Origin of the sequence: Bradyrhizobium sp. BRP56 (assembly GCF_020194035.1) — a bacterium.
In the GTDB taxonomy this organism is placed as follows: Bacteria; Pseudomonadota; Alphaproteobacteria; order Rhizobiales; family Xanthobacteraceae; genus Bradyrhizobium; species Bradyrhizobium australafricanum.
The window spans coordinates 1-54,881 of record NZ_JADYVV010000051.1 but is presented as its reverse complement, the minus strand read 5'-3'; the positions used below and the strand labels follow the sequence as shown (position 1 = coordinate 54,881).

Below are 54,881 nucleotides of genomic sequence, written 5' to 3'. Positions count from 1 at the left end.
ACGGCCCAGGACAAGGCTCAAGGCAAGACTCAAGGCAAGGCAGACACGACGACCGGCCAGAGCACGACCACGGGTCAGGCAAAGGGCGCGAACACGACCACCGGTCAGGGCACATCGGCAGCACCGAATACGCGAGCCGGCCAGACCACGGGCGCGGCCGCTCCGCAGTCCGGTACGACGCAAGACCGGATGAACTCCGGACAGACCACCGGTCAGGCTCAGGGACAAGCCGGGACAACTGCTCAGACCCAGGCGCAGTCGAACGCCACGGTCCAGACCGAGGCCGGGCGCACCGTGACCGCGCAGCAGCAGAGCACGATCCAGCGCTCGGTGCTGTCGGCGCGTAACGCACCGCGCGTCAATGTCAGTACGATCAACTTCGCGGTCAATCCGGGCGTGGTGGTGCCGCGGAGGTTCAACGCGGTGTCGGTTGCCGCCTTCCCGGCGCTGATCGATGCGTTCCCGTATTATCGCGACGATAGTTTCTTCGTCGTCGAGGATGAAGTCGTGTTCCTCGATCGCGAGCGCCGCGTCGTCGACGTGGTCCCGGTCGGACCGCGGACGCGCTTCAGCCATCGCGGCGGCGGCGGTGGTGGCGGCAGCGTTGCGATGATGGACCTGAACCCGCAGCAGATCCGCGAGGTGCAGCAGGTGCTGATCGACCGCGGCCTGCTGGTCGGCGAGGCTGACGGCGTATTGGGATCGCGGACCCGCGAGGCGCTGATCACCTTCCAGCGTCAGGAGGGCATCACGACCAGCGGCAGCGTCGACACGCGCACGGTGACCGCACTCGGCCTGTCCGACAGAATCGGTCAGGGCGCGGGCGCATCGTCGACGGTCGGCCAGAGCCGCACCCAGCAGAACACGACTGGACAGACGACCGGTCAGACCAACGCGCCGCAGAACCAGTCGACCGGCCAGACCGGCACTCAGCAGCCTGCCCAGCAGAACATGACCGGGCAGACCACGGGTCAGGCGAACTCGCCGCAGAACCAGTCGACAACCGGCCAGAGCGGAAATCAGCCGTCCGCTCAGCCGCAGGCTCCGCAGCAGAACACGACGGGCCAGGCTGCACCGCAGAACCAGTCGACCGTCGGTCAGGGCAGCGGCAACCAGCCAAATGCCGGCCGGGACACGCAGTCCAGCCAGCCCAACCAGAACAACAATCCGCCGTCGTCAGGCTCAGGCCAGAGCCCGCAGTCGCCGGCGCAAAACTCCGATCGGAAATAGGATCTCTGTGCAGGAGCCCCGCTGCAGAGCGGGGCTCTTTTTTTGCGATCTTGCGATCAGTCTTTTAGTTCGGACTTCGGCACCAGGCCGAACCGGCCGTGCAATCCGCGCCAGAGGCCAGCGCACAGAACGCTCAGAAGCTTGCGCATCGAACTCCCCTCGACATCAGCCATCGTGCGATCCTGCTGATGCCGGTCGCGAAAGGACAGAACCAATTCTGAGCAGGTCTGCGCAATCTTTAAGCAAGACACTGTCGTGGCCGCGCCGCGCGCGCGGAAAAATCTCATGAGATTCAATTGCCGGCCCGCTGGCACGCCTCGTGCATCAATGGCGTCGAGTTGGCCGCTAGGGTTCCGATCTTGCGAAGCAAGGTGCTGGTCCGAGAGCAGCCGCTTGCGGGGGAGACATCCCCGCAGGTGCACGGCGGGATAAAAGCCCGGGAGACCTCGTCAGCCAAGGGATTGGCGGAGCGATGGTCTTTTCGCCAGTCCCTTTTTGTGAAATTTCGCAAGAGGGATCGGCAATGAACAAATTCGTTTTCTTCCTTCGCTCTGTTGTCATCGGCTGCGCGGTCGTGCTGGCGGCTGCGCCTGCGGCCGACGCCGCGCCGAAGAATAGCTTCAAGGTCGCCTGGTCGATCTATGTCGGGTGGATGCCGTGGGGCTATGCGGCTGACACCGGCATCGTCAAGAAATGGGCCGACAAATACGGCATCGCGATCGAGGTCAAGCAGTTCAACGACTACGTCGAATCGATCAACCAATACACCGCCGGCGGCTATGACGCCGTCACCATCACCAACATGGACGCACTCTCGATTCCGGCAGCCGGCGGCGTCGACACCACCGCGGTCGTGATGGGCGATTTCTCCAACGGCAACGACGCGGTGATCCTGAAGAACAAGAGCGATCTCGCCGCGATCAAGGGTCAGACGGTCAACCTGGTCGAGTTCTCGGTGTCGCATTATCTGCTGGCGCGCGCGCTCGAGACCAGCAAGCTGAGCGAGAAGGACGTCAAGGTCATCAACACCTCCGACGCCGATATCGCGGCCGCCTACAAGACGCCTGACGTCAGCGCGGTGGTGACCTGGAATCCGATCGTGACCGAAATCCTCGGCTCGCCCGATGCGAAGAAGGTGTTCGATTCCTCGCAGATTCCCGGCGAGATCATGGACCTGATGGTGGTGAACACCGCAGTCGCCAAGGACAATCCGGATTTCGCCAAGGCGCTGGTCGGCATCTGGTACGAGACGCTGTCCAAAATGACGGCGAACAATGCCGCGGCGAAGGCCGCCAAGGAGGCGATGGCCAAGGCTTCCGGCACCGACCTCGCCGGCTTCGACAGCCAGCTCTCGACCACAAAACTGTTCGACAAGGCGACCGATGCCGAAGCCTTCACGCGCAGCCAGACCGTTGGCGTGACCATGGATCGCGTGCGCAAGTTCCTGTTCGAGAAGGACCTGCTCGGCAAGGGCGCGAAGTCGGCCGACGCGGTCGGCATCGAGCTCGCCGACAAGTCAGTGCTCGGCGACAAGTCGAACGTCAAGCTGCGCTTCGACCCGACCTACATGGACGAGGCCGCCAAGGGCAAGCTCTGACGCCAAGCTCTGACGCGCAGCGCGTCGCCCCAAGCAGGAGCTGACCATGCGACTTGTGAACATACGGCCGGGACGGCAGACGCGGTTCTATCTGCTCGCGCTGCCGTTCCTATTGGTCGCAATCGCCTACTTCGCCGGCTCCAGCGCGCGGCTCGCGCAGAACCCGAACGACAAGCTGTTGCCGGCGCTGCCGAGCATGGTGCAGGCCGTCAAGCAGATGGCGTTCGAGGTCGACCCGCGCACCGGCGGCTATTTGATGGCCTCCGACACCGTCGCCAGCCTGGGGCGGTTGGGCTCGGCGCTGGCGATCTCGACGGTGGCTGCGCTGGTGCTCGGGATCGTGATCGGGCTGTTGCCGGGCGCCAATGCCCTGCTCGGGCCGTTCGTGTCTGTCACCTCGATGGTGCCGCCGCTGGCGCTGTTGCCGATCCTGTTCATCGTGATGGGGCTCGGGGAGAATTCCAAGATCGCGCTGATCGTGATCGGGACGCTGCCTTGCATGATCCGCGATCTCGCCATGAAGGTGCAGGAGCTGCCGCGCGAGCAGATCGTCAAGGCGCAGACGCTCGGCGCCTCGACTTGGCAGATCGCGCTGCGCGTCGCGATGCCGCAAACCCTGCCGCGGTTGATCGACGTGCTGCGCCTGCAGCTTGGGCCGGCGTGGCTGTTCCTGATCGCAGCGGAGGCGATCGCCTCCGATTCCGGGCTCGGCTACCGGATCTTCCTGGTGCGCCGCTATCTCGCGATGGACGTCATCATCCCCTACGTCGCCTGGATCACGCTCCTGGCGTTCCTGATCGATGTCGGCCTGCGCGTCATGCAGCGAAGGTTGTTTCCGTGGTTTGCCTCAGTGAGGGCGGAATGAGCGCGATCCGTTTCGACGACGTCTGGAAGGAGTATGGCGACCACATCGTGCTCGAGCGCATCACGATGGAGGTCGAGCCGCGCGCCTTCATTGCGCTGGTCGGCCCGTCCGGCTGCGGCAAGACCACGCTGCTGCGTATGCTGCTCGGCGAGGAGCAGCCGACCCGCGGCCAGATCCTGGTCGACGGCAAGCCGTTGCCTGGCGAGCCGGACGCCGACCGCGGCGTGGTGTTCCAGCGCTACTCGGTGTTTCCGCATCTGACGGTCTTGCAGAACGTCATGCTCGGGCGCGAACTGCGCGACGCCAAATTCACCGGCCGGCTGTTCGGCGCGGCGCGGCGCGCCGCCGCCGACGAAGCGATGAAGCTGCTCGCGGAGGTCGGGCTCGCCGGCCAGGAGGGCAAATATCCGTCCGCTTTGTCGGGCGGCATGCAGCAGCGGCTCGCGCTGGCGCAGGCGATCATGCGCGGCCCGAAGATCCTGCTGCTCGACGAGCCATTCGGCGCGCTAGATCCCGGTATCCGCGCCGACATCCATCTCTTGATGAAGCGGCTCTGGAACGAGACCCATCTGACGGTCGTGATGGTGACGCATGATCTCAGCGAAGCCTTCGGACTCGCGACGCGCGTGATCGCGCTGGAGCGGCAGCGCAACCGGCCCGAGGAGCGTGACCGCTACGGCGCCACGGTGTCGCGCGACCTCGAGATATTCCCACGCCGCAGTGCGGAGCTGCGGTCGTCAGTTCGACCAGCTCCGATCGGGACGACCCGGTCAGGCAAGGAGCATCAGCCGGGACGGCCCGGTGCTCTCGTCTTGAAGGAGCAACCATGATCCTCACAGAGGAACAGAAGGCCGAGATCGCGGCGCATACCCGGCGGTATAACGAGCTGAAGGCGGCGGGGCAGGAGCACGCGCCGCGGGCACTGCCGGCGCCGACTGCGCGCGACGCCGCGCCGATCGACGCCGACACGGTCATGCACCGTGAGACGATCCCCTCCGGCTGGTACTGGACCACGCGGCTGAACCGGGGCGACACCCTGCGCATCGTCAACACGTCGGGGACGTCGATCGTCAGCCTGCTCGCCTGGAACAGTGCCGACACCACCGAGCGGCTCAACCACGCCGACACCATCAAGGTGCAGTGGGCGGCGCGGCTGCAGAAGGGACGGGTGCTGCTGTCCGACATGGGGCGCGCGCTGCTCGGCATCACCGAGGACAGCAGCGGCGCGCATGATGCCGTGGTCGGCGGCTCGACCGCGGCGACCAACCTGGCCAGATACGGCGAGGGCAATTTCCGCAACACGCGCGACAACTTCGTTCTCGCCGCGGCCAAGCTTGGGCTGGATCGCCGCGACGTCCATCCCTGCGTCAGCTTCTTCGCACCGGTCGCGATCGACGCCGACGGCAAGTTTGTCTGGTCGGAGCAGCGGCGGCAGCAGGGCGATTTCGTCGATCTGCGCGCGGAAATGGAGCTTCTGATCGCGCTGTCGAACTGCCCGCATCCGCTCGATCCCGCCAGAACCTATCCGCAGGCGAGCGTGGAGATCGTGCGCTACCGCGCGGCCGCGCCCGCGGCCGACGATCTGTGCCGGACCGCCACCGCGGAAGCGGTCCGCGCCTACGAGAACAATGCGCTGTATCTCGGCGAAGCCCTGGAAGGAGCCGTGCGATGACCATGCAATCTGTTCGCACCGCCGGCCGCATCGTTCTCGATGTCGAAATTCCCGCGCGCAAGCCGTGGTCAGCGATCATCCGCAAGGGGCAGACGCTGCGGATCACCGATAGCCATGGCCAGCAGGCGGTCGACACGCTGTTCTATTGCGCCAGTGATTTCGGCGAGCGCTACTCCGGCCAGGATACGCTGCGCGCGCAGGGCTCGGCCTATGTCGGGCTCGGCACCAGGATCATGTCCAACGAAGGCCGCGTGATGCTGCGCGTCACGGCCGACAGTTGCGGCCTGCACGACACCTCGGCGGGCGCCTGCTCCTGCGAGAGCAACACCGTGCGGTTCGGGCACCAGACCCGCTACCAGCACGCCTGCCGCGAGAATTTCGTGATCGAGGCCGCGAAATACGGCATGTCGAAGCGGGATATCGTGCCGAACCTGAACTTCTTCATGAACGTGCCGATCGATCCCGCCGGCAATTTCACCGTGGTCGATGGCGTCTCCAAGCCGGGCGACGCCATCGAGCTGGTCGCCGAGATGGACGTGCTGTGCCTGATCTCGAACTGTCCGCAGATCAACAACCCCTGCAACGGATTCTTTCCGACGCCGGTTCAGGTGACGATCTTCGACGTCGCGATCGTCGAGCCGGAGGCGTGAGGCATGTTCAGCAAGGTCCTGATTGCCAACCGCGGCGAGATCGCCGGGCGGATCGGCAGAACATTGCGCCGCATGGGCATCTCTTCGGTCGCGGTCTATTCCGACGCCGACCGCTTCACGCGGCCGGTGCTCGACGCCGACGAGGCGGTGCGGATCGGTCCGGCGCCTGCCGCGGAGAGCTACCTCAATGTCGATGCGATCATGGCGGCGTGCCTTGCCACCGGCGCGCAGGCGGTGCACCCCGGTTACGGCTTCCTGTCAGAGAACCGCCGTTTCGCCGAACGGCTCGCCGAGCACGGCATCAAGTTCATCGGGCCGCGGCCTGAGCATCTCGACGCCTTCGGCCTCAAGCACAAGGCACGCGAGATCGCCGAGCGCAGCGGCGTGCCATTGTTGCCGGGCTCCGGTCTACTGGAGACCCTCGACGAGGCGGTGCAACAGGCTGAAGCGATAGGCTTCCCGGTGATGCTGAAGTCCACGGCGGGCGGCGGCGGCATCGGGATGCAGCTGTGCCACGACATGGCGACGCTGCGCGAACGCTTCGAATCGGTGCAGCGGACGGCGCGGGCAAGCTTCGGCGACGCCCGGGTCTATCTCGAGCGGTTCGTTGCGCGCGCGCGGCATATCGAGGTGCAGATCTTCGGCAATGGCAAGGGCGACGTGGTCGCGCTCGGCGAGCGCGATTGCTCGCTGCAGCGGCGCAACCAGAAGGTCTTTGAGGAGACGCCCGCGCCGGGGCTGTCGGCCGACATCCGCCGGCAGCTGCACGCGGCCGCGGTGTCGCTCGGCAAGGCCGTGTCGTACGAGTCCGCCGGCACCGTGGAGTTCATCTACGACGTCGAGCGCGACGATTTCTATTTCCTCGAGGTGAACACCCGCCTGCAGGTCGAGCATCCCGTCACCGAGCAGGTCACCGGCGTCGACCTCGTCGAATGGATGATCCGGCAGGCGGCCGGCGAGGATGTGCTCGGCCAGGCGGGCGCGCTTGCACCAAAGGGCGCGGCGATCGAGGTGCGGCTCTATGCCGAGAACCCGGGTGCCGGCTTCCGACCGAGCGCGGGCCGGCTGACGCGGGTCAGCTTTTCGCCGGATGCGCGAATCGACGGCTGGATCGAGACCGGCACCGAAGTGTCGCCGTTCTACGATCCGATGCTGGCCAAGATCATCGTTTCAGCCGAGACGCGCGAGGCCGCGATCGCGCGGCTTTCGAAGGCGTTGGACGATACGGTCGTCGCCGGCATCGAGACCAATCTGGACTATCTGCGTGCGATCGCGGCGTCCGACGTGTTCCGCAGCGGGCAAGTGGCGACCAGTGTGCTTGGCGAATTCGGCTATCGCCCGCGCACCCTCGACGTGGTCGCGCCGGGGGCGCAAAGCGGAGTGCAGGAATTGCCCGGCCGGCTGCATCTCTGGCATGTCGGCGTACCGCCGAGCGGCCCCATGGACGAACGCTCGTTTCGCCTCGCCAATCGCGTGGTCGGCAATCCGGAGACGACGACCGCACTGGAGCTGACGGTCAACGGGCCGACCTTGCGCTTCAACACCGATGCGATCGTCGCTCTGTCTGGCGCGCAGATGAAGGCATCGCTCGACGGCGCTGATGTCGCCTACGATGAACCGCTCGCGATACGCGCCAGCCAGACGCTTGCCATCGGCAGCATCAAGGGCCCGGGCCAGCGCACATACCTCGCCGTGCGCGGCGGCATCGACGTGCCCGAAATTCTCGGGTCGCGTGCCGTGTTTGCGCTCGGCGCGTTCGGCGGCCATGCGACGGGATCGCTGAAGGCCGGCGACGTCTTGCATATCGGTGCCGGGCCATCGGGCCCTGCGGCGCCGCGGCGCGCCGCGGAGGACGAGCGGCCGCAGCTCACATCGGCCTGGCAGGTCGGCGTCGTCTATGGCCCGCACGGCGCGCCGGATTTCTTCCTCGACGAGGATATCGAGACGCTGTTCGCGGCGAGCTATGAGGTGCATTTCAACAGCGCCCGCACCGGCGTGCGGCTGATCGGGCCGAAGCCGCGCTGGGCCCGCGCCGACGGCGGCGAGGCCGGGCTGCATCCGTCGAACATCCATGACAACGCCTATGCGGCCGGCTCGATCGACTTCACCGGCGACATGCCGATCATTCTCGGGCCCGACGGACCAAGCCTCGGCGGCTTCGTCTGTCCGGCCGTTGTCGCCCGCGACGAACTCTGGAAGGTCGGCCAGCTCCGGCCCGGCGACACGGTCCGCTTCGTGCCGGTTAAACGCGACGATCCGGTTGCCGGCCCCACGGTGCTGCGCGCGCCCGAGCTCGGATCGGCGATCATCGGTCGGAATGACGACGGCCCGATTCCGGTGGTCTACCGCCGCGCCGGCGACGACAATCTGCTGGTCGAATATGGTCCGATGGAGCTCGACATCGCGCTGCGGCTGCGCGTGCATGTGCTGGCGCAGGCGCTGGAAGAGGCGAAGCTCAGTGGCCTGATCGATCTGACGCCCGGCATCCGCTCGCTGCAGATCCATTATGACGGCACCGCGTTGTCGCGAACGAAGCTGCTCGACGTGCTCAAGCGGATCGAGCGCGAATTGCCGCCGGTCGACGCGATGCGCGTGCCGAGCCGCACCGTGCATCTGCCGCTGTCGTGGCGCGATCCGGAGGCCGAGCTTGCGATGCGCAAATATCAGGAGCTGGTCCGCGCGGATGCGCCATGGTGTCCGTCGAATGTCGAGTTCATCCGGCGCATCAATGGGCTTGCAAGCGAGGACGATGTCCGCCGCATCGTGTTCGACGCGGATTATTTCGTGCTCGGCCTCGGCGACGTCTATCTCGGCGCGCCGGTGGCGACGCCGCTCGACCCGCGGCATCGGCTGGTGACCACGAAGTACAACCCGGCGCGGACCTGGACGCCGGAAAACGCGGTCGGCATCGGCGGCGCCTATATGTGCATCTACGGCATGGAAGGGCCGGGCGGCTACCAGCTGTTCGGCCGCACTATCCAGGTCTGGAACACCTGGCGCACCACGCGGGTGTTCGAACCGGGCCATCCCTGGCTGCTGCGGTTCTTCGACAAGATCCGCTTCTTCCCGGTCGACGCCGATGAACTCCTCGACGCCCGCGCCGCGTTCCCGCACGGGCAGTATGACATCAGGATCGAAGAGGGCGAGTTCTCCTACGCCGACTATGCCAGGACACTGGCCGACGCGAAGCCGTCAATCGCCGCGTTCAAGGCAACGCAGCAGGCCGCGTTCGACGCCGAGCGCCAGCGCTGGCGCGAGATGAAGCTCGACGAGGCGCCGGCTGAAACGATCGATGCGGCAGCCGCCGCGACGGGGATTCCCGACGGTCAGATTGGCGCGTTCTCCGAAGTGCCCGGCAACATCTGGAAGGTGCTGGTCGAGGAAGGCGCCAAGGTCGCGGCCGGCGACGTGCTGGCCATCATCGAGTCCATGAAGATGGAGATCTCCGTGCACGCACCCGCGGCGGGCCGCATCGCCTCGGTGCCGGTGAAGCCCGGCCAGACGCTGCGCGCGGGCGACGTGGTGGCGTTGCTCCGGCCGGGCTAGCGCGGCTACAGCCGCGCTTAGTCCTTGGGATCGGCCGGTGGGACGAGCGGAGCGGGCGTCTCGACTTCTTTCTCCACCCGCTGCCGGCCTTGATGATCAATTGACGCGTTTTGCCTTAACATCCGATCGATCTTCATCCTCACGCGGCGTGCCGCCAGCAATCCAAGGACCGCCTGGACCGTTCCCGAGTAGTTGCGATCGCCGATGGAGAACGAGTAACGCCAGGTGCCGGCGGTCTCGCCTTCAATGATCGTGTAATGAATTGAACGATGAATGCCGCTATGCCGGGCGGGTGTTTGTCCAACCACGACCTAGCTCATATGGCTGTTCGCTTCGGCGCCAATCGCCTGCCCCAGCGAATTTGCATGCTTGACCAAGCCCATGACGAGTTCGCCCCTGCGCGGGCCCATTGGAAGCTGACTGCCGTCGTTTCAAGGCAGAAATGGAGTGGCCGCGGAGCAATCGGCTAGACGATTTGCGTCCGTTGCGTCTTGTGATCCTGGGTCGTTAAATTGCGAGATGGTGTCAGACCGGATGCCGCGAACCCATGAGCTCGTTTGACCTAGGTCAAGATACGATCCCGGAAGCTCCCGACGTTGAGCCACGAACACAGTTCGGTGCCGAATGAAAGCCACCCCACGCGTTGCTAGCGCCTTGCCGTCGATACCGAGCTCTGCCGGGGGAATCGCGCGTCTCGCATGTGCCCGGCTGCGCGACGCGCAGGTTGATCCGGTCCCGATCGTGTCAGCTGCAGGCCTGGCAATCGACGACGTCGAGGACCGCAAGCGCCGCATCGATGCACGAGCGCAGGTCAGGCTGCTCGAACTCGCCGCAAGGGAATTGCAGGACGACTGCTTCGGACTCCATCTGGCTCAAGGCTTCGAGCTGGGCGAGATCGGGCTTCTGTACTACGTCATGGCTTCATCGGAGCATCTCGTTGACGCCTTGCAAATCGGCGGACGCTACTGCGCGATCAACAACGAGGGTGTGCGGTTGCGAAGCTCGCTGGATCGCGGCTTCGCCATCGGGTTCGAATATGTCAACATCGATCGGTCGTCGGATCGTCACCATGCGGAATTCTGGCTGGTTGCGCTGATCCGTATTTGCCGCGCACTGACTGACGGCAGGCTGGTCCCGAAGCAAATCAAGTTGAAGCACTCCAGACGAGAAACGCCGTCGGATGTGCGATCTCTTCTTGGATGCGAGATCGAATTTGCAGCGGACAGCGACGAGCTTTTGTTTCCGTCCCGGATCGGCGCGTTGCCTGTCGTGGGGGCCGATTTGCATCTCAACAGGATGTTGCTTCAATATGCCGACGAAGCGCTTCGTAACCGGGCACCGAGACGAAGCAGCGTGCAGTCACGCGTCGAAGGACACATCGCCCAGTTGCTACCGCACGGCAAAGCCAATGCCGAGGCGGTCGCGCGTCGTCTTGGCATGAGCCGGAGAACTCTCGCTCGAGCATTGTCGTCGGAGGGGGTGGACTTCTCAGACGTTCTCAAGGCGTTTCGAATTGCCCTTGCCCGCCATTACCTCGAAGATGAGGAGCTGCCGATTTCGAAGATCGCATGGTTGTTGGGCTACAGCGAGGTCTCTTCCTTCACACATGCGTTCGTCCGCTGGACCGGCCTCACGCCGAGGGCCTATCGCAGCTCGAATGGCGATCGGTGATGGGCTGACACCAGCTCTCAACTAGCTGGCACAGACTAGCAAGACCTGGCGGAGCGTCCTCCGCTAGGGCAGTCCCATGCAGTCGAACCTCCTGTCCCAGCTCGCGTGTCGCTGTCGCCGCGCTTCGGCCGTGGTTTTCGGTCCCATGACCGGGGACGACTGGCTATTCCTGGCTTCGATAATTTGTTTCCACAGTCTCTTGGTCGCGCTGGTCTGGGTCGTGTTCGCGAACTGACTGATGGCGCTGTTAAGCCGACTTTCGATTGCGTCGTCTATTCGCCGGCCGCCGCCTCAAACCTCGAGCCATTCCTCGCGAACGGCGGCATTGCTCTTGAGCTGGTCGGGGGTGCCTTCGAACACTACGCGGCCGTGGCCCATGATGTAGACCCGGTTGGAGATCTTCATCGCGATCGACAGCTTCTGCTCGACGAGGAGAATCGCAACGCCGGCCTTGGCGATCCGCGCGATCAGCTCACCGACCTGCTGCACGATCAGCGGTGCGAGGCCTTCGGTCGGCTCGTCGATCATCATCAATTCGGGGTCGCCGAGCAGCGTGCGGCAGGTGGTCAGCATCTGCTTCTCGCCGCCCGACAGCACGCCCGCCGGCGTGTCGGCGCGCGCGGCGAGGTTCGGGAACATGTCGAGCATCTCCTGCAGCCGCCACTTGCCGGGGCGGCGCGGGTCCTTGATGCCGAGGATCAGGTTCTGGCGAACCGTCAGGCTCGGGAAGATGTCGCGATGCTCGGGCACATAGCCGAGCCCAAGGCGCGCGATCTTGTGGCTCGGAAGACCTGAGATATCCTGGCCCTTGAAGCGGATGGTGCCCTGCGGCGGCACCTCGCCCATGATCGCCTTGACGGTGGTGGAGCGGCCGACGCCGTTGCGCCCGAGCAGGCTGACGACCTCGCCGGCCGCGATGTCGAGATCGACGCCCTGCAGGATGTGGCTCTTGCCGTAATAGGCGTGAAGATTCCTGACCTCGAGCATCAGTCGACCTCCTCGCCGAGATAGGCTTCCTTGACCTTCGGATTGCCGCGGATCTCCTCCGGCGTGCCGGAGGCGATGATGTGGCCGTAGACCAAGACCGAGATGCGGTCGGCGAGGCCGAACACCACGCTCATGTCGTGCTCGACGATGACGAGCGTGCGCCCCTCGGTGAGACGGCGGATCAGCGCGACGGCGCGCTCGGTCTCGGCGTGGCTCATGCCCGCGGTCGGCTCGTCCAGCATGATGACGCTGGCGCCGCCCGCGATCGTGATGCCGATCTCGAGCTCGCGCTGCTCGGCATAGGTCAAGAGGCCCGCCGGCACGTCGCGGCGGTGGCTGAGATGGATGTCGTCGAGGATCTGCGCGGTACGCTGCTTCACCTCGGGCAGATTGTCGACGTTCTTCCAGAACGCGTAGCGGTGGCCGGTCGCCCACAGCACGGCGCAGCGGACGTTCTCCCACACCGTCATGCGCGCGAACACGTTGGTGACCTGGAACGAGCGCGACAGCCCGCGCCGGTTGATCTCGAATGGTCTGAGGCCCGAGGTCACCTCGCCGTTGAGGCGGATCTCGCCCGAGGTCGGCTTGATGTGGCCGGAGATCAGGTTGAACGTCGTCGACTTGCCGGCGCCGTTCGGGCCGATGATGGCGTGACGCTCGCCCTTGGCGACGCTCAGGTTGAGATCGCGGATGATGGCGACATTGCCGAAGCTCTTCTCGACGGCGTTGACTTGGATGGCTGCGGTCATGCGAGATACCCCCGGTCACGGGCCACCGTCGCGGCGCGGTCCCAGGCTTCCGCAACGCGCCGCCAAGTGATGCGCGCGACCAGGAAGCCGCCGACGAGCAGGACCGCCGCGGCCGCCCAGGTCGTCGGCGCGGTGGCGACGAAGGGAACGCCGAGCAGGTTGATCACATCGCCGCCCGAGAAGCGCGCAACGGTTTCGATGGTCAGGATGATGCCGAGCGCCAGCGCCAGCGTCGGGATCGTCGCGACCAGATAGGACGGGATCACGGTGCCGAGGGTCCCGGCGCGGATCAGCGGACGATGCTTCATCAGGATGCCGGCGATGCCGCCGGGCGCGAACATCACGATGCCGATGAAGATGATGCCGAAATAAAGCTGCCAGACCGAGGTGACGCTGGTCAGCCCGAGCTGCAGATAGGTCACCAGGATGGCGCCGAGAATCGGACCGAAGAAATAGGCGGTGCCGCCGATGAACGCGGAGAACAGCACGAGGCCCGATTGCGTCGCGCCGAGATAGGCCGAGTTGGCGATCTCGAAATTGATCGCCGCCAGCCCTCCGGCAATGCCGGCGAAGAAGCCGGCGAACATGTAGGCGAGATAGCGCACCACATGCGGATCGTAGCCGATGAACTCGACGCGCTCCGGATTGTCGCGCACCGCGTTGCAGATCCGCCCGAGCGGCGTGCGGGTCAGCGCATACATCGCAATCGCCGACACCATCACCCAGAACGCGATCAGGTAATAGACCTGGATCTGCGGCCCGAAGGTCCAGCCGAACATCGGCATCAGCGAGGTGCGGTCGGTGGTGATGCCGGATTCGCCGCCGAACACGCTGCGCAGGATCAGCGACGACGAGGCGACCAGTTCGCCGATGCCGAGCGAGATCATCGCGAACACGGTGCCGGCGCGCTTGGTCATGACCCAGCCGACGAGGAGGGCGAACGCCATGCCGCCGATGCCGCCGACCAGCGGGATCACCGGCAGCGGAATCGGCCAGTTGTGGCTCGCGACCGCGTTCATGACGTGCACGGCGAGGAAGCCGCCGAGGCCGTACTGCACGGCGTGTCCGAACGACAGCAGCCCGGTCTGGCCGAGCAGGATGTTGTAGGACAGCGCAAAGATGATCGCGATGCCGATCAGGCTGAACGAGGTCAGCGAGCCGCCGGTGCCGAACACCAGCGGCAGCACGACGAGCGCGACCGCGGCGAGCAGCCAGACACCATAGAAGCTCAAGGCGCTGCCGGGCTCCTGCTTGGCCGCAGCGATGGAGGGCGTGGAAGCGTTGCTCATGACTCGCGCGTCCCCAATAGGCCCATGGGGCGGAAGATCAGGACCAGCACCAGCAGCACATAAGGCAGGATCGGCGCGATCTGCGCGATCGTGACGTTCCAGATGTCCGTGAGCGGCGAGGGGCCGAGGCTCGGATCGAGCGGGCCGAACACGCTGGCGAGCGAGCCGTTCAAAGCAACTGCAAAGGTCTGGATCAAGCCGATCAGGAGCGAAGCGATGAAGGCGCCGGGCAGCGAGCCGAGGCCGCCGAACACGATGACGACGAACAGGATCGGGCCGAGCAGCGCGGCCATGTCGGACTGCGTCACCAGCGAGGGACCGGCGATGACGCCGGCGAGACCCGCAAGCGCGCTGCCGACGCCGAACACCAGCATGAACACGCGTCCGACATTGTGGCCGAGATGGCCGACCATGCTCGGATGGGTCAGCGCGGCCTGCACGATCAGGCCGACGCGCGTCTTCTTCAAGGTGACCAGCAGCGCGATGAAGATCACGACCGAGATCACCAGCATGAAGATCTTGTAGGCGGGGTAATTGGTGGAGAACACGGTGAAGGCGGGGAAGTCGAGCGCCGCCGGGACGCGGTAGTCCACCGGGCTCTTGCCCCAGATCATCGAGACGATCTCTTCGATCGCGAACGCGAGTCCGAAGGTCAGCAGCAGTTCGGCAACATGGCCGTGCTTGTGGGTGTTGCGCAGACCGTAGCGCTCGACCGCCATGCCGACCGCGCCGACCAGCAGCGGCGCCAGCACCAGGGCCGGCCAGAATCCGATCCAGCGGGTGAGCTGAAAGCCGAAGAACGCGCCGAGCATGTAGAAGCTGGCATGCGCGAAGTTCAGCACGCCCATCATGCTGAAGATGACGGTGAGCCCGCTGGACAACAGGAACAGCAGCATGCCGAACAGGACGCCGTTGAGCGTCGAGATGACGATCAGCTCAGCCACGGCGCACTCGCTTGAGACTGGAACGGTTCACGTGATCAGACCTGTCGAAGGAAAGGAGCTTACCTGTCATTCCGGGCGATGCGAAGCATCGAACCCGGAAAGACGAAATTCCGGGTTCGCTCGCTGGCGCGAGCGCCCCGGAATGACCGAAGTGGCCGATCAGGGCCGCTTCATGTTGCAGGTGGTCGGAAGCATCGTCTGCGCGGTGTCGATCTTGGACACGATGCGCCAGCCCCAGCCGGTGTTTTCCTCGTCGAACGGCTCCTTGGTCTTGTCGGCCAGCGCGCCGAACGAGGAGATGTAGATCGGCTGGAAGAACTGGTGGTCGTCCTTGCGGATGAAGCCCTCGCCGCCGTCGAACACTTCGAACTTCATGCCTTCGAGTGCGGCCGCGACCTTCACCGGATCGATCGAATTGGCCTTCTCGGCGGCCGCCTTGAACATCCGCATTTCGTTGACCGCGCGCGGATACCAGACGGAAATGCCGGTCTTGGCGCGGAAGTCCTTCTCGAAATCCATCGCCGCCTTGTTGCCGGAGTTCGGGACGCCTTCGCTGATCTGGAACACCTGGCCCTCGAGGCCGGCCTGCTTGACTGCGGTCGGTCCGCCGGCGCCGCCGGCATAATAGGTGTACCAGTTGACCTTGAGGCCGGCGTCAGCCGCCGCCTTCAGCAGCAGCGCGAAGTCCTGGCCCCAGTTGCCGGTCACGACGGTGTCGGCGCCGGACGCCTTGATCTTGGCGATGTAGGGCGAGAAGTCGGTGACCTTGAGCATCGGGTGCAGTTCGTCGCCGACGACCTGGATATCCGGCCGCTTTTCGCCCAGCATCTTGCGCGCCGTGGTGCGCACCGACTGGCCGAACGAATAGTCCATGTTGATCAGGTAGACCTTCTTGATGGACGGCTGGCCCTTCATGTAGTTGGTCAGCGCTTCCATCTTGATGTCCGAGTTCGCATCCCAGCGGAAATGCCAGTAGCTGCACTTCTCGTTGGTCATCGCCGGATCGACCGCGGCGTAGTTGAAGTAGAGCACTTCCTTGCCGGGATTGCGCGAATTGTGCTTGGTGACGAAGTCTTCCAGCGCCGCGCCGACCGACGAGCCGTTGCCCTGGGTGATGTAGTGGACGCCGGCGTCGACCGCCTTCTGCGCCTGCACCAGGCTTTCCTGCGGATTGGTCTTGTTGTCGAGCGGGACGATCTCGACCTTGTGGCCGAGGATGCCGCCCTTGGCGTTCAACTCGTCGGCGAGATACTGAAACGTCTTCAGGCCGCCTTCGCCAACGCTGGCGCCGCCGCCGGAGAGCGGATCGATATAGCCGATCTTGATGGATTCCTGCGCGGACGCCGCGCCTCCCAATACCGTCAGCGCTGCCGCGGCGGCAACGATCAGCCTATGCATCCTGCGTTCTCCCTTGCTCGTGTTTCTTGATCTTTAGCGATCGAGGCCGTCTCATAACCCCAATCGCCGAGCCTTCGCAACTTTCGCTTTGAATACTGCGTCAAGTTTTAGCAGAAGGTATTATGATGTTATAGGCCATGTGCCGCCGGAATCGGGCGCAGTTTTGAATTACAGGTAAACTTTTGGATGGGGCTCACGCTTATTCTCGGTTCCGAACCGGCGTCGTCCGTAGCCTGCCTCCAGACCTCTCCTTGAAAAGGGCAGGTCGCTTCGCTCGTCAAGAGCGTAGCGGGTGGGGATCGGCTCTCTCCGCTTGCAGCATAGCCTGCCGCTGCCCCCCATCCCGACCTTTTGAGGAAGGAGAAAGCCGGGATCGCTACCGTGGCGGATCTAGCCCGGATGTCGGCGCGGCTTGAGGCCCGCGAGGAATAGCCGCGCGAAATGATCGGCGATCTCGGCTGGAGACCAGTCACGCCTGGTCTTGAACCAGATCGGATACCAGTGGCCCATTCCGGTGAGAATGCGCTCCGCGAAATAGGTATCGATGCGGCGGAAACGGCCCTCGTCGACCCAGCGCTGATAGCTGTTCTGGTCTTGCCGGATCGTCGCCAGCACGTCTCCGACATAGGCTTTCCGGTCTGCGTCGTTGAGATAGTTGATGTTGTGGTAGGTCGCCTTCGGGCCGCAGGGCGTGTCGTGCAGCATCAACAGCAGGCGGATGCGCTGCACGATGTGATCGAATGCCCCAAGGCTGTGCTGTTGCAGATGCTCGCGAATGCTGACCTCGCCGGCGAGCCCGCGTCGCAGGCAGGCCAGCAGCAGGCTCTCCTTTTCACTGAAGTGATAGTAGATGCCGGCGCGCGTCATGCCCGCATCCACGGCGATGCTCTCGAGCGACGTGCCCGAGGCGCCCCTTCGGTTGAAACTGTCGGAAGCAATCGACAGCATCCTGTCGAACTTGGCGGCCCGCTTGTTCAACGCTGTGCGAGCCTCGAGAAAAGGGGCGAGGCTGAGCGGCTCGGGCATTTTGGGAAGCGCGATCTCGCGCCGGTAGACGCCATGCGTGATGATGTCGTCGATGGCATCGATCGCCTGTTGCCGCGTGTAGTAGTCGCGTTCGGACAGCCAGAACGGAACCCAATCCAGGATGGAGATCAGCGCCACCGCCGTGAGCAGCGGCTCGTCGCAGGCGATCGAGCCGTCCGCCACGCCCCGATCGAGGATGTCCGACAGCAGCGCGGCGTTCCGCCAGCGCTTGGCATGGACCTCGCTACTGTAGGGCGCGGCCAGCGCATCGATATCGGTGAACAGGATCATGCGCTGGCCTTCGGGCCTCAGCCTGCCGCGCACGAAGCGCCTGATGATCTCGAGCCCGTCGATGCCGGGCTCGGCGGCCGCCTCGATTTCGTGGCGATAGATCGCAAGGCCGCGCAGATAGCAGTGGAAGATCAGATCTTCCTTGTCGCGGAAATAGTGGTACAGCGCGCCCGGCACGGCCTGCACCGATGCTGCGACCTGCTCCATCGTCACGTTGGCATAGGAGTGGCGGGCAAACAGCCGGGAAGCTGAGACGAGGATTTCTTCAGCCCGATCCGTCGGGTCGGCGGCGACTTGCAAGCTCGAATGCCCTTCCTGATCGCGGAACGAAAGTCCGCACGCGAGATAATCCCCTTGGCAGCCGCTTGTCGATCTGCGATAGACGGTGGCATACCATACACCAGCTGGTCTTGATTGTCTGGTGATGTGGCGACCGTCGGCCCGCGGGTGCGGGACGGCCAATATCGACCGGGCATCGGTTCGGCAGCAGCTTCGGACAGGATTTGGAGAGCAAGCCTTTCGTGAGAAGGGCTATTGGAGAGAGCATGGCGCGCAACATTCTGATTTTGGGAGCTTCCTACGGCTCCCTGCTGGGGACCAAGCTGCTGATGGCGGGTCATAACGTGTCCCTGGTGTGCCGGAAGAACACCGCCGACCTGATCAACCGCGAAGGCACCGAGGTGCGGATCAAGTTGCGCGACGAGAAGGAGCACCGCTCGATCTTCTCGCGCGATCTGCCGGGCAAGCTCGACGCCGTCACGCCCGCCGATGTCGACGTCTCGCGCTACGACATGGTCGGCCTTGCGATGCAGGAGCCGCAATACACCAACCACACGGTTCGCGTGCTGATGATCAAGATCGCGGCGGCGAAGCTGCCCTGCCTGTCGATCATGAACATGCCGCCGTTGCCGTATCTGAAGCGGATCCCCGCACTCGCCGGCCTGGACCTCGAGGAGGCCTACACCAACGCGCAGGTGTGGGAGCGCTTCGAGCCGGGCCTCGTCACGCTGTGCTCGCCCGATCCGCAGGCCTTCCGTCCGCCGGAGGAGAAGGCCAACGTGCTGCATGTCGGCCTGCCGACCAACTTCAAGGCCTCCGCCTTCGCCGACGACAGGCACAACAAGGTGCTGCGCGAGCTGGAAGCCGACATCGACGCGGTGACGCTCGACGGCCAGGACGTTCCGGTGAAGCTGAAGGTGTTCGATTCGCTGTTCGTGCCGCTGGCGAAGTGGTCGATGCTGCTGACCGGCAACTATCGCTGCATCACGCCGACTGAGCCGCAATCGATCCGCGATGCCGTGCACAGCGACCTGACGCGCTCGCAGGCGATCTATGATCATGTCGACGCCATCGCGCGCAAGCTCGGCGCCGACCCCGCGGACCAGGTGCCGTTCGCGAAATACGCCAAGGCCGCGGAAAGCCTGCTCAAGCCGTCATCGGCGGCCCGAGCGGTCGCCGCCGGCGCGCCCTTCATCGAGCGCGTCGACCTGCTGGTCAAGCTGATCTCGCATCAGCTCGGCACGCCGAGCGCCGAGATCGACCGTACGGTCGAGACCGTCGATCAGAAGCTGAACGAGAAGATCGTGCAGGGCGGCTCCGGCGCGGAGTAACCGAATGCGTTGACGGCGGGGGCAGGAACGCCCTCGCCATGCATCGGCGATCTGCAATGCACGCAATCGCGGTTGCCGGACGCATGGCTCGACCTGTCCAGATGGAGTAGACTCGCCCAGCTGCGATTGGGAGCAACGGACATGCCGAGCAAATCGCTTCCTCTCCTTGCAATCTACGGCGACCTCGATCGCGCACGCGACATCATGCGCGCCTGGCAGCCGCTCGATCATCTCTCTCCTGAAGATGCCGAGATCGTCGTGAAGGCGATCGCCGAGGGCATCGCGCGCGGGCGCCGGCACGGGCTCGAGATGGGGCAGTGCCATCAGGCGGCGTAAAGCCGCTAGCCCTGATGCGTCACGGCCAAAACCGTGACCGAACGCGTCTGCTGGCTCGGCGTCTGAAAATCGATCGTCTGGCCGACCGACAATCCGATCAGCGCGGCGCCGACCGGCGTCAGCACCGAGATGCGTCGCAGCGCGATGTCGGCTTCGTGCGGATAGACGAGCACAACCTCCCTGACGTCGCCGGTCTCGTCGTCGCGGTAGCGCACAAGCGAGCCCATGCGGACCACGTCATGCAGATCGGCATCGTCGGCGACCAGCTGGGCGCGGTCCGTCTCGCGTGCGAGGAACTGGGCGACGCGGGGAAACACCGCCATGCTGGAATCGGCCAGCGCGCTGAGGCGATGCGCCTCGCTCGCGGTGATCACGATCGGCGGCAATGCCGGGGCGGTAAAGCTGTTCTGAATGGTTCGGGTCATGTCGGTTGATCTTTGCGGTTGATCGGAGGCGCACGAGCGCCGGCGCGCGGATATCTCGCGACGCGACGGACTGAAATGATTTGGTGACGTAGAGGAATCCGGACGGCGCGCGATCGCCGGCCGGCTAATTGCCTGCGTGCAGACGTCCGGCGCGCAATTCGCGGCGCGCAATACGGGTGTCGATGCGGAGCGTGTCGATCATGGCATTATCAACATAGCCGCTGGCGACGTCGCATCCATTGCGGCGAAAGCGCGCACATCGCCGCGTGGAACGAGACGCCATCGCCGCAGACAGAGCGTCAGGGCTGTCCGATGCCGGACAGGCCGAGCACCGCGCCGGCGGCGAGCGCGACAAGCGGATGGATGCGCGTCGTGGTGGTGGCGATCGCGACGCCGGCCGCGATCAGGATGGTGCCCCAGCTCGAGGCCGATGCGTGGGTGATGACGATGGCGCTGGCCGTGACGAGCCCGGCGGTGACCGGAACCAGCCCCGCCTGCACGGTGCGGCGCCAGGGCCGGTCCTTGAAGCGTTCCCAGAGCCGCAGCGCGAAGCCTGTCACCAGCGACGACGGCCCGAACTTGGCGAGCGATGTCACCAGCACGCCGGAGAAGCCCGCGACATGCCAGCCGACCAGCGGCACCACCATCATGTTCGGCCCGGGTGCTGCCTGCGCCAGCGCGAACAGCGCGCCGAATTCCTGCGCCGTCATCCAGTGATGGACGTCGACCACCTGACGCTGCATCTCCGGCAGGATGGTGTTGCCGCCGCCGAAGGCGAGCAACGACAGCTCGGCGAAGATCAGCGCGAGCGTGACGAGGGTTGCGCTCATGACGCCTGCCTCGACCGGAGGACAATGCTGAGCGGCGCGAGCGTCAGCAGGGTCGGCAGCAGCGGCAAGCGGAACACGGCGATCGCCAGCACGCAGAGCGCGCCGATGAAGAGGCCGAGCACATCGCGCCGCAGCGGCCAGGCGATCTTGATCGCCGTGGAAATCAGCAACCCGGCTGCGGCGGCGGCGAGGCCACCGAATAGATGACGGACGACCGGGTCGTCGGCGAAGCGGCCATAGATCACACCAAGGCCGATCACGACCGCGGTCGGCACCGCGATCAGGCCGAGGATCGCTGCGAACGCGCCGGGAATGCCGCGAAACTTCAGCCCGACCGCGACCGACATGTTGATGATGTTGCCGCCGGGCAGGAACTGGCATAGCCCGAGCAGGTCGGTGAACTCCGCGCCGGTGAGCCAGCCGCGCTTCTCCACCATCATGTGGCGCGCCAGCGGCAGCACGCCGCCGAAGCCGGTCAATCCGAGGATGAAGAAGCCCGTGAACAACTCGCCGACGTCAGGTGCGACATGCTTGGTGGTTTGCGCGGCGGGGATGGCGTCCATCGGCGGGGCGACTCCGGTTCGATTTGTTCTTGAGCCGACTCTAGTTGGCCGCGTGACAAATTTCCAATATATGGATACGGGAATTTGCATATCTGCTGCATATGGATCGCCCGATGATCGAACTGCGCCATCTCCGCTATGCCGTCGCGGTGGCCGAGGAAGGCCATATCACCCGCGCCGCCGCGCGGCTCGGCATCCAGCAGCCGCCGCTGAGCCAGCAGATTCGCGCCCTGGAAGCCGCGATCGGCGCGCCGCTGTTTCGCCGGCAGCCGCGCGGGGTCGAGCTGACCGCCGCCGGCCGCGCCTTCGTCGGCAAGGCGCGCGCGATCCTGCGCGACGCCGACCTCGCCGTGGAGGCCGCGCGCCGCGCGAGCCGCGGCCAGGAGGGGCAGCTTGCGATCGGCTTCACCTCTTCGGCCGCCTTCCATCCTTTCGTCACCGGCGTGATGCGCGAAATGCGTGAGCGCGCGCCGGCGATCACGCTGTCGCTGGAGGAGGCCTCGACCGGCGAACTGATCGAAGCCGTCGAGGCCGACCGGCTCGATGCCGCATTCGTGCGCGCGCCAGGCGAGCGGCTGGAGAACCTCACGATCACGCATCTGCTCGACGAGGAGATGGTGGTCGCATTGCCGGACCATCATCCGCGCGCCCGCAAGGACACGCGGCGGCGGATTTCGCTGGCCTCGCTCGCCGACGAGCCGCTGATCCTCTACCGTCGTCCGACCGGGCCCGGCCTCTACGACAGCATCATCGCCGCCTGTCGCGCCGCGGGCTTTAGCCCGAAGGTGGCGCAGGAGGCGACGCGGATGGTGTCGACGCTGAGCCTGGTCGCGGCCGGGCTCGGCATTTCGATCGTGCCGGAATCGATGGCGCGGCTCGAGACCGCCGGCGTGTCCTATCTTCGCCTCGACCGCGCCACCGGCCTCGTCGCGCCGCTCGCGCTGGCGCGCAAGAAGGGCCCCGCCGGCGGCACGCTCGGCCGCCTGCTCGGGATCGTGACGCGGCGGGTGAAGGACCGCGCCGGGGTCTAAGCGGGACTTGCAATCGTCATTGCGAGGAGCGACAGCGACGAAGCAATCCATCTATCCGTTGCGCGGAAACATGGATTGCTTCGCTTCGCTCGCAATGACAGTGGACGGAGCTGAAGCTCAGCGAGCCCCGCACCGCCGCCTGGATGGCGCGGAATGTGGGGAGTTTGGCGAACGCGCGCGTCAGGGCGCGGCTAGATAGCCTCCATCGAATCCGGTTGCCCGCCCGTGGATCGCAACAGCTCAGCTGCGTCCGGAGGCCTCGGGTTCAATGAACACCGCGAAAGGCATTTCCGATGGCGCGTTTTCCTGTCCATACGCTCGAGTCTGCCCCCGAAGCCTCGAGGCCTACTTTGCGCGAGGTCGAGGCGCGGTTCGGCATGATCCCGAACCTTGCGGCGGCGATGGCGACGTCACCCGTGCTGATCCAGAGCTTCCTCGGCATCTTCGACAAGGTTCACGGCGGCAGCTTCACCGAGCAGCAGATCCAGACCGTGCTGCTCACCGACGCGGTGACCAATGGCTGCGCCTGGGCGGTCGCGCTGCATTCCGCGCTCGGCTTGCAGGCTGGCCTCGATCCGGCCGATGTCGACGCGATGCGCGCCGGCCGCTCGCCTGCCGACAAGACACTCGGCGCGCTCTCGACGCTGGCGCGGTCGCTGATCGAAAAGCGCGGGCGGCTCGACGACGAGGAGATCGAACGATTCCTGGCAGCCGGGTTCTACAAGGACCTCGTGCTTGAGGTGATCACCATCGTGGCGGCCTCGACCATCACCAACTACACCGGCAGCGTCACCAATCCGCCGCTGGAGGCGGCGTTGCAGGAATATGCCTGGAACGGCTGACGCGATCGCGCCTGGGCGTCAATCATTGCACGTCGACCGCGCGGCCGGCCGTGTACTTCAGAGCGCAAACCTGGCGCGATAGTCCTGCGGCGTGGTCGACAGCAGGCGCAGGAAGCTGCGGCGCATCGTCTCCTCGGACCCGAAGCCGCAGCGCTGCGAGATGCGCTTGATCGGCAGGCGCGTCTCCGAGAGCAGATGCCGCGCGCCCTCGACCCGGAGTCGCTCGATCGCGCGCGCCGGCGTCAAGCCGGTCGCTTCGGCGTAATGGCGGCTGAAGCTGCGCTCGCTCATGCCGGCCTGTTTCGCCAGCGTCGACAGCGAGAGATCGCCGGCGAGATGGTTGCTGATCCAGTCGTGCAGCGCGCTGAACCTGTCGTCGGTGGCTTGCAGCGACAGGATTTCGCTGAATTGCGCCTGTCCGCCCGGCCGTTTGAAAAACACGACGAGATAGCGGGCGACGGCAAGCGCCGCCGTGCGGCCGAGATCCTCCTCCAGCAGCGCCAGCGCCAGATCGATGCCGGAGGTGACGCCGGCCGACGTCCAGAACGAACCGTCGCGCACGAAGATCGGATCGGGCTCGACGCGGACATCGGGAAAACGCTCGGCGAGCTCTGCGCAAAATCCCCAATGGGTCGCGGCACGCCGGCCATTGAGCACGCCCGATTCAGCGAGCAGGAACGCGCCGGTGCAGACCGATGCGGTGCGGCGCGCCTGCCCGGCGCGCTCGCGTACCCAGTCCACCAGGACGGCATCGGCCGTCGCGGCGTTGACGCCGTCGCCGCCCGGAATCACCAGCGTGTCGACCGCGGTGTCGATGGCGGGCAGTGGATGCACCGCGAGCCCGACGCCGGCGGATGACTCAACGTGCGGGCCATCCTTTGCAACGACGCGGACTTCATATGGCTCGGCGTTGCCAGCCTTGGCCGCCAGCGCATTGGCGGACGCGAACACCTGCAATGGCCCGGTGACGTCGAGCAACTGCACGGCCGGATAGGCCAGCACTTCGATCGAGCGGCGGCGGTTTGGCGAAAAACGTGGGCTGGTTGGCGTCATCGCCGAAACCTGCCGCGCTAGATTCGCTTTGTCCATAGCGCAAAGAAAGTTCGAGGGAAGTTCGATGATCGCTCACGATGTTCATCTGCGGATCGGTTCGCTGCTGTTCGAAGGCGTCGACCAAATCGATTTGACCGGGCCGTTCGAGGTGCTGTCGCGGATTCCGAATTCGACCTACCGCATCTACGGCAAGACCGCCGAGCCCGTCCGCGACATCAAGGGATTGCGGTTGACACCGGATGCGACGTTGGCCGATGCGCCGCCGCTCGACGTGCTGCATGTGCCGGGCGGCTTCGGTCAGCAAGCCCTGATGGAGGACACGGAGGTGCTCGGCTGGATCAGCCGGCAGGCGGCGGGGGCATGCCGCATCTTCTCGGTCTGCACCGGCGCGCTGATCTGCGGAGCGGCCGGCCTGCTGAAGGGGCGCAGGGCGACGACGCATTGGGCGTCGTTTCATCTGCTGCCGTTGTTCGGCGCTACGCCCGTGAACCAGCGCGTGGTGGTGGACGGAAGCTTCGTCTTTGCCGCCGGAGTCACGGCAGGCATCGATGGCGCATTGCGGCTCGCGGCTGAACTGCGCGGCGACGATGCCGCGCGCGCGATCCAGCTCTATATGGTGTATGCGCCGGAGCCGCCGTTCGACAGCGGCACGCCGGAGACCGCGCCACCCGAAATCCTGCAGCAGTCGCGCCAGGCCGTGCGCGCGATCACGGAGCAGCGGGAAGAGACTGCGCGCCGTGTCGCGGCGAGGCTGGGCGTCGCCGTGCAGGGAGATTGAGTGGGGCTAATTTCCCGGCTCGAAGCTGCAGTCGGCGCCGCCGCCGGCCTTGTCGTTGATCACCTTCGGATCGAGCGTGCAGGACAGTTTCGACAACGCCTCGTAGATCGTGCCGGCGGCGCCGTCGGGCGGCACGCCGGCGAGCGCTTCGGTGGCGAAGATCGCGTTGGCCTCGCGTCCCTTCACGGTACGGGTGTTGCCGCCGAAGGTCAGTGCGCAGGAGCGGGAGGTGATATCGACATTGCTGGCGCGGCAGACCACCTTGTCGGCGGTGACCACGATCTTGCTGGCATGGGAGACATTGCTGTCGCCGTTGAAGAATGCGGCGACCGCCTTCTTCTCCTTGGCCGGCAACGGCGAATAGGGCGCCACCACGCCGGCGAGCGCCAGCGCGACCGAGCCCGAGGTGGTCGCAGGCGCAGCCCATGCGGCCGACGAGGCCAGTAACAATGAACATGCGAGGATCGTCAATCGGCCCAGTCTCATTCCCGTCTCCCGCCGCTTTCCGCGGCGCGGAATCGCTAGCATGTCTCGCGGCCTGAACAGATGACGCCATTCACACGCGATCCCGCAACTTCGCGTGAGGCGCGGATGCGCACAGGGCAGGGCGGCCCCGCGTGGACCCGCTTGCGCGATCGTGCCATCGGCGTCACAGTCCGATCCGTGGCAGCGATGCCGCCAACAACGACGACAAGAAGATCAAGCCGGGGAACGCCATGGCGGCCACGCGCATCGACTGCGACATCCATCCCGCGGTGGGGGGAACGCGCACCACGCTGCTGCCCTATCTCAGCGATCACTGGAAGGAACAGGTCGTCAGCCGTGCCATCGACGGGCTCGACCTCAATTCCTATCCGCCGTCGATGCCGCTATCCGGCCGAGCCGACTGGCGGCCGGCCGACGGCAGCAAGCCCGGCAGCGATCTTGCCATGGTGCAGCGCGGCGCGTTCGACCAACTCGGCGCCAGCCACGCGATCTGCAACGTCGTCTATGGCGCGCAGGCGGTGTTCGATTCCTACATGGCGGCGGACTTCTGCAAGGCGATCAACGATTGGATCGCAGCCGAGTGGCTTGCCAGGGACAAGCGGCTGCGCGCCTCGATCGTGGTGCCGATCCAGGCGCCCGACCTTGCGGTCGAGGAGATCGAGCGCAGGGCCGGCGACAATCGCTTCGTCTCGGTGCTGGTGCCCTCGCAAGGCGAGACGCTGCTCGGCCGGCGGCATTACTGGCCGATCTACCAGGCCGCGGAGAAGTACAAGCTTCCGATCGCGATCCACGCCGGCAGTGCCTACCGCGGCGCGCCGAGCTCGATCGGCTGGCCGTCCTACCGCTACGAATATTATCTCGCCGAGGCGCAGGCGTTCCAGGCGCAGGCGCTGAGCCTGATCTATGAGGGCGTGTTCGGGAAGTATCCCGGATTGACCGTCGTGCTGATGGAGTCGGGCGTCAGCTGGCTGCCGGCGTTCATGTGGCGCGCCAACAAGACCTGGCGCGGCGTGCGCGTCGAGGTGCCGTGGGTGGAGCGCGAGCCGGCCGCGATCATCCGCGACCATTTCCGCGTCACCATGCAGCCGTTCGACGCGCCGCTGGATGCTACAAGCGTCGCCGACATCATCGACCAGATCGGCTCCGACAAGATGTTCCTGTTCGCATCCGACTATCCGCACTGGCAGTTCGACGGCGACGATCCGATCCCGCGATATCTGCCCGACAGCATCGTCAAGCGGATGTGCGAGGACAATCCGATTGAAACGTTCCCGCGTTTGAAGCTGAATTCGTAATTCGCGCGCATGATCCGGAAAAGTGGGAACCGGTTTTCCGACAAGATCATGCGCAAACAAGAAGGAGGATCGCATGAGTGACGTCATCGACCGCCCGATGCTCGACCAGGAGAAGACCGCCGCGACGCGGCTGAAGATCATCGACTGCGACATCCATCCGAGCCTTCACGCGCACAGCGATCTCAACGAGTTCCTGCCGAAACGCTGGCAGCAGCATCTCAAGGAATACGGCAGCCATTTGCGCACGCCCTATATCGGCACCACGCCGTATCCGCGCTCCTCGCCGCTGATCGCGCGGCGCGATGCCTGGCCGCCGACCGGCGGCGTGCCCGGCTCCGATCTCGATTTCATGCGCAAGCAGCACCTCGACCCTTTCGACGTCGAGTTCGGCATCCTGCAGGTGCTCGATCTCTTCATTTTCTCGCAGCAGAATCTGGAATTCGGCGCCGCGATCCAGCGCGCCATCAACGACTGGCAACTGGCCTTCTGGGCGCATCGCGATCCGCGCCTGAAGGCCTCGATCCTGGTCGGGCAGGACGGCTCCGAGCTCGGCCTCGCCGAGATCGAGCGCTGTGCCAAATCAGGCGAATACATCCAGATCAACGTCTCGCCGCGTGCCAATGAGCCGCTCGGCCGCCGCCGCTACTGGCCGATCTATGAACGCGCGCAGGAGCTCGATCTGCCGCTCGGCATCCATGTCGGCGGCTATGGCGGGCATGCGCCGACCGGCGGCGGCTGGCCGTCCTATTATTGCGAGGAGCATCAGTCGAACGCGCACACGGTGGCCTCGAACCTCACCAGCCTGGTGCTGGAAGGTGTTCCCGAGCGCTTCCCGAAACTGAAGATCGTGTTCATCGAAGGTGGCTTCGGCTGGATTCCCGCGACGATGTGGCGGATGGATCAGCACTTCGAACGCTTCCGCAGCGAGGTGCCGCATCTCAAGCGCCGGCCGAGCGAATATGTGAAGGAGCATTTCTGGTTCACGACCCAGCCGATCGACGAACCGGATGAAGCCAGGCACCTGCGGCAGCTGATCGAATGGGTCGGCATCGACCGGCTGTTGTTCTCGTCGGACTATCCGCATTGGGACTATGACGACGCGCGCTACGCCTTCAAGACGCCGCTGACCGACGCCGAGCGTCGCAAGATCTTCAATGCCAACGCCCGCGCGGTTTACAAATTCTAGGACACAGATGACCCGTCACATCGTCGCGCGCACCAGTGAGATTCCGGCCGGCGGCAACAAGGTGTTTGGCCTCGAGGGCCGCGACATCGTTGTGTTCCACGTCAATGGCGAGTTCTTCGCGCTGCTCAATCGCTGCCCGCACGAAGGCGCGCCGCTGGAGAAGGCGGCCTGCGTCGCGCGCCTGACCTCGCCGGAGCCCGGCATCTATCAGCGCGACCGCGTCGGCGAGATGCTGCGCTGTCCGTGGCACGGCTGGGAATTCGACATGCGCAACGGGCAGTCCTGGTTCGATCCCAAGCGGTTCAGGATCCGCTCCTATCCGGTCGCGGTCGAGAGCGGCACCGAGTTGCAGAAGGGGCCGTATGTTGCCGAGACGTTCCCGGTGCACGTCGAGGACAATTACGTGATCGTTGAGGTCTAGTCGGCGCGTTGGCGCAGTTCGAGCGACCGTGAGCGCCGCCGCGGACCTCGTCATGCCCGGGACAAGCCGGCCATGGTACAGACAAGGTCATTGCATTTTTTGCAATAATGAAGTGCCGTCAACGGCAATTATAATAACCGCTGCAATGGGCCACCTTGAGTTGGCGGTCGGGAATGAACCCGTCCACCACGTCAGGAACGGCACATGAAGCTCTACCACTTCGCTCTCTCCGGCCACGCGCACCGCGCGCGCCTGTTTTTGTCCCTGCTGGGCATTCCGCACGAACTTGTCGACGTCGACCTCAAGTCCGCCGCGCAGAAGCGGCCGGAATATCTCGCGCTCAACCCGTTCGGCCAGGTGCCGGTGCTCGACGATGACGGCGTCATCATCGCCGACTCCAACGCGATCCTGATCTATCTCGCGACCAAGCTCGGCCGCACCGACTGGCTGCCGCAGGATGCAAAGGGCGCTGCCGCGGTCCAGCGCTGGTTGTCGGTTGCTGCCGGCGATCTCGCGTTTGGGCCCGCAGCGGCACGCCTCATCACCGTGTTCGGCGCAAAGCACAATCCGGACGACGTGATCGCGCGGGCGCATGTTCTGCTGAAACGGCTCGAAGCCCATCTCGCCGGTCGAGACTGGCTGGTCGGCGCGGCGCCGACAATCGCAGACGTCGCGCTCTACAGCTATCTGTCCAGCGCACCCGAAGGCAATGTCGATCTCTCCGCCTATGCGCGCGTCAACGCGTGGCTGCGCCGGATCGAGGCGCTGCCGGGCTTCGTGGCCTTCGCCAAGACCCCCGTCGGTCTGGCGGCTGCGTGACCTGCTGACCGGGCGTGCCGTCGGGCGCGCCCGTCCAACCCCGAAGGGGAGGGCGATACGATGAGCGACAGACGAACCAAGAGCAAGCTCGCGACCTGGCATGAAGGCGAGAAGGCGATCCAGCAGCAGGTCGGTGTCGCCGAGAAGATGGAGGGCGTCGGCCAGCGCGCGGTGCGCGACTTCATGCCCGACCAGCATCGCGATTTCTTCGCGCAGATTCCCTTCATCGTCGTCGGCAGCGTGGACCGAAGCGGCGACGCCTGGGCTTCGTTGCTGGCCGGTAGGCCCGGCTTCATTTCCTCGCCGACACCGCGCAGCCTCGAGATCGATGCGCGGCCCGACCGCAGCGATCCCGTCAGCGAGGGGATGCGCGAGGGCGATGCGATCGGCCTGTTGGGGATCGAACTGCACACGCGGCGCCGCAACCGTGCCAACGGGCTGCTGCGCGCGGCATCAGGCAAGGCGCTCAGCTTCGAGCTCGATCAGAGCTTTGGCAATTGCGCGCAGTACATCCAGCTTCGCGATTTTGCCTTCGTGCGCGCGCCGGATGAATCGTTCACGGGAGAGATCGAGGCCAGCACGACGCTCGATCAGGCCGCGCGCGACATGATCAAGGCGGCCGACACGTTCTTCGTGGCGTCCTATGCCGAGCGTGAGGACCGTCGCCAGGTCGACGTCTCGCATCGCGGCGGCCGGGCGGGCTTCGTCCGCGTCGCCGACGACGGCAGGCTGACGATTCCCGATTTCGCCGGCAATCTGTTCTTCAACACACTCGGCAACATTCTCGTCAACGGCAAGGCCGGGCTGGTATTCGTCGATTTCGAGACCGGCGACCTGCTGCAGCTGAGCGGCGATGCTGAGGTGATGCTGGACTCGCCGGAGATCGCGGCGTTTCAAGGCGCCGAGCGGCTCTGGAGTTTCCGCGCCCGCCGCGTGGTGCGCAGGCGTGGCGCGCTGCCGCTGCGCTGGGCGTTCCGGGCCGAAGGCTGGTCGCCGAATTCGCTGATGACCGGCGACTGGGGGCAGACCGCCGAGCGGATCCGCGCCGCCGAGCGCGCGACGCAGTGGCGGCCGTTCAAGGTCACTGGGATCGTCGACGAGAGCCGATCGATCCGCTCATTTCATTTGCAGCCGGACGACGGCGCGGGGCTGCTTCCGCACCGGGCGGGACAGCATTTGCCGATCCGTCTCTCGTTGCCCGGTATCGACAAGCCGGTGATCCGCACCTACACGCTGTCGGTTGCGCCGTCGGACGGCATGTACCGGATCAGCGTGAAGCGCGACGGTGTCGTATCACAACATCTCCACGACACCATCCATGTCGGCGACATCATCGAAGCGCGCGCGCCGGCTGGTGGCTTCACGATCGATGCGCGCGAGAAGCGGCCCGCGGTGCTGCTCGCCGGCGGTGTCGGCATCACGCCGCTGCTCGCGATGCTGCGCCACGTGGTCTATGAGGGGCTGCGCACCCGCGGCATCCGGCCGACATTCCTGTTTCAGGCCGCGCATGCGAAACAGGACCGCGCGTTCGGCGATGAAGTGCAGCAGCTGGTGGATGCCGCCGGCGGCGCGGTGCGGGTCATCCGCGTCCTCGGCGATGTCGACGCCGCCGAGCAGGGCACAGACTACGACGCGGCAGGACGGATCGACATGGCGCTGTTGTCGCGCGTCCTGCCGTTCAACGATTACGACTTCTATCTGTGCGGACCGCCGCAGTTCACCCAATCGCTCTATGACGCCCTGCGCGGCTACAACATTGCCGACGGCAGGATTCACGCCGAAGCATTCGGTCCCTCATCGCTGGTTCGGAAGCCCGACCTCATCACCGCAGCGCCGCCGCGGCGGCCGCCGGCGACAACGCCGGTCCCGGTCGCCTTCACCACTTCGTTGAAGGAGGCGCGCTGGACGCCGGAGGCGGGGACGCTGCTCGAACTGGCGGAAGCGCGCGGCCTCAGCCCCGCCTTCAGCTGCCGGGAGGGCAATTGCGGAACCTGCCGAACCAGATTGCTGGCAGGCGCCGTGACCTATGTGAAGCAGCCCGCCGCCGAGGTAGCCGATGACGAGGTGCTGATCTGCTGCGCCGTGCCGGCGAAGCCGGAGGCCGACGGCGAGGACCGGATCCAGCTCGCGCTGTGACCGAACCGGGCGCATAGCGCTTTCGCGGGCACTCAGCCCATGCTGCCCGGCATGAAGCAGCGTGGCCTCGGGTGCCCGTCCAGATAATACGGCCAGACCATGGTGCGGCCGGCACGGTTCGGTCCGGCGACGACGGCGTCATCGGGAACGTCGACCCACTCGCCTTCGAGCCGGACCCGATAGTGGCCGTCCTTGGTGTCCCAATCGGCGTCATCGACACGCTTTGCGTCGCTGCCGTCGCAGCAGGGGCCCTTGACACTGCGCAGGCTCTCATACCAGGCGTTCAATTCGGGATGCCCGTGATCATGGGCCTGCACCGGCCCGATCGCCGGCTTCGCCAGCAGGGCGGTGACTGCAACGATTGCCGCACGCCAAAACCGATTGTTCATCTGATCCCCAAAATCCGGAAAGCCCATGACAGCCAACCCGGACATGGTCATCGAGATCGGGACATCAATTAGATGATAATCGTAATATAATCACATTCGTGAGAGCAGCGAGCGCTGCCGGAAGGCCGGGTGCCGACAAACTCAGGCGAGCAGGCTCATCACCTGGTCGATCACGGCCTTCACCTGCTTCGAATCCGGCCTCTGGTGCGCGAGCGCCAGCAGTCCGGCATGCACCACCATGATGGTGTGGGCGGTGACGTCAGGGTCGAAGCCCTTCCTGAACTGGGCGCGATCGGTGCGCAGCCGCGTGCGCAGCAGCTCTTCAAGCCGCCGGTTGTAGCGCTCGATGCTCTTGCGGAGCTCGACCTGGTCGAGCGAGCCGTCGGTCGCGGAATTGATCGACAGGCAACCGCGCTGTCCCTTCTCGCCCGAGCAATAGGGAATGAAGCCGGTAAGCCACTGCTTGATCACGTCCCGCGCGGGCCCCGGCTGCGCCAGCACGCGCTCGGCCCAGCCGAGGATGCCGTCGTGATAGCGGTCCAGCACCTTCAGGAACAACGCGTTCTTGTCGCCGAACGCCGCGTAGAGGCTGGGCTTGGCGACGCCGCTCGCCGCCGTGATGTCGTCGAGCGAAGTCGCCTGAAACCCCTTCTGCCAGAACATCTGGCGGGCGATTTCCAGGACATCGTCCGGATCGAAGCTGCGCGGCCTTGCCATATCCATCTTTTATGTACTCCCGCGTCGGATGTGAAGCCGTCACCTTGCTGTGAAGGCAAGTCCGGCTATTGACGCAATCCATATTCTGTACTTAGAAGTACATAACGAAATCGGGGGATCACGCCATGAAGGCGGTTCAGGTCGTTGCGTTCGGACGTGCAGCGGACGCGGTCAAGCTCAACGAGGTGCCGGACGTCGGCAGCCCCGGCCCCGACGAGGTCGTGGTCGCGGTGGAGGCTGCGCCGATCAACAATTCGGATTTCATGATCATCGCCGGGCGCTACGGCTATCTGCCGTCGCCGCCGGCCACGCTCGGGATCGAGGGCGTCGGGCGTGTTGTTGCCACCGGATCGCAGGTGAGGAACCTGAAGGAGGGTGACCGCACGCTGATTCCCTTCACGGTCCCGACCTGGACCGAGCGGGTCAAATTCACCGCATCATGGCAGCGTCCGCTGCCCGACAATGCCGATATCCAGCAACTGTCCATGATCGGGGTCAATCCGGCCACCGCCTATCTCTTGCTGACCGATTTCGTGAAGATCCCGCCCGGCGGCTGGGTGATCCAGAACGGCGCCAACTCGGCGACGGCCCGCGCGGTGATCGCCATCGCGAAGTCGCTCGGGCTCAAGACGGTCAACATTGTCCGCCGCGAGGAGGTCATGGAGGAGGTCAAGTCGGTCGGCGGCGATATCGTGCTGCTCGACGGGCCGGATCTCGCCAAGCGCGTCGCCAGGGAAACGGGCAGGGCGCCGATCCAGCTGGCGCTCGACATGGTCGGCGGCTCATCCGCCTTGAACCTGATGAACTGCCTCGCGCCAAAAGGCGTGCTCGTCATCTACAGCGCGATGAGCGGACAGCCGTTCTCCGGCTCGCCGTTGAGCGTGATCTTCAACGAAGTGTCGGTGCGCGGCTTCTGGCTCGGCCATTGGGGCAAGACCGCGACCGATCAGGCATTGGCCGGAATGTACGACCATCTGGTGCCGATGGTCGCATCGGGCGCGATCAGCGCGCCGGTGGTCGGGGCCTATCGCCTGGAGGATTTTTCACAGGCGATTGCGCAGGCAGCGGCATTCAAGGGCAAGGTGATCTTCACGCCGAACTAGGTTGTACCCCGATATTCGCCGGCGCGACACGGACCGCGATGCCCGTTTTCGCCGGTGCATGTCTGCACGATGTCGCGCCGGGGCAGCTAGACGATGGTCGAAAGCGTGAACGCGTGCCACGCACCCCAGTCAATGCCATCATACGCGCGCACATACATCGTCTCACTGCCGGTTGTGGCGCCGCCACGCATCCAGATATCATCGAGGTCGGCGGCATTGACGTCGATCACGGTGCTGGCTGCCCAATGGGAATTCGCAGAGGTCCAGAAATAGCCGCTGTTGGCGTTGCCGCCGCCATCCCAAAACTGATAGGCGGCCGCGGGATTCGCGTCAGCATCAGCATAGGACACCAGGTTGCCGATCTGGCTCCACTCGTTGACGTGCAAGGTCTGATTGCTGATCGAGGCATCGGGTGCGTGGTTTGCCAGGCTGGTCACGGTGAAGCTGTCCCAGGCACTCCAGCTCGTTCCGTCGAAAGCGCGCACAAACATGGAATCGGTACCGGCCGCGGTGCCACCTCGCACCCATACATTGGCGAGGTCGGACGCCGAGACGTCGATGACCGTGCTGGACGCCCAGTGTGAATTGTCGGGCGTCCAGAAATAGGCGCTGTTCGCAGCCCCGCCACCGTCCCACAACTGGTATTGGGTGATTGCATCGCCGTCGGCGTCGGATGCCGTCGTCCAGTTGACGAGCTGCGCCCACTGCGCGGCGTTCAGCGTTTGATCGTTGATCGTCGCGGTCGGAGCCGTATTGGTCGACGTCAGATTAAAGCTGTCCCAATTGCTCCAGGCGATACCGTCGAATGCCCTTACCCACATCGTCTCGGAACCGGTCGTCGAGCCGCCCTTGATCCACACATTGGCCAGATCGGATGCTGAAACGTCGATCGTCGTGTTGGCAGCCCAGTGGGAATTGTCGGGTGTCCAGAAATAGGCGCTGGTTGCGCCCGCGCCGGCGTCCCAGAACTGGTATTTGGTGATCGTGTCACCTTCGGCATCGGTCGCAGTGAGCCAGCCTTGCGGTTTGACCCATTGATTGACGTGTAGCGACTGGTCGTTGATGGTCGCGACGGGGACCGTGTTTGGCGTCGACGTCACGGTGAATGTGTCCCAGGAGCTCCACTCCGTTCCGTCGAATCCCCTTACCCACATTGTCTCGGAACCGGTTGTCGAGCCGCCATGGATCCAGACATTGGCGAGGTCCGCAGCCGAAACGTCTATCGTCGTGTTGGCAGCCCAGTGGGAATTGTCGGGTGTCCAGAAATAGGCGCTGGTGGCGGCGGTGCCGCTATCCCAGAACTGGTACTTCGTGATCGCATCGCCATTGGCATCGGTCTTGGTCAACCAGTTGTCGACGGTGACCCATTGATCGATATGTATGGAATGATCACCGGCTGTCACGACGGGCGGAGTATTGGCCGACGTCAGCGTGAAGCTGTCCCAGTTGCTCCAGTCTGTTCCGTCGAACGCTCTGACCCAGAACGTCTCGGCACCGGTTGTCGAGCCACCCTTGATCCAGACATCGGCCAGGTCGGCGGCCGCCACTTCGATCGTCGTGTTGGCAGCCCAATGGTCATTGGTGGAAGTCCAGAAATAGGCGCTTGTTGCGGAGGTGCCGCTGTCCCAGAATTGATATTTGGTGGCTGCATCCCCGTTGGCATCGGAGTAGGTCAGCCAATTCTTGGCTTGCGTCCATGTATTGGTGTGCAGCTGCACGTCGGGGACTGTGACGACCGGCGCAGTGTTTGGAATCGTCGTGAGCGTGAAAGACGTCCAGTTACCCCAATCGGTCCCGTCGAAAGCGCGTACCCACAGTGTCTCTGTGCCGCCGACCGCACCAGCACGCACCCACACGTCGGAGAGGTCAGAGGCCGAAACTTCGATCGTCGTGTTGGCGGCCCAATGGTCGTTGGTGGAAGTCCAGAAATAGGCGCTGTTCGCAGCTGTGCCGCCGTCCCAGAACTGAAATTTCTGTGCGGGATTGCCGTCGGAGTCGGCATAGGTGAGCCATGGCTGTATTTTTTGCCACTGATTGTACAACAGGCTGTGGTTGCCAATCGTGACGACCGGTGCGGAATTGGCCATGGTTTGCTTCCTCGTGGGGTGGGCCGGTCGCGACCGGCTAATTTCCAAGGTGCAAGGCAATCAATTTTGGCCCGTGAGGCGGGCCACGCTGAGATTAGTGTCGTCCGGCTGAGATCAGCGCATTCCAAAGAAATCGTTAATACCAAATTCAGGATCGCAGAATTTCAATGCAGCATCTATGATGGGTGTCACACCCATCAGTCGGGTCGCGTGCGGCAAAACGTCATAGGTATCCCGTTCCGAACGGCCTCGCAGCGGGTGTCGCGACACGCACTCGCCGGCGCCATTCGCGATGGTCTATCCCTGCCGTTGCGGCTTGAGACGCGCCAGGCTTGCCGTTAGCAGTGCAATTCGAACACGGGTCTTTGCGAGCCACCGGTGGAGACATCGAACATCGCGGGCCGACGGAAGCAATGCCAGGCGCATTGGAGAAAGCACGTTTCTCATGGTGAACACGACGGCGGAGCTTGAAGCGCTCCTGATGCAGCGATCGTTGACCGATCCGCAGCTTCTGGCGACGGCAGAGGCGGCATCGGACTTCCGGATCCTGCCGGATGCCACCGTGATCAAGATCGGCGGGCAGAGCGTGATCGACCGCGGCCGCGCCGCCGTCTACCCGCTGGTCGACGAGATCGTCGCGGCCCGCAAGGCGCACAAGTTGCTGATCGGGACCGGCGCGGGCACCCGCGCCCGGCACCTCTATTCGATCGCGGCCGGGCTGCGGCTGCCGGCCGGCGTGCTGTCGCAGCTCGGCGCCTCGGTCGCCGACCAGAACGCGGTGATGCTGGGCCAGCTGCTCGCCAGGCACGGCATCTCGGCGGTCAGCGGCGCCGGGCTGTCGGCCGTGCCGCTTTATCTTGCCGAGGTGAACGCCGTGATCTTCAGCGGCATGCCGCCTTACGGCCTCTGGATGCGGCCGGCACCCGAGGGCATGATCCCGCCCTATCGCACCGACGCCGGATGCTTCCTGGTCGCCGAACAGTTCGGCTGCAAGGCGATGATCTATGTGAAGGACGAAAACGGTCTCTACACCGCGAACCCCAAGACCTCGAAGGGCGCGACCTTCATCCCGAAGATCTCGGTCGCCGAGATGAAGGCCAAGGGGTTGCAGGATTCGATCCTCGAATTCCCGGTGCTCGATCTGCTCGCCACCGCGCGCCATGTCCGGCAGGTGCAGGTCGTCAATGGCCTCGTCCCCAGCAACCTCACCCGCGCGCTTGCGGGCGAGCATGTCGGCACCATCATCACCGCGAACTGAGCAGGGACACGACCATGGATGACACCATCAAGCACGTCGCTTCGCCGCTCGCGCGCCAGACCCTGCTCGATAGCGATCTCACCGGTCCCGTTGCCGGCGGCCGCCCGATCCCGCTGCTGCCCTGGGTGCAGGTGGTGAAGATCGGCGACCGCGGTCATGAGGCGATCCTGCCGATCGTCGATGAGCTGCGCGCACTTCTGCCCGAGCACCGCCTGCTGATCCTGACCGGCGCAGGCATCCGCGCCCGTCATCTCTACAGCGTCGGCCTCGATCTCGGCCTGCCGGTCGGCTCGCTTCAGCCGCTCGCGGCGAGCGAAGCCGGCCAGAACGGCCATATCCTGGCCTGCCTGCTCGCGCCGGAGGGCGTGTCCTATATTGAGCATCCGACCATCGCGAGCCAGCTTGCGATCCATCTCTCCGCGGCCCGCGCCGTGGTGGGCAGCGCGTTTCCGCCCTATCACCATCATGAATTCCCGGTCTCGCGCATCCCGTTGCATCGCGCCGACACCGGTGCGTTCCTGATCGCCGATGCGCTCGGCGCCGCCGGGCTGACGATCGTCGAGGATGTCGACGGCGTCTACACCGACGATCCGAACGGTCCCGAGGGGAAGAAGGCGCAGCTGGTGCGCGAGGCCAGCCTCGCCGACCTTGCGAAGCTGAAGGGCACGCTGCCGTTCGATCCCGCGCTGCTCGAGGTGATGGCCAATGCGCGGCATATCGAGCGGGTGCAGGTCGTGAACGGCCTCGTTCCCGGCCGGCTCACCGCAGCGCTGCGTGGCCAGCATGTCGGGTCGATCATTCGCACCGGCGCGCGGCCGGCTTAAATCGAGCCGCGGACTCCACTTCACCTCGCCCCGCGTGCGGGGAGAGGCATAGGCCGCCTTTGGCGGCCGTTCTCAAGAACGCCGAAGCGGAGCTTCGGCTATGATGCATCGATAGATGCATTCCGGGTGAGGGGGAGTCTCCGCGGACGCAGCTATCACCGTAAGCGCGGAGGCAGCCCCTCACCCCAACCCTCTAAGAGCAAGCTTCGCTTGTCTCGACCCCGTAAGAACGGGGAGAGGGAGCACAACGCCATTCGAACTAATCTAGTCGGTTTTTTCAGCGCGCGACGGGGCGACTACTTGATCGTCGCGCGCACCGTGATGACCGAGGTGCCGGACGCCTTCGGCCCCTGACCCGTGGCCTTGATGGCAAACGTGTCGTTGCCCTTGTACTTGGCCTTCGCCCTGTATTCGAAGGTCGATGCGTTGATCTTCTTCAGCTTGCCGTAGGCCGGCTTTTGCGAGATCGCGGAGTCCGTCACCGTGCCGCGGATCCCGATCGGGATCTGGCAGCTTTGGCCCGAGGCGACGTCGATATCGCCGCTCGAATTCTCGCCCCAATCCGCCAATGTCATCGACATCGAGCATTCCGGTACGGGCTGCGCCGAAGACGCCGGCGTGACATTTAATGCAAAGATGAGCGCCAGGGCGGCGACCCCCAACGCCCGCGTCGTGACGATACTCGTTTTCATGCAAGGCCCACTGCTGAAGGTTCTCGGCGCAGGAATCCTGCAACGTGGGAGCAGGGGTGGCAAGGGCTTCGCCTCGCCCGCGCGACATGTGTTGAAATGCTTGCGCGCTTGTTGCGTCGCTGGAGCGCCCCCATAGTCACTGCGGCCCGGTTCGGGACGGAGGCTCACGCGTCAAGAAAGGGTTCCAATGGCTGAAGGCAGCGACGGTCAGGCAAAAGCTCAACAAGCCGCCGGCGTCACCCGCAAGACCCTTGAGCGTCTCGCTTTGCCCGGCGATGATCGCGAGCTTGTCGTTGCCGAGGTGACCTATCCGCCCGGCGGGGTCGCCCCGCTGCATCGGCATCCAGTCGGCGGCGTGGTCTTCATCGTCGAAGGCATGGCCGAGTCCGCGTATGGCGACCCGGCGCCGCGCCAGTATCGGCAGGCGAGACTTTGCAGGATCGACCCGAGGTTCCGCACACGCTGTTTCGCAATTGCGACCCGGACCGGCCGCTGCGCTTCCTGACCATCTACGCGCTCGAACCCGGGCGCGCCTACACGATGGAGCCGTGAGGTTGGGAAAAGGCCAAGGCAAAATGTTACGGTTGGCTCACCTGAGGTTTCGGGTTTGCGCCGGCCATCCGAGGTGGAACGGCGAGCAGGAGGCAAACCGACTCCACCAGGAGTTCATGCGCACGGTCGACAATGTCGTCCAACGAACTCGTCTTCGCGAACATGGCCTGGGCTTCAGCCAACAACCGGTCGCGCGTTGGTATGCTGGGCAGATGCAAGTCGGCGCGATGCTGTAACAGAACAAGCGCTTCCCGCACCGACAATCCGGTTTCGTGGACCGACGATTTGATGGCCTGCGCGATGTATTCGGGATTGAAGCGACCAGCGAGTTGTTCAGCCGTTCGCTTTATCACACGCGATCCCAAGCGCTGCTCGTTGCGGAGAACCTGCGTGGGCGGCGCCTTCAGATCCCAGACAATACCGAGCAAGGACAAAGTCACCAAAACATAATAGGTCACATCAATCTCCCACCACCGGAAGCCTTGCCGCGCACTGCTTTGGTAGGCGTGATGATTGTTGTGCCAACCCTCACCCATCGTAAACAGAGCCAGCAGCCAATTGTTGCGGGAGTCATCGCCCGTAACGTACCGCTTGCGCCCGTGAACATGCGCGAGGGAGTTGATGCAAAACGTGGCGTGATACAGCAGCACGGTGCTCCAGAAGAAACCGACCACGAGTCCGGGCCATCCGGCGATGAGGAAGCACAGACCTGCGACCACGATCGCCGGCAAGACCTCCAATCTGTGAAGCCACATCAACTCCGGATACGAGGCAAAATCCGCAACTTTCGTCAGATCAGTTGCATCGTGCTGTCGATAAAAAATCCACCCGAGATGACTGTACGCGAAGCCCTTATGCCCCGGCGAATGCACATCTTGCTCGGTATCCGAATGAAGATGGTGATGTCGATGTTTCGCGGCCCACCAAAGGACGCTTTTCTGAGCGCTGCTTTGGGCGAGAAATGCGAGGATGAATTGAAACGTCCTGCTCGTTGAATAAGCCCGATGCGAGAAGTACCGATGATAGCCGGCGGTGATCGCAAACATGCGCAGCCAGTATAGCGCGACGCAAATTGCGGTCGCTTGCCATGAGACGCCCGTCCAGATCGCCGCCAGACACCCCACGTGGACCAGCAGAAACGGGAGGACCTGCGGGTACATGATGTCGTCGTGCTGCCGAGCTGGATCGATATTGGTGGACACGCTCGCGACCTCAGCTGCTTCAATGCGCAGGCCGTTTCGCCGGCGGACGGTTCAAGTCCTGGTCCTGGCGGGCATTGCGCGCGGTGTTGACAAAGAGAACCCCGCGGCCGGGTGACCGGTCGCGGGGTCGCGTAACCAGAGGCTTTGCCAGTTCATCCGGGGTCAAAGCATCATGGCCGATTGTCGCAGCTTACATCGCGCGCAGATTGTCCGCAGCAGATTTGCCGGTCCGGCGGTCTGCAACGATCTCAAAAGAGACCTTCTGTCCCTCGTTGAGGGTGCTCATGCCGGCGCGTTCGACTGCGCTGATATGAACGAAAACGTCCTGGCCTCCCTGGTCCGGCTGAATGAAGCCGAAACCCTTCTGGCTGTTGAACCACTTCACAGTTCCCATGCTCATGGAAAATCGTCCTATAGATGCGTGTTTGGAGCCGCACTCACGAGCGCAGCAGGCGAATTCGAAGTTCAGGGGGTGAGGGTCGTCAGTCAGGCACGCTATTAGCGGCGAGGCCAAGTCGTTCGGCCGAAACTCGATCCGTGGTAAATGGCTACGGTTCGGTCATTCCGCAAGTGGCTTTCCCCCTTTTCTGACCTCGGCCGCTGCGTCCCCCTGGGGCAACAGCTGCAATTCACGGTGCTCTGCGGCAACTTTGCCTGACCGCATGGCGGGGGACATCGTGCGGTTTGGGGCCACGTGGCCTATTCCTTCTTCGCCGTCAGCCCGTCGACCATCGCGCGCGTCAAGGTTGCGATCTCGCTGCGCAGCGCGCCGATCGGCACCGCGATCAGCTTGTGCTCCAGCCCGAGCGCGACCATGCCATGGACGGCGGAGAACAGGCTGCGCGCGGTGACGCCGAGCTGCGCCGGCGAACGCTGCGGAAACAGCGCAGCGAGCGGCTTGTAGATGTGGCGGAACAATTCCATCTGCTCGGTGATTGCCCATTCCGGCACCGGCTTGCCGGGCTGCATGCGATGCTCGAACAGCGCGCGCCACAGTTCGAGATTGTCGGCGGCGAAGTCGCAATAGGCGACCGCGATCCGCACCAGCATCTCGCGCGGCGCCGCAGCCCCGCCGATCTCGGCCAGCGACAGCGAGGCATCGAGCCGCGCCAGCGTGCGCGAGCCGACGCGCAGGATCAGCTCGTCGACATCCTCGACCAGATTGTAGACGCCGCCATTGGCGACCCCGATTTCCTGGGCCAGTTCGCGGGTTTTCAGGCCACCGAGACCCTTTGCCGCAATCGCCCGTTCCGCCGCCTCGATCAGCGCTTCCCGCAGTTTTGCACGTCGTTCCAATGCCTTGGACATCTTTGATCCTTCGTTAACCATCACCTTGAGCGACGCTCAAATAATTCTTGAGCAACGCTCAGTATGTGGTACAAGAGATTCATGAGCGATGCTCATAACAGGGAGCGATGAAATGTTCAAAACTGTTTTCACTCTTTTCCGCGGCAGCGTGGCAGCAGCGGAGGAGGAACTGCAAGACCGGACAGCGCTGGTCATTCTCGACCAGCAGATGCGCGATGCCGCCGCCGCCGTCGACCGCTCGAAGCGGACCCTGGCGCTGGCGATCGCCGGCGACCAGCAGGAGGGCCGGCGGCTCGACGCCACCAACGCCCGGATCGCCGATCTCGAACAGCGCGCGTCGGCGGCACTCGAGGGCGGCCGGGAAGACCTCGCCCGCGAAGCCGCGCAGGCGATCGCCAATCTCGAAGCCGAGCGCGATGCCGCGATGACCGCACGCGCGCTGTTCGCCTCCGAGATCACGCGGCTGAGGCGCCATGTCGGCAACGCCGAGGCGCGCATCGCCGAGCTCGACCGCGGCCGGCGCCTCGCCCGTGCCTCGGAAGCGGTGCGTTCGCTGCGCCGGAGCGGCATCGAGGCGGCGCGCCCCTACGAATCGACGCTGCCGGAAGCGGAGGCGACGCTGAAGCGGCTGCGCGAGCGGCAGATGGAGATCCAGGCCGCCGACGAGGCGTTGATCGAGATCGACGCCGCCGCGGGACCGCTCGCCACCGCCGAGAAACTCGCCGAGCAGGGTTTTGGCCCGCGCATGAAATCGACCGCCGACGACGTGCTGGCGCGGCTGAAAGCCAAGCGCCCGCCCGCTGCCTGAAACCTCAAGCCTGAACTTCAAGTCTGCAATTGAACCATCGTCAAACTTCGCAACATTAAGGAGATTACCATGAACCAGACCATCCAACCCCACAGCGGCAGCTGGGTTACCTTCACCTACGCGTCCTTTGCAGCCTCCGCCTTCCTCGTCGCCGTCGGCGTGTTCTTCCTGCCGATCGACCTCTGGATGAAGGGCTATCTCACGATGGGCATCGTGATGCTGATCCAGACCTGCGTCACGCTGACCAAGACCGTGCGCGACAATTACGAGAGCAGCAAGTTCGTGAACCGCATCGAGGACGCCAAGGCGGAGCGCCTGCTGATGGAGGTCTCCAAGGCGGGGTGAGCCGAAGTCAAGTCGAAGCGGCGGGTGGTTTTTCACCCGCCGCTTTCGTCGCGAACGGGTCTCGCCCCGCGTCATTGCGAGGAGCGCTAGCGACGAAGCAATCCATTGTCACCAAGCTTGCGGAAGCATGGATTGCGTCGCTTCGCTCGCAATGACGGTGTGGATAGGCCGCCGACCGCTTACGGCCAACTTGTTCCGTTTCCGGAAGGCCTTGTTTACCCTGCGGCAAACAGCGTCAGGTTGCGCTCATGGCTCCTTAACAGGGGCGAGTGCAGAGATCGCGCCCGAGGGACAGAGAAATGGCGTCCACGGACAATCCCACGCCGGCTTCGCGCGGCAGCAAGAACCTTGGCAAGAACCTTGGCAAACATCTTGGCAAGGCGCGCGCCGCCTTTGACGGTCTGCGCAGCCATGGCGGCTTCTGGCTGAAGGCGCTGTCGCAGCCGACCATCGATCTCAGCTTGCGCACCCAGGCCGGCCAGCGCACCCGCATCGTCGAATCGCCCGGTCTGTCGCTGCCGAGGGACGAGCTCGACGCGCTGGTCGAGCAGCTGCGCATCGTCGCCGCCAAGACGCTGCCCGAGGAGAGCCTGACCTATGGCATCTTCTCCAGCGAACCTGAGCGGCTGTCGCGCGCCGTCGTCACGCTGATCTCGGAGGAAGACACCGGGCGGCCGATCGCCTTCAACGCGCTGTCGGTAATGGACGTGCCGCTCGACGGCGAGCCGGCCGAAGTCACCCATCTCGGCCTCGTCATGGTCGATCCCGATGTGCGCGGGCAGGGGCTGTCCTGGGTGCTCTACGGCCTGACCGCGCTGGTGCTGTTCGCCCGCGACGGGCTGCGGCCGAAATGGATCTCCAACGTCACCCAGGTGCCGGCGGTGGTCGGCATGGTCAGCGATACGTTCTCGGACGTCTACCCGTCGCCGCTGCCGGGCGCGCGACAGAGCTTTGCGCATCTCCAATTGGCGCGCGGCATCATGGCAAGGCATCGCGCGGTGTTCGGCGTCGGCGACGAGGCCGGCTTCGACGAGGCGCGCTCGGTCATCACCAACGCCTATACCGGCGGCTCGGACGCGCTGAAGAAGACCTTCGAGGTCGCCCCGAAACATCGCAATGCCGTCTACAACGAGTTCTGCGCGCGCGAGCTGGACTACGCGCGCGGCGACGACGTGCTGCAGCTCGGCCGCGTCGATCTTGCCGGCGCGCGCCGCTATCTCATGAGCGAGGTGCCCTCGGGCTCGCTGCCGTCGCTGCTCGCGGCGTCCGCGATGCTGGCGCTGCAGCGGCTGGTGCTGCCGGTGGTCTACTGGATGGACGACAGCCGCGCCTTCGGCACGCTGCGTCCGCGCAAGCAGGATAGCGGGGCCGCGCGATGAATTTTGACTACTACTCCTTCACCGGCCGCAATATCGGCTTCATCGACGAGCACGAGCAGCAGCTGCTGCGTCAGGCGCGGGTGTTTGTCTGCGGCGTCGGCGGCATGGGCGGCGCGGCCTTCATGGCGCTGGCGCGCGCCGGCGTCGGCAAATTCGTGATCGCCGACATCGATCGTTTCGAGGTCTCCAACCTCAACCGCCAGGTGTTCGCCTTCGCCGACGAGGTCGGGCGCGAGAAGGCGGCGGTTGCCGCGGAAGCCGCGAGGCGCATCAATCCGACCATCGAGATCGAGGTGCTTGGCGAGAACTGGACCAGCGAGCTGGCAGGGATCGCCGCGCAGTGCCCGGTCATCGTCAACGGCATGGACGATATCGCTGCCGGCGTTCATCTGTACCGGACCGCGAAGCGCGCCGATGCAACCGTGATCGACGCCTACATGTCGCCGCTGCCGTCGGTGATCGTGGTGCGCCCGCACGATCCGCGGCCCGAGCAGCGCCTCGGCTTTCCGACGCTTGGCAAGGACTGGACCGATATCACCGAGGACGACCGCCGCGCCGCGATGCGCGCCGAGATCGAGCACGTGATGCTGCATTCCTCGTCGCGCAACTATGTCGACCTCGCCATCGCCGGCGAAGTCGCCGCCGGCCGCCGCAGCCGGATGTCGTTTGCGCCGATGGTGATCTCGACCGGCATGCTGATGGCCTATGAGGCGGTCGCGCTGATCCTCGGCCGCACCTCCGGCACCGATTGTCGCGGCTGGTTTCTCAACCCGCACCGGCCCGCGATCGAGAAGCCGCGCAATGCGCTGGTCGCCGCCCTGATGCGTCCGCTGGTGCGCCGGGCCATCGATGACCTGACGGGCGGCAAATGACCTCCGGGGTGATCGCCGATTCCATCGTCAATCTGTGCGGCGCCATTGGGCTCGCCGTGGCGATGATGACGTTCTACCGGCGCGATCCAAGGAGCCCGTTGACGCGCCGCCTGCTGCTCGCGCTCGGCGTGATCGCGATCCTGTTCCTCGACCGCGGCCTTGCCTGGTGGACCGGAAGCCGCCTGCTCGACCGCCTCTCGGTGATCCCGGCCTCGCTGGTCCCGCTCGGCGCCCTGATCGTCACCGAAGGCATTTTGCGGCGCCACGCGCCGCGCGCGGTCAAGATCGCGGCGCTCGCGGGCGCCATCCTGCTCGGGCTTGGCGGCCTGTTCGGACTGCAACGGCTGGCGATGCCTTACGCGATCGCGCTGGCGCTGTTCCAGCTGCTGGGCTTCGCCACTTGCGCGCTGCTGCTGGCAACGCGCGATCGCGCCGCGCTGATGGCAGCGGAGAACCGCAGCATCGGCCGCATGGCGGTCGGTGCGCTGGTCGTGATCCCGTTCATCCTGACCGATTTCCGCACCCTGTTTCCCGATATCCCTGTGCGGCTCGGCGCGCTGGGCGCGCTGCTCACCGTGACCGTGATGCTGATCGCCGGCGGCGGCGCCGAGACGCGCCGGCACGGCCTTGCGATGATGGCGCTGCGGCTGATCTCGTCGGGCCTCTTGGGTCTCGCCGCTGCCTTCATGGCGCCCGACGTCGACGCCGCGCAGATGATCCGTTTCGTCGCGGTTGCGATCGCCGGCGTCCTGACCATCGGGTTGATGACGGACGCGCTGCGGGCGCTGTTCGAATCGCAGGAGCCGGGCGTGCTCAACTCAGTCGCGGCATCGCCGGCGCAGACAAGGGAGCAGTTGATCGCCGAGTTGGCGCGGCATCCGATCTTCGAAAGCGCGCGGCGCTTCCGCGAGAACGAGCTCGCGCTCTACGATCCGCCGCTGCTGCACGACTTCCTGTCGACACGGCGTGTGCTGCGGCGGTCCGACGCGCCGTGGGGACTGGCGCCGACCGATCCCGCGGCCGAGCGCATCGTGTCGCTGATCGCGGCCAACAACGCCTCCCATGTCATCGTGCTCGGACACGATCCGCTCGACCTGATCGTGCTCGCGGTGCCCGTCACCGCGGCCGACCCCGCCACTGAAACCGCGCTGGCGCTGGTGCGCCGGCTGCTGGCGTTGACCCCGGAGGCCAAATGACATCAGAGATCCGCGAGGGCGACCGCAGGGCGGCATTCGACGCCGCGCTCAATGCCTATGGATCCGACAGCCTCTACGTGCCGCCGCTGTGGAGCGATTTCGACCGGATGTTCGATCCGGCGAAGAACCCGTTCGTCACCGAAGGCCACGGCCGCTATGCGCTGTTCTCCGCGCATCGCGATGGACGGCCGGTCGGCCGCATCGCCGCCTCGATCCACGACGCGTCCAACCGCAAGCACGGCACCCGTCATGGTGCATTCGGCTTCTTCGACTGCATCGACGACGTCGAGGTGGCCGATGCGCTGCTGCGTGCCGCCGAGCAATGGCTGGCGGCGCGCGGCATGAGCTGCGTCGCCGGCAATTTCAATCTCACCGCGATGCAGCAGATCGGCGTGATGACCGACGGGTTCGACCATGCGCCGTTCACCGACATGATGTGGTCGCCGCCGCACATTGCACAACATCTCGAACGCGCCGGCTATGCCGCGAGCTTCCCGATGACGACGTTCGAGATCGCGCTCGACGGCGGCAAGCCGGAGCAATTGCTCGGCGACAAGCAGCGGGCCGTGCTCACTGACCCGGATTTCGTCTGGCAGCCGATCAAGCGTTCCGCCTTCAAGGTGCGGCTGGAGGACGCGCGGCTGATCCTCAATGACGGCTTTGCCGACAATCCGATGTTCGTGCCGCCGACCGCCGCCGAATATCTGTTCCAGGCCGGCGACATGATGTGGATCATCGACAAGCGGATTTCGACCGTGGTCTATCACCGCGGCCGGCCCGCCGGCGCGATCATCGCGATCCCCGACCTCAATCCGCTGATCAAGGCGATCGACGGCCGGGTCGGGCTGTCAGCGCCGTTCAAATTCGTGCAGCACCGCGTGATGAACAGGCGCGCGGTGCTGATCTATCAGTCGGTCTGCCGCGACCTGCACAATCGCGGCCTCAACGGCGCGATGCTCTACCGCACCGCGCTGGCGTTGCAGGAGGCCGGCTACCGCACGCTGGGCGGCACCTGGATCGCCGATATCAACGGTCCGTCGCTGCGCCAGGTCGAGAAGGTCGGCGCAAGGCCGCTGCACCGGCTGCATCTGTTCACCAAGCGGCTGGCCGCGGCATGAGCGCGCTGACGCCGGATCTGCTGCGCGAGGTGGTCGCGGAGGCGCGGCTGGCGCCGAGCGTCCACAACATCCAGCCGACCCGCTGGCGCCTGCTCGGCGACGGGCGGCTGGCGCTGGTCGATGCGACCGGCGTGCGCGCGCCGGTCGCCGACCCCGCGGGGCATGACGTTCTGGTGTCGCACGGCGCGGCGCTGGAGGGCATGAGCCTCGCGCTCAATCGCCGCGGCTTCGCAATCACGGGCATCACCACGCTCGAGCAGCCGCTGTCGCCGCAATTTGCCGTGCTCTGCTCTTTTGCGATCAAGCAAGGAGCCGAGCCCGATCCGCTGGCGGACCTCGTGGCACGCCGCATGTCGTGGCGCGGCAAGTTCGCGGCATCGCCGGACGATGCGGCGGCGCTGGCGCAGCTAGCTGCCGCGCGCGACGATGTGATCTGCATTGGCGATCGCCGGGCGATTGCCGATATCGCCGGCTGGGCCGATCGGGCCGAATTCTCCTTTGTCCGCGGTGACGACTACCGGGCCGAGCTGCTCGCATGGATGCGGCTGTCGCCCGGCCATCCGCACTATCTGCTCGACGGGCTCAACCGTGATGCGCTGGCCATGAATGTGGTCGAGGCCACTGCCGCGCGCTACGTGCTCGGCACCCTGTTCAAGCCGCTCGATCGTTTCGGCCTCGCCGCGTCGTTGCTTGCCGACGGCGCCAAGACCGCGTCGGCATCGGCGATCGTGCTGTTTTGCCGTCCCGTCGGTGAGGATCCACTCACGACCGGTCGGCATTTCTACCGCGCATGGCTGGAGATCGATCGCGCCGGTTTCGCGGCGTGCCCGATTTCGGCGCTATCAGATCATCCTGACTTCAACGACCGGCTGCGAAAGCTCGGCAAAATCGGCGCCGATCTGCGCCTCGTCAACGTGTTCCGCATCGGCCGGCCATCAAAACCGATCAAACCGCGGCATTTCCGGTTGCCGGTTGACCGGCTCATTGTCTGAAAATTAAGCTGCAATCCCCGCTGTCAAAACTTCACGCGGTCGTGCTATGACGCCGCCCGCTAACCAACGACCGGTGGAGATGATGTCGAAGCAATCGCTGCGCGAGGAGGCCGAACGCCTCATCCGCGAGACCATGGAAAAGCGGAACTTGGTCATCAAGCAGGGCACGACCCGGATCGAGGCCGTTTGCGGCAAATGCGGTGCGCCGAACCGGGTGCAGGCGGAAAAGGGCCAGTCCCGCGTCAAATTCACCTGCAAGAACTGTGACTACAAGCAGGAAACGCTGTAGGCGAGCCGCCCTCCCGTCATCCTGAGGAGCCGCGAAGCGGCGTCTCGAAGGATCGACGGCCACCGGCCGGGCCGTGCATCCTTCGAGACGCGCGCGAGAGCGCGCTCCTCAGGATGACGGGTATCGCTGCGCTCCACCCATCCTACGAAGCAGGTCTACTTGAATACTTCGCAGACCGTGACGTGATCCGGCGCGATCCGGGCCGCGGCGCGCAGCGAGACGCTGTGCCACCAGGCGTCGAGCGCGTGGCGGTCGCAGGCGAGCTTCACGCTCATCCCGCCGGCGAACGTGATCCAGTCCGCAAAGCTCGCGCGCGACACCGCGATCACGACGGGGATGTCGGCGCCGAGCGCGCGCTCGATCACAAAGCCGAGCCCCTTGCCGTCGCGTTCCCGCTTGCCAAATCGATTGACGATGACGAGATCGGCGCCTCCGGCGAGCGCGTCGGCGACGCGGATGCCGGCGGCCTGCAGCCGCGACAGATCGAGCTTGCAACCGGTCGCGCCGGGACTCGCAGGAGTTCGGCTCGGCGGTTGCGCCAGCAGCAGCGTCTCGCCGCTATGCACCAGCACGGCCGACAGGGTGGAGTCCGCACACTGGCCTGATTGCACCATGCCGACCACGCGTGCGCCGCGTGCTCTCAGATCGGCAGCGAAGTCGCGCAGGATGGCATCGGGATCGTCATTGGCATCATAGACCAGGGCGGCAAGGTCGCATTGGGCGTCGAACATGACGGGCTCTGTTCGTTATGGAGGGGATGGGCGACCGCGGCACCGAGGCGTCGCGGCCGCATGTTGATGGATCAGGCGGCCGGCGGGCCGTTGATGATCTGCAGCTGGGTGAACTCGGCAAGGCCTTCCTCGGCGAATTCGGTGCCGATGCCCGACTGCTTGGCGCCGCCGAACGGAATGTTCGGGGCCATGTCGAGGTGCTTGTTGATCCACACCGTGCCGGCCTCGATCCGGGTCGCGATCTCGTGCGCGCGCTTGATGTCGGACGACCAGACCGATGCGCCGAGGCCGTAGGTGGTGGCATTGGCGCGGCGGATCACATCGTCCTTGTCGGAGTACTTGATGACAGGCAGCACCGGACCGAACTGCTCCTCGTCGACCAGTTTGGAGCCTTCCTTGATGTCGCGCACGATGGTCGGCTCGATGAAATAGCCGGGGCGGTCCATCGCGGCGCCGCCGGCGATCACATTGCCGTTCTTGCGGGCGTCGTCGAGGAACGCCTTGACCTTCTCGTACTGCATCTTGTTCTGCAGCGGCCCGAGTTTCGTTCCCTGCTTGGAGCCGTCGTCGACCACGGTGTTCTTCGCGATCGCGACCAGCTCGTTGCAGATCTCGTCATAGACCGACTCGTGCACGTAGAGCCGCTTGATGGCGAGGCAGACCTGGCCGGAGTTCTGGAACGCGCCCTCGAAGATCCCGGGCGCGACCTTCTTCGGATCGACGTCGTCGAGCACGATGCCGGCATCGTTGCCGCCGAGCTCGAGCGTGATCCGCTTCAAGGTCTGCGATGCGCTCGCCATCACCTTCTGGCCGGTCGCGGTCGAGCCGGTGAAGGAGATCTTGCGGATGTCGGGGTGCTTGGTCATGTGGTCGCCGAGATCGTTGGCATCGGCGATGAAGTTGAGCACGCCCTTCGGCAGGATGTCCTTGACCAGTTCGGCAAAGCGCAGCGAGGCCAGCGGCGTGGTCGGCGCAGGCTTCACCACCAGCGTATTGCCGGCGAGCAGTGCCGACGGCAGCTTGAACGCCAGGATCAGCAGCGGATAGTTCCAGGGAATGATCGCGCCGACCACGCCGAGCGGACGGCGATAGGCCTCGACCTTGCGGTCGCCGGAATTCTCGATCACGCGCATCGGCAGTTCGAGCGAGCCGAGATAGCAGAAGAAGCCGGCCATGCCCATCACCTCGCCGGTGGCATCGGCGAGCGGCTTGCCCTGTTCGCTGGTGAGGATATGCGCGAGCTCGTTGGCGTTGGTCTCGATCACCTCGGCTATCTTGATGATGAGCTTGCGACGCTCCTCGATCGGCGTGGCGGCCCAGGCCGGATAGGCGGCCTTCGCGGCGGCGACGGCCTTGTCGAGCTGTTCCCTGGAGGCGCGCGGGCATTGCGCCACCACCTCTTCGGTCGCCGGATTGAGCACCGGCATGGTCTGGTCGCCGGGTACCATCTTGCCGTCGATGAGAAGCTTGTAATCACTCATTGGCCTTGCTCTCCCTGGTCGTGGACCTCGCTATATTCATATGTATATCACGGCTGCGGCGTCGACGCCACGGCCATTCAGGGCACGCGCGCGGCACTGCCGAATTGAATGAATTCTCTGGAGAATCGTGAAGAAAAATCAGCCTGAGCTTCGTGCCGATTTATTCGCGGTTGCCCGCGCGGCGTCAATCGGGGCACCGCTGGCTTCAATAGATTCTAATGCCGCGCGCGGCTCTGCCGATGGCTGCCGCGGCTATAATTTTAAGGGCTGGACGCTGGTCGTCTTCGCGATATATTGAATGGAATATAACGATGATCCGGAGTGCCGGCATGCAGATCGAAACCCAGGAGCTCACCACCTGCGAAGTCGCGTCCGATGGCTGCGCCATTTCGCTTGGCTTCGTGGACGGCAAGGGCGAGCCCGCAACCATCCGCCTGTCGATCAACCAGGTCGGCGCGCTGGTCATGACCTTGCCCGGGCTGATCAGCAAGGCGCTGCAGACCCGCTTCGGCGACCAGACCTTGCGCTACGCCTATCCGCTGGATTCCTGGGTGATCGAGCAGTCGACCGATCCGGCGCAGGGCATGATGACGCTCAAGACCACGGACGGCTTCAGCGTCTGCTTCTCGATTCCGCGCGCCCAGCAGAGCGAGCTCGGCGAGGCACTGGCGGCGCAGCCGGTGACAAGGGTGCAGATGCGCGCGAATTAAGATCGTAGCTTCGTAGGGTGGGTTAGCCGAAGGCGTAACCCACCAATTGTGCCGCGGCGGGAGAAGAGGTGGGTTACGCTCGGCCAACCCACGCCCCGGACTATCACCGTCATCCTGAGGAGCCGCGAAGCGGCGTCTCGAAGGATGAATCGGCCCCAGTCGGGCCGTCGACCCTTCGAGACGCGCTTCGCGCTCCTCAGGGTGACGGGATAAATAGCCGCGTAGGATGGGTGGAGCGAAGCGATACCCATCAAATAGCTGGCCGCGGGAGAGATGATGGGTTTCGCTTTGCTCTACCCATCCTACGATTCCCCGCGGCTCACTTCCCCTTCACGAACGCGGCGAACGCATCGCCGTAATCCGGATGCCAGCGCGACAGCGGCGGGCGGTTCTCGACGATGTCGCCGGCGGCCCACAGGATGCGGCGTTCGTCGAGCGCGCGCGGCACGTCGTTGTCGGGGCAGAGGATGTAGAAGTCGCCGGCTTCGAGGCGTTCGATCATGAAGTCGACGGTCTGCTCCGCAGTCCACGCGCCGGCCGGCTTCTCGGTGCGGCCGCGGGCGGTCAGCCCGGTGAAGACGAAGCCCGGGATCAGGAGATGCGCCGTGATCTTGCGGCCGTCGGTGTTGCGCAGCTCGTGCTGCAGCGCTTCGGTGAATGCCTTCACGCCGGCCTTGGAGACGTTGTAGGCGGGATCGCCCGGCGGCGTGGTGATGCCCTGCTTGGAGCCGGTGTTGATGATCAATCCCGGCCGGCCGCGCTTGATCATGTTGGGCGCGAACGCCTGGGTGCCGTTGATCACGCCCCACAAATTGACGCCGAGGATGCGCTGCCAATTGTCCGCGGGCCCGAACATCGCACTGCCGGGCTGGATGCCGGCATTGTTCATCAGGATGTCGGTGCCGCCGAACTTCTTCGCGACCGCGGCCTCCAGGCCTGCCACCTCGTCGGCGCGGCTGACATCGACCGCCGCCGTCATGATATCAGCCGCGCCGTCCGGCGCCGCAGATGACAGTTTTGTCGCAGCATCCTTCAGCCGGTCGTCGCCGAGGTCGGCGATGCAGACCTTCATGCCGGCCTGCGCGAACCGCAATGCGGCGGCAAGCCCGATGCCGGACGCACCGCCGGTGATCACGGCAACATGATTGGTTGATATCACGGGGTGGGGCATCGGTGGTCTCCGGACACATGTGTGGCTGAGGTTCAGTCGCTATCGTACCATGCACGCGCGCGCATGGGAGGTTTTCGTGCGCGCCGCCCCTGATCAACGCCGGCTCGGCTTTACGGTTTCGCGTTCGCGCTGTAGAATTCGGGATATAACGCTTCCAAAAGACCTCAGCCGACATTTTACAGGGAGTGCAAATATGGCTGTTTCGCAGGCTATTCCGATCACGCGCCATCCTTATGCCGATGGCTCCTACAAGAAGATGCTGATCGACGGCAAATGGGTCGACGCCGCCTCCGGCAAGAAATTCGAGACGCATAATCCCGCGACCGGCGAGCTGCTCGCATCGGTCGCCGAGGGCGATGCCGAGGACATCAACCGTGCGGTCGCGGCGGCGCGCCGCGCGTTCGAAGGCCCCTGGAGCAAGGTGAAGCCGTTCGAGCGGCAGAACATGCTGCTCAAGCTCGCCGAACTCGTCGAAGCCAATTTCGAGGAACTGTCCCAGCTCGACACGCTCGACATGGGCGCCCCGATCAGCCGGACCCGCGGCAACCGCCTGCGCGCGCTCGGCATGCTGCGCTACTATGCCGGCCAGGCGCCCGCCATCCATGGCGAGACCATCGAGAACTCGTTGCCCGGCGAGATCTTCTCCTACACGCTGAAGGAGCCGATCGGCGTGGTCGGCGCCATCATTCCCTGGAACGGGCCGCTGACCGCCTCGATCTGGAAGATCGGCCCGGCGATCGCGACCGGCTGCACCGTGGTGCTGAAGCCGGCCGAGGAATCGCCGCTGACCTCGCTGCGCATCGGCGAGCTCTGCATGGAGGCCGGCATTCCGCCCGGCGTCGTCAACGTCGTGCCGGGCTATGGCGAGACCGCGGGCGCCGCGCTCGCCTCGCATCCGGATGTCGACAAGGTCGCCTTCACCGGATCGCACGTCACGGGCCAGTCGATCATTCGTGCCTCGGCCGGCAACCTCAAGCGCGTCTCGCTCGAGCTCGGCGGCAAATCGCCGGACATCGTGTTCGCCGACGCCGATCTCGACGCCGCGGTGCCGGGCGCGGCGATGGCGGTGTTCGCCAATTCGGGCCAGATCTGCAGCGCCGGCACGCGGCTGTTCGTCGAGCAGAAGGTCTATGACGAATTCGTCGGCCGCGTCGCTGAGTTCGGCAGGAAGCTGCAGGTCGGCAACGGCCTCGACCCCAACACCCAGATTGGTCCCCTGGTGTCGCAGCAGCAGATGGACCGCGTGTCGGGCTATCTCGACATCGGCCAGAAGGAAGGCGCCAAGGCGCTTGCCGGCGGCGGCCGCCTCACCGAGGGCGCGCTGTCGAAGGGCTATTTCGTGCAGCCGACCGTGTTCGCCAATGTGCAGGACAACATGCGCATTGCGCAGGAGGAGATCTTCGGCCCGGTGATCTCGGCGATCTCGTTCAAGGATCCGGACGAACTGATCAAGCGCGCCAACGCCACCACCTTCGGCCTCGGTTCGGGCGTCTGGACCACCAATGTCAGCAAGGCGCACCAGGTCGCCAAGGCGCTACGTGCCGGCTCGGTCTGGGTCAATTGCTACCAGGCGATGGATCCGGCGGTGCCGTTCGGCGGCTACAAGATGAGCGGCTACGGCCGCGAGTCCGGCAAGCAGCACGTCGAGGAATATCTCAACGTCAAGGCGGTCTGGATCAAGACCGGCTAGATCGTTCGGTTCGACCGCATCTTGCTCACCTCTCCCCGCCTGCGGCTCTCCGATTCACACATTTTGGAGTCTCAGGGTCGAGCCGTATTTGATGCGCTGGAAGTCGTCGAGGCCCCGGCGCATGGTTTTTGGGCCGGGTTTGTCATAGTAACCGGTCCAGCCGCCAAGACGAGCGATGACCCATGCGGCGAAGGCGAGCGATCCCTTTGAATGCGGGTTCTGTTGGCGCGCGGTTTTGCCT

54 protein-coding genes, 1 pseudogene and 1 riboswitch (1 of these 56 running past the window's edge) are annotated in these 54,881 nt (G+C 65.0%); of the genes and pseudogenes, 32 read left to right on the top strand and 23 right to left on the bottom strand.

Annotated features, from left to right (window positions below):
• The 7 genes from I6F38_RS29870 to uca form a co-directional block, all read left to right on the top strand.
• Positions 1-1,230 carry the 3' portion of a peptidoglycan-binding domain-containing protein gene (locus I6F38_RS29870; RefSeq protein ID WP_225162913.1) on the top strand. It extends 531 nt beyond the left edge of the window, so only the last 1,230 of its 1,761 coding nucleotides appear in the window; the start codon falls outside the window, past its left edge; the stop codon is at positions 1,228-1,230.
• Between the two features lie 334 nt (positions 1,231-1,564).
• A riboswitch (guanidine-I (ykkC/yxkD leader) is annotated at positions 1,565-1,675 on the top strand.
• Positions 1,676-1,753: 78 nt separating this feature from the next.
• A complete protein-coding gene (locus I6F38_RS29865) occupies positions 1,754-2,827 on the top strand; it encodes a putative urea ABC transporter substrate-binding protein (protein WP_225162912.1) in 1,074 nt (357 codons plus the stop codon).
• 46 nt (positions 2,828-2,873) lie between these two features.
• Positions 2,874-3,692: an ABC transporter permease gene (locus I6F38_RS29860; protein ID WP_225162911.1), complete on the top strand. Its 819-nt coding sequence runs from the start codon at positions 2,874-2,876 to the stop codon at positions 3,690-3,692.
• Positions 3,689-4,522, top strand: coding sequence for an ABC transporter ATP-binding protein (locus I6F38_RS29855; protein ID WP_225162910.1), 834 nt, complete (start codon positions 3,689-3,691; stop codon positions 4,520-4,522). Before I6F38_RS29860 ends, I6F38_RS29855 begins: the two co-directional genes overlap by 4 nt.
• Positions 4,519-5,364, top strand: a complete 846-nt coding sequence (locus I6F38_RS29850) for an urea amidolyase associated protein UAAP1 (protein ID WP_225162909.1) — start codon at positions 4,519-4,521, stop codon at positions 5,362-5,364. The genes I6F38_RS29855 and I6F38_RS29850 overlap by 4 nt, the downstream gene beginning before the upstream one ends.
• Positions 5,361-6,014 carry an urea amidolyase associated protein UAAP2 gene (locus tag I6F38_RS29845; protein WP_225162908.1) on the top strand — a complete coding sequence of 218 codons (654 nt, stop codon included), beginning with the start codon at positions 5,361-5,363 and terminating at the stop codon, positions 6,012-6,014. Before I6F38_RS29850 ends, I6F38_RS29845 begins: the two co-directional genes overlap by 4 nt.
• 3 nt (positions 6,015-6,017) lie before the next feature.
• On the top strand, positions 6,018-9,560 hold the full coding sequence (uca, locus tag I6F38_RS29840; protein WP_225162907.1) for an urea carboxylase: 3,543 nt from the start codon (positions 6,018-6,020) through the stop codon (positions 9,558-9,560).
• A 17-nt stretch (positions 9,561-9,577) separates the two neighbouring features.
• Here the strand turns inward: uca and I6F38_RS29835 are convergent, their stop codons facing one another.
• Positions 9,578-9,868: a hypothetical protein gene (locus I6F38_RS29835; RefSeq protein WP_225162906.1), complete on the bottom strand. Its 291-nt coding sequence runs from the start codon at positions 9,866-9,868 to the stop codon at positions 9,578-9,580.
• A 316-nt stretch (positions 9,869-10,184) separates the two neighbouring features.
• Between I6F38_RS29835 and I6F38_RS29830 the strand changes: the two genes are divergently transcribed.
• Complete coding sequence (locus I6F38_RS29830) at positions 10,185-11,231, top strand: AraC family transcriptional regulator (RefSeq protein WP_225162905.1); 1,047 nt, start codon at positions 10,185-10,187, stop codon at positions 11,229-11,231.
• A 291-nt stretch (positions 11,232-11,522) separates the two neighbouring features.
• On the opposite strand, the gene I6F38_RS29825 is transcribed toward I6F38_RS29830, so the two are convergent.
• The 6 genes from I6F38_RS29825 to I6F38_RS29800 all read right to left on the bottom strand — a co-directional run bounded on the left by I6F38_RS29825 (position 11,523) and on the right by I6F38_RS29800 (position 18,215).
• Complete coding sequence (locus I6F38_RS29825; protein WP_225162904.1) at positions 11,523-12,218, bottom strand: ABC transporter ATP-binding protein; 696 nt, start codon at positions 12,216-12,218, stop codon at positions 11,523-11,525.
• Positions 12,218-12,967, bottom strand: a complete 750-nt coding sequence (locus tag I6F38_RS29820; protein WP_028332917.1) for an ABC transporter ATP-binding protein — start codon at positions 12,965-12,967, stop codon at positions 12,218-12,220. The genes I6F38_RS29825 and I6F38_RS29820 overlap by 1 nt, the downstream gene beginning before the upstream one ends.
• Positions 12,964-14,256 carry a branched-chain amino acid ABC transporter permease gene (locus tag I6F38_RS29815; protein WP_225162903.1) on the bottom strand — a complete coding sequence of 431 codons (1,293 nt, stop codon included), beginning with the start codon at positions 14,254-14,256 and terminating at the stop codon, positions 12,964-12,966. The genes I6F38_RS29820 and I6F38_RS29815 overlap by 4 nt, the downstream gene beginning before the upstream one ends.
• Positions 14,253-15,200 carry a branched-chain amino acid ABC transporter permease gene (locus I6F38_RS29810; RefSeq protein ID WP_016847025.1) on the bottom strand — a complete coding sequence of 316 codons (948 nt, stop codon included), beginning with the start codon at positions 15,198-15,200 and terminating at the stop codon, positions 14,253-14,255. Before I6F38_RS29810 ends, I6F38_RS29815 begins: the two co-directional genes overlap by 4 nt.
• Before the next feature lie 159 nt (positions 15,201-15,359).
• Positions 15,360-16,598, bottom strand: a complete 1,239-nt coding sequence (locus I6F38_RS29805; protein ID WP_057017914.1) for a branched-chain amino acid ABC transporter substrate-binding protein — start codon at positions 16,596-16,598, stop codon at positions 15,360-15,362.
• 390 nt (positions 16,599-16,988) lie between these two features.
• Complete coding sequence (locus tag I6F38_RS29800) at positions 16,989-18,215, bottom strand: TetR family transcriptional regulator (RefSeq protein ID WP_225162902.1); 1,227 nt, start codon at positions 18,213-18,215, stop codon at positions 16,989-16,991.
• A gap of 245 nt (positions 18,216-18,460) precedes the next feature.
• Between I6F38_RS29800 and I6F38_RS29795 the strand changes: the two genes are divergently transcribed.
• Together I6F38_RS29795 and I6F38_RS29790 are read left to right on the top strand one after the other, a co-directional pair.
• Entirely contained in the window at positions 18,461-19,525 is a 1,065-nt protein-coding gene (locus I6F38_RS29795) for a 2-dehydropantoate 2-reductase (protein WP_225162901.1), read from the top strand.
• A 141-nt stretch (positions 19,526-19,666) separates the two neighbouring features.
• Entirely contained in the window at positions 19,667-19,861 is a 195-nt protein-coding gene (locus tag I6F38_RS29790; protein ID WP_038384315.1) for a hypothetical protein, read from the top strand.
• 5 nt (positions 19,862-19,866) lie between these two features.
• Here the strand turns inward: I6F38_RS29790 and rnk are convergent, their stop codons facing one another.
• From rnk to I6F38_RS29775, 3 genes are all read right to left on the bottom strand, one after another.
• Positions 19,867-20,286: a nucleoside diphosphate kinase regulator gene (gene rnk / locus I6F38_RS29785; RefSeq protein WP_225162900.1), complete on the bottom strand. Its 420-nt coding sequence runs from the start codon at positions 20,284-20,286 to the stop codon at positions 19,867-19,869.
• 299 nt (positions 20,287-20,585) lie between these two features.
• On the bottom strand, positions 20,586-21,116 hold the full coding sequence (locus tag I6F38_RS29780; protein ID WP_057017908.1) for a chromate transporter: 531 nt from the start codon (positions 21,114-21,116) through the stop codon (positions 20,586-20,588).
• Positions 21,113-21,679, bottom strand: coding sequence for a chromate transporter (locus I6F38_RS29775; protein WP_016847017.1), 567 nt, complete (start codon positions 21,677-21,679; stop codon positions 21,113-21,115). Before I6F38_RS29775 ends, I6F38_RS29780 begins: the two co-directional genes overlap by 4 nt.
• Before the next feature lie 113 nt (positions 21,680-21,792).
• Here I6F38_RS29775 and I6F38_RS29770 point away from each other — a divergent pair, with 113 nt between their 5' ends.
• Together I6F38_RS29770 and I6F38_RS29765 are read left to right on the top strand one after the other, a co-directional pair.
• Entirely contained in the window at positions 21,793-22,710 is a 918-nt protein-coding gene (locus tag I6F38_RS29770; protein WP_225162899.1) for a LysR family transcriptional regulator, read from the top strand.
• A 293-nt stretch (positions 22,711-23,003) separates the two neighbouring features.
• Positions 23,004-23,552, top strand: a complete 549-nt coding sequence (locus I6F38_RS29765) for a carboxymuconolactone decarboxylase family protein (RefSeq protein ID WP_225162898.1) — start codon at positions 23,004-23,006, stop codon at positions 23,550-23,552.
• A 57-nt stretch (positions 23,553-23,609) separates the two neighbouring features.
• Here I6F38_RS29765 and I6F38_RS29760 read toward each other — a convergent pair whose 3' ends face one another.
• A complete protein-coding gene (locus tag I6F38_RS29760) occupies positions 23,610-24,605 on the bottom strand; it encodes a DJ-1/PfpI family protein (RefSeq protein ID WP_225162897.1) in 996 nt (331 codons plus the stop codon).
• A gap of 64 nt (positions 24,606-24,669) precedes the next feature.
• Between I6F38_RS29760 and I6F38_RS29755 the strand changes: the two genes are divergently transcribed.
• Entirely contained in the window at positions 24,670-25,383 is a 714-nt protein-coding gene (locus I6F38_RS29755) for a DJ-1/PfpI family protein (protein WP_225162896.1), read from the top strand.
• A 6-nt stretch (positions 25,384-25,389) separates the two neighbouring features.
• Here the strand turns inward: I6F38_RS29755 and I6F38_RS29750 are convergent, their stop codons facing one another.
• Positions 25,390-25,869, bottom strand: coding sequence for a hypothetical protein (locus tag I6F38_RS29750; protein WP_225162895.1), 480 nt, complete (start codon positions 25,867-25,869; stop codon positions 25,390-25,392).
• 230 nt (positions 25,870-26,099) lie between these two features.
• Between I6F38_RS29750 and I6F38_RS29745 the strand changes: the two genes are divergently transcribed.
• The 5 genes from I6F38_RS29745 to I6F38_RS29725 all read left to right on the top strand — a co-directional run bounded on the left by I6F38_RS29745 (position 26,100) and on the right by I6F38_RS29725 (position 31,726).
• Complete coding sequence (locus tag I6F38_RS29745; protein ID WP_225162925.1) at positions 26,100-27,164, top strand: amidohydrolase family protein; 1,065 nt, start codon at positions 26,100-26,102, stop codon at positions 27,162-27,164.
• Between the two features lie 73 nt (positions 27,165-27,237).
• A complete protein-coding gene (locus I6F38_RS29740) occupies positions 27,238-28,350 on the top strand; it encodes an amidohydrolase family protein (RefSeq protein ID WP_225162894.1) in 1,113 nt (370 codons plus the stop codon).
• Positions 28,351-28,357: 7 nt separating this feature from the next.
• Positions 28,358-28,771 (top strand): Rieske (2Fe-2S) protein, encoded by a 414-nt coding sequence (locus tag I6F38_RS29735; protein ID WP_225162893.1) that lies wholly within the window; start codon positions 28,358-28,360, stop codon positions 28,769-28,771.
• Between the two features lie 204 nt (positions 28,772-28,975).
• Entirely contained in the window at positions 28,976-29,590 is a 615-nt protein-coding gene (locus tag I6F38_RS29730) for a glutathione S-transferase (RefSeq protein WP_225162892.1), read from the top strand.
• A 60-nt stretch (positions 29,591-29,650) separates the two neighbouring features.
• Entirely contained in the window at positions 29,651-31,726 is a 2,076-nt protein-coding gene (locus I6F38_RS29725; RefSeq protein ID WP_225162891.1) for a pyridoxamine 5'-phosphate oxidase family protein, read from the top strand.
• 32 nt (positions 31,727-31,758) lie between these two features.
• Here I6F38_RS29725 and I6F38_RS29720 read toward each other — a convergent pair whose 3' ends face one another.
• Positions 31,759-32,115: a hypothetical protein gene (locus I6F38_RS29720; RefSeq protein WP_225162890.1), complete on the bottom strand. Its 357-nt coding sequence runs from the start codon at positions 32,113-32,115 to the stop codon at positions 31,759-31,761.
• A gap of 141 nt (positions 32,116-32,256) precedes the next feature.
• Positions 32,257-32,838, bottom strand: a complete 582-nt coding sequence (locus tag I6F38_RS29715; protein WP_225162889.1) for a TetR/AcrR family transcriptional regulator — start codon at positions 32,836-32,838, stop codon at positions 32,257-32,259.
• Between the two features lie 119 nt (positions 32,839-32,957).
• Here I6F38_RS29715 and I6F38_RS29710 point away from each other — a divergent pair, with 119 nt between their 5' ends.
• Positions 32,958-33,935 (top strand): zinc-dependent alcohol dehydrogenase family protein, encoded by a 978-nt coding sequence (locus tag I6F38_RS29710; protein WP_225162888.1) that lies wholly within the window; start codon positions 32,958-32,960, stop codon positions 33,933-33,935.
• Between the two features lie 86 nt (positions 33,936-34,021).
• Here the strand turns inward: I6F38_RS29710 and I6F38_RS29705 are convergent, their stop codons facing one another.
• Entirely contained in the window at positions 34,022-36,022 is a 2,001-nt protein-coding gene (locus I6F38_RS29705; RefSeq protein WP_225162887.1) for a hypothetical protein, read from the bottom strand.
• Between the two features lie 445 nt (positions 36,023-36,467).
• Between I6F38_RS29705 and I6F38_RS29700 the strand changes: the two genes are divergently transcribed.
• Complete coding sequence (locus I6F38_RS29700) at positions 36,468-37,280, top strand: uridine kinase (protein ID WP_225162886.1); 813 nt, start codon at positions 36,468-36,470, stop codon at positions 37,278-37,280.
• Between the two features lie 14 nt (positions 37,281-37,294).
• Entirely contained in the window at positions 37,295-38,104 is an 810-nt protein-coding gene (locus I6F38_RS29695) for a molybdenum storage protein subunit alpha (protein ID WP_225162885.1), read from the top strand.
• 296 nt (positions 38,105-38,400) lie between these two features.
• On the opposite strand, the gene I6F38_RS29690 is transcribed toward I6F38_RS29695, so the two are convergent.
• On the bottom strand, positions 38,401-38,685 hold the full coding sequence (locus tag I6F38_RS29690; protein ID WP_028332940.1) for a hypothetical protein: 285 nt from the start codon (positions 38,683-38,685) through the stop codon (positions 38,401-38,403).
• A gap of 298 nt (positions 38,686-38,983) precedes the next feature.
• Here I6F38_RS29690 and I6F38_RS29685 point away from each other — a divergent pair, with 298 nt between their 5' ends.
• Complete coding sequence (locus I6F38_RS29685) at positions 38,984-39,301, top strand: hypothetical protein (protein ID WP_225162884.1); 318 nt, start codon at positions 38,984-38,986, stop codon at positions 39,299-39,301.
• Positions 39,302-39,374: 73 nt separating this feature from the next.
• On the opposite strand, the gene I6F38_RS29680 is transcribed toward I6F38_RS29685, so the two are convergent.
• From I6F38_RS29680 to I6F38_RS29670, 3 genes are all read right to left on the bottom strand, one after another.
• On the bottom strand, positions 39,375-40,508 hold the full coding sequence (locus I6F38_RS29680) for an acyl-CoA desaturase (protein WP_225162924.1): 1,134 nt from the start codon (positions 40,506-40,508) through the stop codon (positions 39,375-39,377).
• Between the two features lie 232 nt (positions 40,509-40,740).
• A complete protein-coding gene (locus I6F38_RS29675; protein WP_225162883.1) occupies positions 40,741-40,950 on the bottom strand; it encodes a cold-shock protein in 210 nt (69 codons plus the stop codon).
• 299 nt (positions 40,951-41,249) lie between these two features.
• Complete coding sequence (locus I6F38_RS29670; RefSeq protein WP_050385268.1) at positions 41,250-41,858, bottom strand: TetR-like C-terminal domain-containing protein; 609 nt, start codon at positions 41,856-41,858, stop codon at positions 41,250-41,252.
• Positions 41,859-41,970: 112 nt separating this feature from the next.
• On the opposite strand from I6F38_RS29670, the gene I6F38_RS29665 reads away from it, so the two are divergent.
• The 8 genes from I6F38_RS29665 (at position 41,971) to I6F38_RS29630 (ending at position 48,857) form a co-directional block, all read left to right on the top strand.
• Positions 41,971-42,666, top strand: coding sequence for a PspA/IM30 family protein (locus tag I6F38_RS29665; RefSeq protein ID WP_225162882.1), 696 nt, complete (start codon positions 41,971-41,973; stop codon positions 42,664-42,666).
• Positions 42,667-42,735: 69 nt separating this feature from the next.
• On the top strand, positions 42,736-43,011 hold the full coding sequence (locus I6F38_RS29660; protein ID WP_038384293.1) for a YiaA/YiaB family inner membrane protein: 276 nt from the start codon (positions 42,736-42,738) through the stop codon (positions 43,009-43,011).
• A gap of 299 nt (positions 43,012-43,310) precedes the next feature.
• A complete protein-coding gene (locus I6F38_RS29655; protein ID WP_225162881.1) occupies positions 43,311-44,390 on the top strand; it encodes a hypothetical protein in 1,080 nt (359 codons plus the stop codon).
• Entirely contained in the window at positions 44,387-45,262 is an 876-nt protein-coding gene (locus I6F38_RS29650) for a ThiF family adenylyltransferase (RefSeq protein ID WP_225162880.1), read from the top strand. The genes I6F38_RS29655 and I6F38_RS29650 overlap by 4 nt, the downstream gene beginning before the upstream one ends.
• The gene (locus tag I6F38_RS29645; RefSeq protein ID WP_225162879.1) at positions 45,259-46,458 is read left to right on the top strand and encodes a hypothetical protein; all 1,200 of its coding nucleotides are present in this window, start codon (positions 45,259-45,261) and stop codon (positions 46,456-46,458) included. The genes I6F38_RS29650 and I6F38_RS29645 overlap by 4 nt, the downstream gene beginning before the upstream one ends.
• A complete protein-coding gene (locus tag I6F38_RS29640) occupies positions 46,455-47,576 on the top strand; it encodes a GNAT family N-acetyltransferase (RefSeq protein WP_225162878.1) in 1,122 nt (373 codons plus the stop codon). Before I6F38_RS29645 ends, I6F38_RS29640 begins: the two co-directional genes overlap by 4 nt.
• Positions 47,573-48,568 (top strand): hypothetical protein, encoded by a 996-nt coding sequence (locus I6F38_RS29635; RefSeq protein ID WP_225162877.1) that lies wholly within the window; start codon positions 47,573-47,575, stop codon positions 48,566-48,568. The genes I6F38_RS29640 and I6F38_RS29635 overlap by 4 nt, the downstream gene beginning before the upstream one ends.
• An 82-nt stretch (positions 48,569-48,650) precedes the next feature.
• Positions 48,651-48,857, top strand: coding sequence for a hypothetical protein (locus tag I6F38_RS29630; RefSeq protein ID WP_225162923.1), 207 nt, complete (start codon positions 48,651-48,653; stop codon positions 48,855-48,857).
• A 155-nt stretch (positions 48,858-49,012) separates the two neighbouring features.
• Here I6F38_RS29630 and I6F38_RS29625 read toward each other — a convergent pair whose 3' ends face one another.
• Positions 49,013-49,588, bottom strand: coding sequence for a DUF2478 domain-containing protein (locus I6F38_RS29625; protein WP_225162876.1), 576 nt, complete (start codon positions 49,586-49,588; stop codon positions 49,013-49,015).
• Positions 49,589-49,659: 71 nt separating this feature from the next.
• The gene (locus tag I6F38_RS29620) at positions 49,660-51,069 is read right to left on the bottom strand and encodes an aldehyde dehydrogenase family protein (protein WP_225162875.1); all 1,410 of its coding nucleotides are present in this window, start codon (positions 51,067-51,069) and stop codon (positions 49,660-49,662) included.
• Between the two features lie 329 nt (positions 51,070-51,398).
• Here I6F38_RS29620 and I6F38_RS29615 point away from each other — a divergent pair, with 329 nt between their 5' ends.
• The gene (locus I6F38_RS29615; RefSeq protein WP_225162874.1) at positions 51,399-51,779 is read left to right on the top strand and encodes a hypothetical protein; all 381 of its coding nucleotides are present in this window, start codon (positions 51,399-51,401) and stop codon (positions 51,777-51,779) included.
• A 319-nt stretch (positions 51,780-52,098) separates the two neighbouring features.
• Here I6F38_RS29615 and I6F38_RS29610 read toward each other — a convergent pair whose 3' ends face one another.
• Entirely contained in the window at positions 52,099-52,950 is an 852-nt protein-coding gene (locus I6F38_RS29610) for an SDR family NAD(P)-dependent oxidoreductase (RefSeq protein WP_225162873.1), read from the bottom strand.
• Positions 52,951-53,143: 193 nt separating this feature from the next.
• On the opposite strand from I6F38_RS29610, the gene I6F38_RS29605 reads away from it, so the two are divergent.
• Entirely contained in the window at positions 53,144-54,640 is a 1,497-nt protein-coding gene (locus I6F38_RS29605) for an aldehyde dehydrogenase family protein (RefSeq protein ID WP_225162872.1), read from the top strand.
• Positions 54,641-54,694: 54 nt separating this feature from the next.
• Here the strand turns inward: I6F38_RS29605 and I6F38_RS29600 are convergent.
• A pseudogene (locus I6F38_RS29600) lies at positions 54,695-54,881 on the bottom strand (transposase); the annotation flags it as partial.

Bases quoted from the DNA above. Each gene is read 5' to 3' on its own strand.
- I6F38_RS29865 (WP_225162912.1), top strand. From the start codon at position 1,754: ATGAACAAATTCGTTTTCTTCCTTCGCTCTGTTGTCATCGGCTGCGCG.
- I6F38_RS29860 (WP_225162911.1), top strand. From the start codon at position 2,874: ATGCGACTTGTGAACATACGGCCGGGACGGCAGACGCGGTTCTATCTG.
- I6F38_RS29855 (WP_225162910.1), top strand. From the start codon at position 3,689: ATGAGCGCGATCCGTTTCGACGACGTCTGGAAGGAGTATGGCGACCAC.
- I6F38_RS29850 (WP_225162909.1), top strand. From the start codon at position 4,519: ATGATCCTCACAGAGGAACAGAAGGCCGAGATCGCGGCGCATACCCGG.
- I6F38_RS29845 (WP_225162908.1), top strand. From the start codon at position 5,361: ATGACCATGCAATCTGTTCGCACCGCCGGCCGCATCGTTCTCGATGTC.
- uca (WP_225162907.1), top strand. From the start codon at position 6,018: ATGTTCAGCAAGGTCCTGATTGCCAACCGCGGCGAGATCGCCGGGCGG.
- I6F38_RS29830 (WP_225162905.1), top strand. From the start codon at position 10,185: ATGAAAGCCACCCCACGCGTTGCTAGCGCCTTGCCGTCGATACCGAGC.
- I6F38_RS29825 (WP_225162904.1), bottom strand. From the start codon at position 12,218: ATGCTCGAGGTCAGGAATCTTCACGCCTATTACGGCAAGAGCCACATC.
- I6F38_RS29820 (WP_028332917.1), bottom strand. From the start codon at position 12,967: ATGACCGCAGCCATCCAAGTCAACGCCGTCGAGAAGAGCTTCGGCAAT.
- I6F38_RS29815 (WP_225162903.1), bottom strand. From the start codon at position 14,256: ATGAGCAACGCTTCCACGCCCTCCATCGCTGCGGCCAAGCAGGAGCCC.
- I6F38_RS29805 (WP_057017914.1), bottom strand. From the start codon at position 16,598: ATGCATAGGCTGATCGTTGCCGCCGCGGCAGCGCTGACGGTATTGGGA.
- I6F38_RS29795 (WP_225162901.1), top strand. From the start codon at position 18,461: ATGGCGCGCAACATTCTGATTTTGGGAGCTTCCTACGGCTCCCTGCTG.
- I6F38_RS29790 (WP_038384315.1), top strand. From the start codon at position 19,667: ATGCCGAGCAAATCGCTTCCTCTCCTTGCAATCTACGGCGACCTCGAT.
- rnk (WP_225162900.1), bottom strand. From the start codon at position 20,286: ATGACCCGAACCATTCAGAACAGCTTTACCGCCCCGGCATTGCCGCCG.
- I6F38_RS29780 (WP_057017908.1), bottom strand. From the start codon at position 21,116: ATGAGCGCAACCCTCGTCACGCTCGCGCTGATCTTCGCCGAGCTGTCG.
- I6F38_RS29775 (WP_016847017.1), bottom strand. From the start codon at position 21,679: ATGGACGCCATCCCCGCCGCGCAAACCACCAAGCATGTCGCACCTGAC.
- I6F38_RS29770 (WP_225162899.1), top strand. From the start codon at position 21,793: ATGATCGAACTGCGCCATCTCCGCTATGCCGTCGCGGTGGCCGAGGAA.
- I6F38_RS29765 (WP_225162898.1), top strand. From the start codon at position 23,004: ATGGCGCGTTTTCCTGTCCATACGCTCGAGTCTGCCCCCGAAGCCTCG.
- I6F38_RS29760 (WP_225162897.1), bottom strand. From the start codon at position 24,605: ATGACGCCAACCAGCCCACGTTTTTCGCCAAACCGCCGCCGCTCGATC.
- I6F38_RS29755 (WP_225162896.1), top strand. From the start codon at position 24,670: ATGATCGCTCACGATGTTCATCTGCGGATCGGTTCGCTGCTGTTCGAA.
- I6F38_RS29750 (WP_225162895.1), bottom strand. From the start codon at position 25,869: ATGAGACTGGGCCGATTGACGATCCTCGCATGTTCATTGTTACTGGCC.
- I6F38_RS29745 (WP_225162925.1), top strand. From the start codon at position 26,100: ATGGCGGCCACGCGCATCGACTGCGACATCCATCCCGCGGTGGGGGGA.
- I6F38_RS29740 (WP_225162894.1), top strand. From the start codon at position 27,238: ATGAGTGACGTCATCGACCGCCCGATGCTCGACCAGGAGAAGACCGCC.
- I6F38_RS29735 (WP_225162893.1), top strand. From the start codon at position 28,358: ATGACCCGTCACATCGTCGCGCGCACCAGTGAGATTCCGGCCGGCGGC.
- I6F38_RS29730 (WP_225162892.1), top strand. From the start codon at position 28,976: ATGAAGCTCTACCACTTCGCTCTCTCCGGCCACGCGCACCGCGCGCGC.
- I6F38_RS29725 (WP_225162891.1), top strand. From the start codon at position 29,651: ATGAGCGACAGACGAACCAAGAGCAAGCTCGCGACCTGGCATGAAGGC.
- I6F38_RS29720 (WP_225162890.1), bottom strand. From the start codon at position 32,115: ATGAACAATCGGTTTTGGCGTGCGGCAATCGTTGCAGTCACCGCCCTG.
- I6F38_RS29715 (WP_225162889.1), bottom strand. From the start codon at position 32,838: ATGGATATGGCAAGGCCGCGCAGCTTCGATCCGGACGATGTCCTGGAA.
- I6F38_RS29710 (WP_225162888.1), top strand. From the start codon at position 32,958: ATGAAGGCGGTTCAGGTCGTTGCGTTCGGACGTGCAGCGGACGCGGTC.
- I6F38_RS29705 (WP_225162887.1), bottom strand. From the start codon at position 36,022: ATGGCCAATTCCGCACCGGTCGTCACGATTGGCAACCACAGCCTGTTG.
- I6F38_RS29700 (WP_225162886.1), top strand. From the start codon at position 36,468: ATGGTGAACACGACGGCGGAGCTTGAAGCGCTCCTGATGCAGCGATCG.
- I6F38_RS29695 (WP_225162885.1), top strand. From the start codon at position 37,295: ATGGATGACACCATCAAGCACGTCGCTTCGCCGCTCGCGCGCCAGACC.
- I6F38_RS29690 (WP_028332940.1), bottom strand. From the start codon at position 38,685: ATGTCGATGACATTGGCGGATTGGGGCGAGAATTCGAGCGGCGATATC.
- I6F38_RS29685 (WP_225162884.1), top strand. From the start codon at position 38,984: ATGGCTGAAGGCAGCGACGGTCAGGCAAAAGCTCAACAAGCCGCCGGC.
- I6F38_RS29680 (WP_225162924.1), bottom strand. From the start codon at position 40,508: ATGTACCCGCAGGTCCTCCCGTTTCTGCTGGTCCACGTGGGGTGTCTG.
- I6F38_RS29675 (WP_225162883.1), bottom strand. From the start codon at position 40,950: ATGAGCATGGGAACTGTGAAGTGGTTCAACAGCCAGAAGGGTTTCGGC.
- I6F38_RS29670 (WP_050385268.1), bottom strand. From the start codon at position 41,858: ATGTCCAAGGCATTGGAACGACGTGCAAAACTGCGGGAAGCGCTGATC.
- I6F38_RS29665 (WP_225162882.1), top strand. From the start codon at position 41,971: ATGTTCAAAACTGTTTTCACTCTTTTCCGCGGCAGCGTGGCAGCAGCG.
- I6F38_RS29660 (WP_038384293.1), top strand. From the start codon at position 42,736: ATGAACCAGACCATCCAACCCCACAGCGGCAGCTGGGTTACCTTCACC.
- I6F38_RS29655 (WP_225162881.1), top strand. From the start codon at position 43,311: ATGGCGTCCACGGACAATCCCACGCCGGCTTCGCGCGGCAGCAAGAAC.
- I6F38_RS29650 (WP_225162880.1), top strand. From the start codon at position 44,387: ATGAATTTTGACTACTACTCCTTCACCGGCCGCAATATCGGCTTCATC.
- I6F38_RS29645 (WP_225162879.1), top strand. From the start codon at position 45,259: ATGACCTCCGGGGTGATCGCCGATTCCATCGTCAATCTGTGCGGCGCC.
- I6F38_RS29640 (WP_225162878.1), top strand. From the start codon at position 46,455: ATGACATCAGAGATCCGCGAGGGCGACCGCAGGGCGGCATTCGACGCC.
- I6F38_RS29635 (WP_225162877.1), top strand. From the start codon at position 47,573: ATGAGCGCGCTGACGCCGGATCTGCTGCGCGAGGTGGTCGCGGAGGCG.
- I6F38_RS29630 (WP_225162923.1), top strand. From the start codon at position 48,651: ATGTCGAAGCAATCGCTGCGCGAGGAGGCCGAACGCCTCATCCGCGAG.
- I6F38_RS29625 (WP_225162876.1), bottom strand. From the start codon at position 49,588: ATGTTCGACGCCCAATGCGACCTTGCCGCCCTGGTCTATGATGCCAAT.
- I6F38_RS29620 (WP_225162875.1), bottom strand. From the start codon at position 51,069: ATGAGTGATTACAAGCTTCTCATCGACGGCAAGATGGTACCCGGCGAC.
- I6F38_RS29615 (WP_225162874.1), top strand. From the start codon at position 51,399: ATGCAGATCGAAACCCAGGAGCTCACCACCTGCGAAGTCGCGTCCGAT.
- I6F38_RS29610 (WP_225162873.1), bottom strand. From the start codon at position 52,950: ATGCCCCACCCCGTGATATCAACCAATCATGTTGCCGTGATCACCGGC.
- I6F38_RS29605 (WP_225162872.1), top strand. From the start codon at position 53,144: ATGGCTGTTTCGCAGGCTATTCCGATCACGCGCCATCCTTATGCCGAT.